This is a genomic window from Blastococcus jejuensis (assembly GCF_039534705.1).
GTDB classification, from domain to species: domain Bacteria; phylum Actinomycetota; class Actinomycetes; order Mycobacteriales; family Geodermatophilaceae; genus Blastococcus_B; species Blastococcus_B jejuensis.
The window spans coordinates 510106-567776 of sequence record NZ_BAAAVV010000001.1 but is presented as its reverse complement, the minus strand read 5'-3'; the positions used below and the strand labels follow the sequence as shown (position 1 = coordinate 567776).

General features: G+C 72.9%; 44 protein-coding genes (1 of these 44 running past the window's edge). 18 read left to right on the top strand and 26 right to left on the bottom strand.

All coding sequences use genetic code 11. From position 1 onward, the window contains the following. Positions 1 to 1793, bottom strand: partial view of an MMPL family transporter gene (locus ABD644_RS02725; RefSeq protein WP_116450895.1) — the 5' portion only. Its footprint begins 562 nt before the window's first position; the window shows 1793 of its 2355 coding nt (coding positions 1–1793); its start codon is at positions 1791 to 1793; the stop codon falls past the left edge of the window. Positions 1794 to 1920: 127 nt separating this feature from the next. Between ABD644_RS02725 and ABD644_RS02720 the strand changes: the two genes are divergently transcribed. The 9 genes from ABD644_RS02720 to ABD644_RS02680 all read left to right on the top strand — a co-directional run bounded on the left by ABD644_RS02720 (position 1921) and on the right by ABD644_RS02680 (position 14397). Further along, positions 1921 to 2592, top strand: a complete 672-nt coding sequence (locus ABD644_RS02720; RefSeq protein WP_344686967.1) for a TetR/AcrR family transcriptional regulator — start codon at positions 1921 to 1923, stop codon at positions 2590 to 2592. A 154-nt stretch (positions 2593 to 2746) separates the two neighbouring features. Continuing rightward, positions 2747 to 3160: a GbsR/MarR family transcriptional regulator gene (locus ABD644_RS02715; RefSeq protein WP_344686966.1), complete on the top strand. Its 414-nt coding sequence runs from the start codon at positions 2747 to 2749 to the stop codon at positions 3158 to 3160. A 434-nt stretch (positions 3161 to 3594) separates the two neighbouring features. Beyond that, entirely contained in the window at positions 3595 to 7245 is a 3651-nt protein-coding gene (gene mobF / locus ABD644_RS02710; RefSeq protein WP_163204619.1) for a MobF family relaxase, read from the top strand. A 449-nt stretch (positions 7246 to 7694) separates the two neighbouring features. Then, positions 7695 to 8123 (top strand): hypothetical protein, encoded by a 429-nt coding sequence (locus ABD644_RS02705; RefSeq protein WP_344686965.1) that lies wholly within the window; start codon positions 7695 to 7697, stop codon positions 8121 to 8123. 92 nt (positions 8124 to 8215) lie between these two features. After that, positions 8216 to 10609, top strand: coding sequence for an ATP-binding cassette domain-containing protein (locus tag ABD644_RS02700; protein WP_344686964.1), 2394 nt, complete (start codon positions 8216 to 8218; stop codon positions 10607 to 10609). 279 nt (positions 10610 to 10888) lie between these two features. Beyond that, positions 10889 to 11143 (top strand): hypothetical protein, encoded by a 255-nt coding sequence (locus ABD644_RS02695; RefSeq protein ID WP_344686963.1) that lies wholly within the window; start codon positions 10889 to 10891, stop codon positions 11141 to 11143. After that, positions 11133 to 12053, top strand: coding sequence for a hypothetical protein (locus ABD644_RS02690; RefSeq protein WP_344686962.1), 921 nt, complete (start codon positions 11133 to 11135; stop codon positions 12051 to 12053). Before ABD644_RS02695 ends, ABD644_RS02690 begins: the two co-directional genes overlap by 11 nt. 310 nt (positions 12054 to 12363) lie before the next feature. Then, positions 12364 to 12966, top strand: a complete 603-nt coding sequence (locus ABD644_RS02685; RefSeq protein WP_344686960.1) for a hypothetical protein — start codon at positions 12364 to 12366, stop codon at positions 12964 to 12966. A gap of 162 nt (positions 12967 to 13128) precedes the next feature. Continuing rightward, the gene (locus ABD644_RS02680; protein ID WP_344686959.1) at positions 13129 to 14397 is read left to right on the top strand and encodes a flagellin N-terminal helical domain-containing protein; all 1269 of its coding nucleotides are present in this window, start codon (positions 13129 to 13131) and stop codon (positions 14395 to 14397) included. A 66-nt stretch (positions 14398 to 14463) separates the two neighbouring features. Here the strand turns inward: ABD644_RS02680 and ABD644_RS02675 are convergent, their stop codons facing one another. The 6 genes from ABD644_RS02675 to ABD644_RS02650 form a co-directional block, all read right to left on the bottom strand. Further along, positions 14464 to 16278: a diguanylate cyclase gene (locus ABD644_RS02675; protein ID WP_344686958.1), complete on the bottom strand. Its 1815-nt coding sequence runs from the start codon at positions 16276 to 16278 to the stop codon at positions 14464 to 14466. Positions 16279 to 16403: 125 nt separating this feature from the next. Next, positions 16404 to 17231, bottom strand: coding sequence for a poly(3-hydroxyalkanoate) depolymerase (phaZ, locus tag ABD644_RS02670; RefSeq protein WP_344686956.1), 828 nt, complete (start codon positions 17229 to 17231; stop codon positions 16404 to 16406). Beyond that, positions 17221 to 18921, bottom strand: coding sequence for a PHA/PHB synthase family protein (locus tag ABD644_RS02665; RefSeq protein WP_344686955.1), 1701 nt, complete (start codon positions 18919 to 18921; stop codon positions 17221 to 17223). The genes phaZ and ABD644_RS02665 overlap by 11 nt, the downstream gene beginning before the upstream one ends. Before the next feature lie 130 nt (positions 18922 to 19051). Further along, positions 19052 to 20161, bottom strand: a complete 1110-nt coding sequence (locus ABD644_RS02660; RefSeq protein ID WP_344686954.1) for a lysylphosphatidylglycerol synthase transmembrane domain-containing protein — start codon at positions 20159 to 20161, stop codon at positions 19052 to 19054. After that, on the bottom strand, positions 20158 to 20736 hold the full coding sequence (locus tag ABD644_RS02655; protein ID WP_344686952.1) for a hypothetical protein: 579 nt from the start codon (positions 20734 to 20736) through the stop codon (positions 20158 to 20160). The genes ABD644_RS02660 and ABD644_RS02655 overlap by 4 nt, the downstream gene beginning before the upstream one ends. Beyond that, complete coding sequence (locus tag ABD644_RS02650; RefSeq protein WP_344686951.1) at positions 20733 to 22433, bottom strand: phosphatase PAP2 family protein; 1701 nt, start codon at positions 22431 to 22433, stop codon at positions 20733 to 20735. The genes ABD644_RS02655 and ABD644_RS02650 overlap by 4 nt, the downstream gene beginning before the upstream one ends. 97 nt (positions 22434 to 22530) lie before the next feature. On the opposite strand from ABD644_RS02650, the gene ABD644_RS02645 reads away from it, so the two are divergent. Continuing rightward, a complete protein-coding gene (locus tag ABD644_RS02645; protein ID WP_344686950.1) occupies positions 22531 to 23436 on the top strand; it encodes an ABC transporter substrate-binding protein in 906 nt (301 codons plus the stop codon). A 59-nt stretch (positions 23437 to 23495) separates the two neighbouring features. Here the strand turns inward: ABD644_RS02645 and ABD644_RS02640 are convergent, their stop codons facing one another. The 3 genes from ABD644_RS02640 to ABD644_RS02630 all read right to left on the bottom strand — a co-directional run bounded on the left by ABD644_RS02640 (position 23496) and on the right by ABD644_RS02630 (position 27283). After that, positions 23496 to 24680 (bottom strand): acyl-CoA dehydrogenase family protein, encoded by a 1185-nt coding sequence (locus ABD644_RS02640; protein WP_344686949.1) that lies wholly within the window; start codon positions 24678 to 24680, stop codon positions 23496 to 23498. Next, positions 24677 to 25711 (bottom strand): YihY/virulence factor BrkB family protein, encoded by a 1035-nt coding sequence (locus ABD644_RS02635; RefSeq protein ID WP_344686948.1) that lies wholly within the window; start codon positions 25709 to 25711, stop codon positions 24677 to 24679. Before ABD644_RS02635 ends, ABD644_RS02640 begins: the two co-directional genes overlap by 4 nt. A gap of 90 nt (positions 25712 to 25801) precedes the next feature. Continuing rightward, positions 25802 to 27283 carry an MFS transporter gene (locus ABD644_RS02630; protein WP_344686947.1) on the bottom strand — a complete coding sequence of 494 codons (1482 nt, stop codon included), beginning with the start codon at positions 27281 to 27283 and terminating at the stop codon, positions 25802 to 25804. Between the two features lie 211 nt (positions 27284 to 27494). On the opposite strand from ABD644_RS02630, the gene ABD644_RS02625 reads away from it, so the two are divergent. Then, positions 27495 to 27662: a hypothetical protein gene (locus ABD644_RS02625; protein ID WP_344686946.1), complete on the top strand. Its 168-nt coding sequence runs from the start codon at positions 27495 to 27497 to the stop codon at positions 27660 to 27662. An 82-nt stretch (positions 27663 to 27744) separates the two neighbouring features. Here the strand turns inward: ABD644_RS02625 and ABD644_RS02620 are convergent, their stop codons facing one another. Genes ABD644_RS02620 through ABD644_RS02610 form a run of 3 tightly spaced genes read right to left on the bottom strand, consistent with a single transcriptional unit; the run spans position 27745 to position 31833 of the window. Next, complete coding sequence (locus ABD644_RS02620) at positions 27745 to 29538, bottom strand: acyl-CoA dehydrogenase (protein WP_344686945.1); 1794 nt, start codon at positions 29536 to 29538, stop codon at positions 27745 to 27747. A gap of 25 nt (positions 29539 to 29563) precedes the next feature. Next, positions 29564 to 31333 carry an MDR family MFS transporter gene (locus ABD644_RS02615; protein ID WP_344686944.1) on the bottom strand — a complete coding sequence of 590 codons (1770 nt, stop codon included), beginning with the start codon at positions 31331 to 31333 and terminating at the stop codon, positions 29564 to 29566. Then, positions 31330 to 31833 (bottom strand): MarR family winged helix-turn-helix transcriptional regulator, encoded by a 504-nt coding sequence (locus ABD644_RS02610; protein ID WP_344686943.1) that lies wholly within the window; start codon positions 31831 to 31833, stop codon positions 31330 to 31332. Before ABD644_RS02610 ends, ABD644_RS02615 begins: the two co-directional genes overlap by 4 nt. Before the next feature lie 173 nt (positions 31834 to 32006). Between ABD644_RS02610 and hrpA the strand changes: the two genes are divergently transcribed. Continuing rightward, positions 32007 to 35933: an ATP-dependent RNA helicase HrpA gene (hrpA, locus tag ABD644_RS02605; protein WP_344686941.1), complete on the top strand. Its 3927-nt coding sequence runs from the start codon at positions 32007 to 32009 to the stop codon at positions 35931 to 35933. A 13-nt stretch (positions 35934 to 35946) separates the two neighbouring features. Here the strand turns inward: hrpA and ABD644_RS02600 are convergent, their stop codons facing one another. Further along, positions 35947 to 36324: a hypothetical protein gene (locus tag ABD644_RS02600; RefSeq protein ID WP_344686939.1), complete on the bottom strand. Its 378-nt coding sequence runs from the start codon at positions 36322 to 36324 to the stop codon at positions 35947 to 35949. A gap of 230 nt (positions 36325 to 36554) precedes the next feature. Between ABD644_RS02600 and ABD644_RS02595 the strand changes: the two genes are divergently transcribed. The 3 genes from ABD644_RS02595 to ABD644_RS02585 all read left to right on the top strand — a co-directional run bounded on the left by ABD644_RS02595 (position 36555) and on the right by ABD644_RS02585 (position 38599). Continuing rightward, positions 36555 to 36944 (top strand): ATP-binding protein, encoded by a 390-nt coding sequence (locus ABD644_RS02595; protein WP_344686938.1) that lies wholly within the window; start codon positions 36555 to 36557, stop codon positions 36942 to 36944. A 94-nt stretch (positions 36945 to 37038) separates the two neighbouring features. Further along, positions 37039 to 37203: a hypothetical protein gene (locus ABD644_RS02590; RefSeq protein WP_344686937.1), complete on the top strand. Its 165-nt coding sequence runs from the start codon at positions 37039 to 37041 to the stop codon at positions 37201 to 37203. A gap of 34 nt (positions 37204 to 37237) precedes the next feature. Next, positions 37238 to 38599 (top strand): cytochrome P450, encoded by a 1362-nt coding sequence (locus ABD644_RS02585; protein WP_344686936.1) that lies wholly within the window; start codon positions 37238 to 37240, stop codon positions 38597 to 38599. Positions 38600 to 38657: 58 nt separating this feature from the next. Here the strand turns inward: ABD644_RS02585 and ABD644_RS02580 are convergent, their stop codons facing one another. Continuing rightward, entirely contained in the window at positions 38658 to 39980 is a 1323-nt protein-coding gene (locus tag ABD644_RS02580; protein ID WP_344686935.1) for a sulfate adenylyltransferase subunit 1, read from the bottom strand. A 399-nt stretch (positions 39981 to 40379) separates the two neighbouring features. On the opposite strand from ABD644_RS02580, the gene ABD644_RS02575 reads away from it, so the two are divergent. Further along, entirely contained in the window at positions 40380 to 43943 is a 3564-nt protein-coding gene (locus ABD644_RS02575; protein ID WP_344686934.1) for an FG-GAP-like repeat-containing protein, read from the top strand. 64 nt (positions 43944 to 44007) lie between these two features. On the opposite strand, the gene cysD is transcribed toward ABD644_RS02575, so the two are convergent. The 6 genes from cysD to ABD644_RS02545 all read right to left on the bottom strand — a co-directional run bounded on the left by cysD (position 44008) and on the right by ABD644_RS02545 (position 49807). After that, complete coding sequence (gene cysD, locus ABD644_RS02570; RefSeq protein ID WP_344686932.1) at positions 44008 to 44916, bottom strand: sulfate adenylyltransferase subunit CysD; 909 nt, start codon at positions 44914 to 44916, stop codon at positions 44008 to 44010. Continuing rightward, positions 44913 to 45671 carry a 3'(2'),5'-bisphosphate nucleotidase CysQ gene (locus ABD644_RS02565; protein WP_344686930.1) on the bottom strand — a complete coding sequence of 253 codons (759 nt, stop codon included), beginning with the start codon at positions 45669 to 45671 and terminating at the stop codon, positions 44913 to 44915. Before ABD644_RS02565 ends, cysD begins: the two co-directional genes overlap by 4 nt. 224 nt (positions 45672 to 45895) lie before the next feature. Further along, positions 45896 to 46639, bottom strand: coding sequence for a PaaI family thioesterase (locus ABD644_RS02560; RefSeq protein WP_344686929.1), 744 nt, complete (start codon positions 46637 to 46639; stop codon positions 45896 to 45898). 21 nt (positions 46640 to 46660) lie between these two features. Next, the gene (locus tag ABD644_RS02555; RefSeq protein WP_344686928.1) at positions 46661 to 48196 is read right to left on the bottom strand and encodes a sensor histidine kinase; all 1536 of its coding nucleotides are present in this window, start codon (positions 48194 to 48196) and stop codon (positions 46661 to 46663) included. Then, positions 48193 to 48921, bottom strand: a complete 729-nt coding sequence (locus ABD644_RS02550) for a response regulator transcription factor (protein WP_344686927.1) — start codon at positions 48919 to 48921, stop codon at positions 48193 to 48195. Before ABD644_RS02550 ends, ABD644_RS02555 begins: the two co-directional genes overlap by 4 nt. Before the next feature lie 118 nt (positions 48922 to 49039). Then, positions 49040 to 49807, bottom strand: coding sequence for a siderophore-interacting protein (locus ABD644_RS02545; RefSeq protein WP_344686926.1), 768 nt, complete (start codon positions 49805 to 49807; stop codon positions 49040 to 49042). A gap of 367 nt (positions 49808 to 50174) precedes the next feature. On the opposite strand from ABD644_RS02545, the gene ABD644_RS02540 reads away from it, so the two are divergent. Further along, on the top strand, positions 50175 to 50603 hold the full coding sequence (locus ABD644_RS02540; protein ID WP_344686925.1) for a DUF2795 domain-containing protein: 429 nt from the start codon (positions 50175 to 50177) through the stop codon (positions 50601 to 50603). A 13-nt stretch (positions 50604 to 50616) separates the two neighbouring features. Here ABD644_RS02540 and ABD644_RS02535 read toward each other — a convergent pair whose 3' ends face one another. Then, entirely contained in the window at positions 50617 to 51423 is an 807-nt protein-coding gene (locus tag ABD644_RS02535) for a hypothetical protein (protein WP_344686924.1), read from the bottom strand. Between the two features lie 170 nt (positions 51424 to 51593). On the opposite strand from ABD644_RS02535, the gene ABD644_RS02530 reads away from it, so the two are divergent. After that, positions 51594 to 53552: an LCP family protein gene (locus tag ABD644_RS02530; protein WP_344686923.1), complete on the top strand. Its 1959-nt coding sequence runs from the start codon at positions 51594 to 51596 to the stop codon at positions 53550 to 53552. Positions 53553 to 53609: 57 nt separating this feature from the next. Here ABD644_RS02530 and pstB read toward each other — a convergent pair whose 3' ends face one another. From pstB to pstS, 4 genes are all read right to left on the bottom strand, one after another. Next, entirely contained in the window at positions 53610 to 54389 is a 780-nt protein-coding gene (pstB, locus tag ABD644_RS02525) for a phosphate ABC transporter ATP-binding protein PstB (RefSeq protein WP_344686922.1), read from the bottom strand. A gap of 22 nt (positions 54390 to 54411) precedes the next feature. Beyond that, the gene (pstA, locus tag ABD644_RS02520) at positions 54412 to 55500 is read right to left on the bottom strand and encodes a phosphate ABC transporter permease PstA (RefSeq protein ID WP_344686921.1); all 1089 of its coding nucleotides are present in this window, start codon (positions 55498 to 55500) and stop codon (positions 54412 to 54414) included. Continuing rightward, positions 55500 to 56444 carry a phosphate ABC transporter permease subunit PstC gene (gene pstC, locus ABD644_RS02515; RefSeq protein ID WP_344686920.1) on the bottom strand — a complete coding sequence of 315 codons (945 nt, stop codon included), beginning with the start codon at positions 56442 to 56444 and terminating at the stop codon, positions 55500 to 55502. The genes pstA and pstC overlap by 1 nt, the downstream gene beginning before the upstream one ends. A 66-nt stretch (positions 56445 to 56510) precedes the next feature. Next, positions 56511 to 57620: a phosphate ABC transporter substrate-binding protein PstS gene (gene pstS, locus ABD644_RS02510; protein ID WP_344686919.1), complete on the bottom strand. Its 1110-nt coding sequence runs from the start codon at positions 57618 to 57620 to the stop codon at positions 56511 to 56513. Between the last annotated feature and the right edge of the window lie 51 nt (positions 57621 to 57671).

The window sequence follows — 57671 nt, the reverse complement described above, 5'->3', positions numbered from 1 at the left end:
CTGAGCAGGAAGCCGGCGGTGGCCTTGATCGGGACGAGGACCGAGCGGAAGACCAGCAGCAGCACCAGCAGCGACAGGCCGAGGACCACGGCGAGGTAGAGCGGCAGGACCTCGGCCAGGCGCTCGGACATGTCGATCCCGATGGCGGTGAGGCCGGTGACGCCGAGGTCGATGCCGAACTCGTCGGCGTAGCGATCGGCGCGGTCGCGGATCTGGGTGACCAGTTCCTCGGTGGCTTCGTCGGTCGGTCCGCTGGTGGGGATGACCGAGAGCACCGCGGTGGCGCCGTCCTGACTGAGCCCGGCCGGGATGGCGGTCTGCACGCCGTCCAGCGCGCCGAGGTCGCCAACCACCTCCTGCAGGGCCTGCTGGTCCAGGGGTGTGCCCGGCTGAGTGGAGCTGGCGACCGCGACGAGGGGGCCGTTGAAGCCTTCCCCGAAGCTGTCCGCGACGGCGTCGTACCCGTCCCGCTGCGGCGTGCCGCTGCTGTAGCTCTCCGCCGAGGGCATGCCCAGCCGCATGCTCGTCATCGGCGCGGCCAGCAGGGCGGTGACCGCGACGACGGCCAGGACGACCAGCAGTCGGTGCCGCACGACGAAGCCGGACCACTGCCGCGACGGGGAGCGCGACCGGTCGGCATGTCCGGCCGCGCGGCGGCGGGCCGCCGGCGAGCAGATCCGCTCCTTGAGCAGGCCCAGCAGGGCGGGCAGGAAGGTCAGCGCGACGAGCACGGCGATGGCGACGGTGGCGGCGGCGATGAGGGCCATGACACTGAGCAGCGAGATGCCGACCACCAGCATGGCGGTCAGGGCGATGACGACCGTGGTTCCGGCGAAGAAGACGGCGCTGCCGGCGGTGCCGACCGCGCGGGCCGTGGCCTCCTGGGCGTCCAGCCCCTTGTTCAGGATGAGCCAGCGCTGCCGGTTGACGATGAACAGGGCGTAGTCGATGCCCACTGCCAGGCCGAGCATGAGTGCCAGGACGACCGAGATCGAGTTGAGCTGGAACAGGTGCCCCAGGGCGAAGGCCCCGCCGATGCCGGTGGCCACCCCGACCAGCGCGTTGGCCAGCGGCAGGCCGGCGGCGACCACGGAGCCGAGGGTGACCAGCAGGACGAGGGCCGCGACACCGACGCCCACGATCTCCGCGACCCCGATGACCTCGGGGATCTCTTGCAGGGTGGCGCCGGGGAGCACCGCGATGCCGGCGTCCTCCGCCGGTGCCTCCGCGGCCGCGACTGTGTCGCCGACCGTCCCGGCGGGCAGCTCGAAGAGCTGGTCGGTGAACTGGAACTGCAGGAGCGCCACCCGCCCGTCGGGGGACACGGTCACCCCGAGCACCGGCTGGCCGTCGACCACCAGCATGCCGGCCGGCGGGGCAGCCGGCGCCTGCTCCGGGTTCCCGGGCGGGCTCCCACCCGGGGGTGCGGGCGCGCCGCCGCGCTCGGATTGGGCGGCGATCAGTTCCGCCGGGTCGACGACGTGCTCGACGGCATAGACGTTCGCGACCGACTCGGCGACCGCGGCGGCCAGGGCCAGGGAGTCGAGGCGCTCACCCTCGGGCGCCTGGAACACGATCGAGCCCTGCCCGCCCGCCGCCTCCGGCAGCTCCCGGCCCAGCTGGTCGATGACCTCCTGCGCCGGCGTGCCGTCGATCCGGAACTCGGTGCTCAACCGCGGCGGATTCAGCACGAGAGCGCCGATCAGGACCGCCAACAGCAGCACCCAGGCGCCGATCGCACGCAGCGGATGACGGTAGGCCGCCCGTCCCACGCGGTAGAGAAACGTCGACACGGGGTCCCCCTGGCTCGTCTCACCCGACAACCATGATCATCGAAGTGATAGTCAACTATCAGGCGGAACGATAGCATCGGCCGGGCAACGACGTGACGGACCTGATGACGGCGCCCGGGAGGACACGATGGCCGACGAGGCGGTGAAGACCCGGCGACGCGACGCGACCTCCAACACCGAACGGCTGATCACCGCCGCGCGCAGCGTCTTCGCCCGGAACGGGCAGGCGTCGCTGGAGGAGATCGCCGCCGAGGCCGGGCTGGGCATCGCCACCCTGTACCGGCACTTCCCCAACCGCGAGCTGCTGACCCGCGCGGTCTACCGGTCCATCTTCGACACCGAACTCGTCCCCCTGCTCACCGAGTCCTGTGCCCAGAGCACCCCCAGGGCCACCTTCATGGCGATCGCCGACCGCCTGTTGGACCTGGTCGACAGGGAGCGCGGGCTGATCGAGTCCTCGGCGAACTTCGCCGTGCTCACCGATGAACTGCTGCGGGACTTCGTCGACCCCTTCGCCATCCTGCTGCGACGGGCCCAGCACGCCGGCGAGATCAGGGCCGACCTGCAACCCCACGACATTCCGCGCATCTTCAGCATGCTCCTGGTCGGTCTCTCCACCCCCCGAGCAACCCCCGCCGTCCGCCGCCGCTACCTCTCCCTGGCCTTCGACGCGCTCAACCCGCCGGGCGCTGAGCCGCTGCCGCCGCTCGACGAGCAGGACGCCACCGAGGGACTCCGAACCGGAGTGGCCACGCTCCGCATCGCCAGTTCCCTCTCCGGCCCCGATGAACGGCCCTGACCCGGGGGTCTCGCACCGTCGAGGCCCATCCGGTCCACCCGTCGAGCGGCCGGCAGGCGGGGACCCGACCCACCGGCATGTCCCCGATCGAGCAGACCTCCTCGAGCTGGTCGAGCGGCTGGCGCTCGAACTCTGCCGACTGGCCATTCCACCCATGCCGGCGCGCGTGCTGGCCTACGCCCTCGTCGCCGATCACGACACCCATACCGCCGGACAGTTCGCCGAAGGTCTGGATGTCAGCCCCGCCGCCATCTCCGGCGCCCTGCACCAGTTGATGGACCTCGGCCTCGTCGAACGCACCAGAGAGCCAGGAGTCCGCAGCGACCTCTACGCGCTGGCTCAGCACAATCCCCTACCGCGCTACCTGGCATCCAGGATCCAACGGGTGCGCACCGCCGAGGACAGACTCACCGACGCAGTCCAGTCCCTTCGCAGAGGCACGCCAGGCGGCACCCGGATCTCCGAAGCCCTCGCCTTCGCCGCCTTCCTCCGCACCGAGTTGGGCGATGCCATCGCCCGGTGGCAGGAGAGCCCACGGCCTGAATCTGACGAGACCGCAGGCGGCTGACTCGGGGAAGGAAGCGACCGCCGTCCGTCGCGCTGCGACGGGGCGCGCCCAGTGCGCCAGGCCGGCGTGAGACGCCTCGTCCGGTCCCACCGTCTTGCGCCACGGGTCGGTGCTCGTCGGCCTGTCGGTACTTGCCGCTTGCCGGCGATCGTGGATCCGAAAGCAGGGGAGTGTGTCGCTCAACGCCAATAATCAACCGAGAGCCGCCGCAAAGTCCTAACCCAATCATTCATTACCGTGATCACCCAATAATCCAGTAGCCCGCCCCGGACAACCAAGTCGTCAACAGGTTCCTGCACCGCCCAAGGCCTCACTGAAGGACGGCACGCATGCTACCCTTGCGGGTAGTTCGGGCCCCGCTTCGCGGGGCCCATCGCCGTTTCTAGGGGTGACCTGTTGGTCATTATTGGGTGGCGTTGAAAATGCACGGGGGAATGAAGGTGTACGTCGGCGACCCGGCCGCCGCCCGCGCCTATGTGGAGGCTGATCGGGGTCGGGCCGATGACTACTACCTGGCCGAGGGCACCGGCTTCGCCCGCCGCTTCACCGCCACCGACGCCCGCGTGACCGAACTGGCCCCGTTGACCGGCGACGGATACGAGACCTGGGTGGCCGGCCACGACCCGGACACCGACCAGCCGCGGGGGCAGCTGCGCGACGACGACCGGGCGGTGCGGTTCGTCGAGGTGGTGGTCAACGGCCCGAAAACCTGGTCGCTGGCCGCCGCACTGCACCCGGACATCGCCGCCGCGTACGAGGCGGCGCAGGACCGCGCGGCCGAGCAGATCATCGGCTGGCTCTCGCAGCACGCCACCACCAGGGTCGGCCCGCGCGGCGGGCAGGTGCAGGTGCCGCTGCAGGTGCTGGAGGCGGCGACGGTGCGGCACTACACCTCCCGCGCCGGCGATCCGCACTGGCATCTGCACCTGCAGATCCTGTCCCGCGTGTTCGCCGTCGGAAAATGGCGCGGGCTGCACACCGTCGGGGTCCGCGACTCGCTCGGGGCGATCAACGGCATCGGGCACGCGGCGATGGCGTGTGACCCGGAATTGAACGCCGCGTTCGCCGCGCACGGCTACACGAAGGACGCTACTGGAGAAATACTGGAGCTCGCCGACTATGTCGGCCCGTTCAGCGCGCGGAACGCGCAGATCGCCCGGAATGTGGACCGCTACGAAGCCGAGTGGACCGCCGCGCACCCCGGTGAACGGCCAGGCCCGGCGCTGCGGCGGGCGTGGGACGCCCGCGCCTGGGCCGACGGCCGCCCGGACAAGGTGGTTGCGCAGCGCGGGGTGACCCTCGACGAACGGTGGCGGGGGCAGCTGTTGGGGCTCGGCTACCGCGGCCCGGCCGGTCCCGTGGACCTTGCGCCCACCCAGGTCGGTGCCCTCGATCGGGAGGAGCTGGTGCAGCGCGCGTTGGCCCGGCTGGCGGCGGGCCGGTCGGCGTGGAACGCCGCGGACGTCCGCGGCGAGGTCGAGCGGCTGATCGCCGCGGCGGGCGTCGTCGCCGGGGCGGCGGTGCGCCTCGAGCTGGCCGAGGACCTCGCCGCCCGCGCGATGGACCGCTGCCTGCCACTGCTGGACCGCGACGGCGTCCCCGAGCACATCCGGGCCTGGACGTCGCGGCCGGTGCTCGCCGTCGAGGCCGAGCTGACCGCCCGCCTCGCCGCCCGCGCCAGGACCGGCGGACCGGAAACCGACCTGACACCCCCGGTCGACCTCGCGGCCGGCGCCGCGCGGCTGGATGCCGGCCAGGCCGCGGCGGTCGCCGCACTGGCCGGCGACCGGCCACTGGCCGTGGTGGAGGGTGCGGCCGGCGCCGGCAAGACCACCACCCTCGCCGCCACCCGCAACGTGCTCGACCAGCAGGGGCGCCGGCTGGTGGTCGTCACCCCGACGCTGAAGGCGGCCAAGGTCGCCGCCGCGGAGGTCGGGGCGGTCGCGGGGTCGGCGGCCCGGCTGGCCTTCCAGCACGGCTGGCGCTGGAACAACGACGGCGCCTGGACCCGGCTCGGTATCGGAGATCTCTGTCCGACCACGGGAGGTGTCTACGCCGGGCCGGGGGAGGGAGCGCGACTCCGCCCGGGGGACCTCCTCGTCGTCGACGAGGCCGGGATGCTGGATCAGGACACGGCCCGGGCCCTCCTGACGGTCGCCGACGAGTGCCGGGTGCGCGTCGCCCTGCTCGGTGACCGGCATCAGCTCGCGGCGGTCGGGCGGGGTGGCGTGCTGGACCTCGCCGCGGCCCAGGTTGACCTGACCGGGCACCTGACCCTGGACGGGGTACACCGCTTCACCCGCACCGACGCCACCGGCGCCACGACACCGGACAGCGACTACGCCGAGCTGACCCTGGCGATGCGCGCCGGCGAGAACCCCGGGACGGTGTTCGACACTCTGCTGGCCCGCGGGCAGATCCGGCTGCACCCCGACGCGCAGGCGCTGCGGAAGGAGCTCGCCGCCACCGCGGCGCAGTGCTACACCGCGGGCGAGCGGGTGGCCGTGGTGGTCGCCATCCGTGAGCAGGCCGCCGCCCTCAATGCCGCCATCCGGGACCGGCTCGTCACCGACGGTCGGGTCGACGACCGGCGTGTGGTCGTGACCGGGGCCGGGGAGCGGATCGGCGTCGGCGACCGGATCGCCACCCGGCGCAACGACCGCGACCTGCAGGTCGCCAACCGCGACGTGTGGACGGTCACCGGCGTCGACCGGGACGGCGGGCTGCTCGTCACCCCCGACCGCACACCCCATGTCACCCCCGCCAGCGGCGGGTCCGCAGCTGTCACCCCCGCCGTTCCCCCGGCCGGGAACCGGGCGCGGGTGCTGCCCGCCGACTACGTCACCGCGCATGTGGAACTGGCCTACGCCACCACCGCGCACGGCATCCAAGGCGACACTGTGACCGCCGCCCACCTGGTGGTCGGCGAGGACACCGGCGCGGCCGCGGCCTACGTCGGGATGACCCGCGGCCGAACCGCCAACACCGCCCACCTCGTCGCCGACGACCCCGCCGAGGCACGGGAGCAGTGGCTCGCGGTCTTCGCCCGCGACCGCGCCGACCTCGGCCCCGCACACGCCGCCCGGCTGGCCGCCGCCGAAGCCACCCGCTACGCCACGCCCCGACCGCTGGAACAGTCGCTCGCCGACCTGCACTCTGCGTGGACGGCCGAGCAACGCTGCCTGGATCGGCTCGCCTCCGACCTGCCGCGCCGGGACGCGCTACGCGAGATCGTCGCGCTCAAGTCGGCCCACGCCGACCGGACCGCCGCGCTCACCGAGGCCTATCGGCAGACAGGGATCGACGCCCGACACGCCACGGCGCGGGCCGACGCCAGCGGCGCGGCCGTCACCGCCGAGACCGACCGGATCCGCGACACGCTGCTCGCCAGCTGGGACACCGGGCGGGACGCCGCCCGCGACGCCGCGCGGGTCGTGCTCGACGGTCCCGGCCGGCTCCGGCTTCGGCTGGCGGCGGTGAACCGGGCCGGCGAGCAGCTGGTGGACTGGGCGGACGCCTGGCGGCCCTACCTGCCGGCCATGCCCACCGACCCGCGGCAGATCGCGCGCCTGGCTGACCGGTCCGACGACCAACCGCGGCTGTGGACCGCCTTCGACTCCTACGCCCGCCACCACGCCGAACACGCCCACCCGGAGCACGCTCAGTTGCGCGCGACCGCAGCCACCGCCCAGGAGGCCCACCGGCACGCCGGGGCCGCGGTGGCCGACGCCCGCCGCCAGCACGAGAACCGGCTCGCCCGCTTCGGACCGCTCGCCCGGACCTTCGACCCGGCGGAGCGACTGTCCGACACCGAACACCAGATCGCCGCTGCTCGCCAGCAGCTCACCGATGTACGCGCGCGCATCGCACGACTGACCTCCGAGCCGGCGCTCCGCGCCCAGCCGCCCGACCGCCTCGCCGGAGAGCGGGACACCTGGCGTGCACGCCAGGACGCCGACCCGAACCCACACCGATCGGCCGCCCCGCTGCCGACCGCCTCCGAGCCGGGTGTCCGCCTCCCGCGGCCCGAGGACCTCGCGGCACTCACCCGGCACACCGCCGCAGGGCGAGGCATATCGCGCTGAGCGGGCGGCGCCCGCCGGAGCCTTCGACGACGGGGCGCTGAGCACCGTTCCGGTTAGTGCCGCCGCCCGTCGTCCAGGTCGGGGGTGGGTGCCCCCCAGCTACGGCGCTCGCCATCACCCGGATGGTTCACCATGGCGTGCGGGTCAGTGGGGACGCTTCACCGGACGGTCTCCCGCCCACACCGCGCCCACAAGACGCCCACAGAAGGGCCGTTCGCGACCAACATCGGCCGATCGCAGCAAACGGTATTTCCGCTGGTCATGGCCCAGTTCCGCGTAGAATGCGCTGATCAGAAAAGTGTCTTTTGGGAACTTTTAATCCGCGGGTTGTGGGTTCGATCCCCACGGGGCCCACCGAGCTCGGACCTACGCGCGACGACCGATGACTCCGGCCCGCCGTCGCCGTCAATCCTCTGTGCGCGACGCAGGAGCGGACGGACGGTTCTGACATGGCAGTGATCGAGGACGTTCGGCCGCTGGGTGCCGAATTGGAGCGCTCGTACCAGGTGTACGTGCGCGGCAGACTGAAGTTCCGCGTCAAGCAGATCGTCTACGTGGCGTTCTCCCTGGACGAGCGGGTGATGGGCTTCGCGTTCCCCAAGGAGGAGCGGGAGGCGCTCGTCCTGAGCGAGCCGCACAAGTTCCAGATGCCGACGGCGTCGGACATGCGCTTCAACTGGCTCCACGCCGACCTCGCTGCGTTGGACCCGACTGAAGCCCGCGAGATCGTCGTCGACGCGTGGCGCATCGTCGTCCCCAAGAAGGTCTCCGACGCCTACGACCTCGTCCACCCCACCGGCCCCGGCTCGAAGAAGGGCCCGGCGCAACGCTCGGACCGGTCAGGAATCGAGAAGCCTCGCCCATGGCGCCGCACGTAGCGTGACCATGGCCACCGTCGCCGACACAGTCGGAAATGTCCTCGGCCTGCTGCAGGATCGATGAGGGCCGACCGGGCAGAGGGAGAGACACGATGAGCATGTCCACGCGGGCGGACGCCCCGTCGGAGGCGCTGCACCGCGCCGACCGCCACGACCTGATCCGCGTGTACGGCGCGCGCGTGAACAACCTCAAGGACGTCAGCGTCGAGATCCCGAAGCGTCGTCTCACCGTGTTCACCGGCGTCTCCGGGTCGGGCAAGAGTTCCCTGGTCTTCGACACGATCGCGGCGGAATCGCAGCGGCTGATCAACGAGACCTACAGCGCGTTCCTGCAGGGCTTCATGCCGACCCTGGCGCGGCCCGAGGTCGACCGCCTCGAGGGGCTGACGACGGCGATCCTCGTCGACCAGGAGCGGATGGGCGCCAACCCGCGCTCCACCGTGGGCACCGCCACCGACGCGAACGCGATGCTGCGCATCCTGTTCAGCCGGCTCGGGCAGCCGTACATCGGTCCTCCCACGGCGTTCTCCTTCAACGTCCCGACGCGCAAGGCGAGCGGGGTGATGAGCACGGAGAAAGCCGGCGGCCGGGTCGACAAGGCCGTGGTGCGCGACGCGGTCTACCTCGGGGGCATGTGCCCGCGCTGCGAGGGCATGGGCTCGCTCAACGACTTCGACCTCACGGCCATGTACGACGAGTCGAAGTCGCTGAACGAGGGCGGCCTGATGGTGCCCGGCTACAGCATGGACGGGTGGTACGGCCGCCTGTTCCAGGGCGTCGGCCTCGACCTGGACAAGCCGATCGGCAAGTTCACGAAGAAGGAGATGCACGACCTCCTCTACAAGGAGCCGACCAAGATCAAGGTCGAGGGCATCAACCTGACCTACGAGGGCGTGATCCCGAAGGTCCAGAAGTCGATGCTCTCCAAGGACGTCGACGCGCTGCAGCCGCACGTCCGGCGCTTCGTCGAGCGCGTGGTGACCTTCACGACCTGCACCGAGTGCGGCGGCACCCGGCTCACCAAGGAGGCCCTGGGGTCGAGGATCGCGGGCAAGAACATCGCCGATCTCTGCGAGATGCAGATCAGCGACCTCGCCGGCTGGGTCCGCGCGCTCGACGAGCCGTCGGTGGGCCCGTTGCTCGCCGGGCTGCAGCACCTGCTCGACTCGTTCGCCGAGATCGGCCTGGGCTACCTCTCGCTCGACCGGCCGGCCGGGACGCTGTCCGGTGGCGAGGCGCAGCGCACCAAGATGATCCGCCACCTGGGCTCGTCGCTCACCGACGTCACCTACGTCTTCGACGAGCCCACGATCGGCCTGCACCCGCACGACATCGAGCGGATGAACAACCTGCTGCTGCAGCTGCGCGACAAGGGCAACACGGTGCTCGTCGTCGAGCACAAGCCCGAGACCATCGCGATCGCCGACCACGTCGTCGACCTCGGCCCGCTCGCCGGTACGGCAGGCGGTGAGGTGGTGTTCGAGGGCACCGTCGACGGGCTGCGCACCAGCGGCACGCTCACCGGCCGGCACCTCGACCACCGCGTGTCGCTGAAGTCCTCGGTGCGCAGCTCCTCGGGAGCGATGGAGGTCCGGGGCGCGAACACCAACAACCTCCGGGACGTCGACGTCGACATCCCGCTCGGGGTGCTCGTGGTGCTCACCGGCGTCGCCGGGTCGGGGAAGAGCTCCCTGATCCACGGCTCGGTCGCGGCCCGGGACGGCGTGGTGGTGGTCGACCAGGGGGCGATCCGCGGCTCGCGGCGGAGCAACCCGGCGACCTACACCGGCCTGCTCGAGCCCATCCGCAAGGCGTTCGCCAAGGCCAACGGCGTCAAGCCGGCCCTGTTCAGCTCCAACTCCGAGGGCGCCTGCCCCACCTGCAACGGCGCCGGGGTCATCTACACCGAGCTGGGCGTCATGGCCACCGTCGAGTCGCCCTGCGAGGAGTGCGAGGGCAGGCGCTTCCAGGCGTCGGTCCTGGAGTACACGTTCGGCGGCCGCAACATCGCCGAGGTGCTCGCGATGCCGGTGTCCGAGGCCGAGGAGTTCTTCGCCGACGGCGAGGCGAGGACGCCGGCCGCCCACACGATCCTCGACCGGCTCTCCGACGTCGGGCTCGGCTACCTCACGCTCGGGCAGCCGCTCACGACGCTGTCGGGCGGCGAGCGGCAGCGGCTGAAGCTGGCCGCCCAGATGGCCGAGAAGGGTGACGTCTACGTCCTCGACGAGCCGACCACCGGCCTGCACCTCGCCGACGTGGAGAACCTGCTCGGCCTGCTCGACCGGCTGGTCGACTCCGGCAAGTCGGTGCTGGTCATCGAGCACCACCAGGCGGTCATGGCGCACGCCGACTGGATCATCGACCTCGGCCCCGGCGCCGGCCACGACGGCGGGCGGGTCGTCTTCGAGGGCGCACCCGCCGACCTCGTCGCCGGCCGCTCCACGCTGACCGGACGGCACCTCGCCGCGTACGTCGGTCGCTGACCGCCCCGGCATTCCACGGCCCCAGGAGCCCGCGACATGCCGTGTCGCGTGGGGCGGACGAGGTCACCGAGGCTCCTGAGGGCGTTTTCCGCGCGAATCCCGGCGTGTCTGTCGACATGACGCCCTCCGGGGGAGGGGTCATCCGCGACACCGGCAACGATTCCGTGACGGGCCGCGCAGACCGTCGGCACGGGGCGTCGCGCGCGGCCGGGCAGGCCTACTTTTCGGCTCGTCAGCGGCCCTTCCCCGGCCGCGACGCACAGCCCGAGGAGTCTGCTCGTGAACGCGCCTTCCGCCCTGGCCACTCGCCCCTCCGCCGTCCCCCCGGTCGAGGAGGACGGCGAGATGAGTCTCGCGGCGCTGCTCGAACTGTTCGGCCACGAGGACGAACCCCACGACGAACCTCACGACGAACCTCGCGACGAGTCGCCCCGGGAGCACGCAGGGCCGGGGCTGCGGGCGTGGACGCAGCACTGGCTGCAGCGGGCAAGCGCGTGGGGTGCCGGACCGGAGGGGTCCCGACGTGCCTGGTGACGGGGGCGACGTGATGTTCTGGCCGACCCTGGCGGTGCTCGGCTTCTTCTTCCTGGCCGGGGTCATCATCGTGCTGGGCGCGAGCTCGACGTCCCGGTACGAGTTCGAGCGCAACGGTGTCCAGGCCCAGCGGAGGCAGGCGGCCGTCCCGGCCGCCGTGGCGGAGAACCCGACCGCGGCGACGGGGCAGCAGACGGCGCACCACACGACCCAGCCGCCGACGGACCAGCAGCAGACGGCACAGCAGACGACGATGCAGAAGACCCGGTCCGAGCAGTCGGCCGCCGGCATCGGCAACCACCCCGCGGGGCGGCGGCTCGCCGAGCCCGCGGCGGAGCCGGCGTGGTGGCTGGTCGACGAGGCCGAGGAGTCCGGTGACCGCGTCATCGCGGGCCCGTTCCCCGACTCGATCGACGCGGAGTGGGCGGCGCTGTCCGGTGGCCTGGATGCCTCCGTGCGTGCGGTCCACGGCGTGCAGCGCGCCGATGGCGGGCTGGTCCGGCGCCAGCCGCCCGAGGAGCGGGCCTGGCTCGGCGAGCTCGGCGAGCAGCTGGACCGGCTCCCCACGGAGTGGGACGACCTGCTGACCGACGACGACGCCCTGACCACGCTCGTCGTCGAGATCGCCGCGGCGCTGGTCGAGGCCGGCCTGTCGCTGCACGACTGCGCGGGCGACGGCGCGGCCGGCGGGGTGTGCCTGACCCCTGGCCCGCACGACGCCGGGGTCGTCGTCAGCTGGCACCAGCACGACCGGATGAGCGCCGGTCAGGTGCGCGGTGCGGCCATGGACGCGGCGGTGCAGCGTGCGATGAACGCGGCGGTCGCCGATCTCCTGGAGCGGATGGGCTTCGAGATCGAGCCCTTCGGCTGGTCCGCCGGCTGCCTGGTCACCGACCTCCGCCAGGAGTAGCCGCGAGGACCGCCCGACACGCCCTGCAAACGGGGTCACCGAGCCGCGTTCGTCACCTTCCACGCTCGCCGGAGCGCGATCCTGTCGACATGTGGTCGCGTGGCGCGGCAGGTCACCGTCCGTTCGCGACCGCTCCGCAACGATCAGGACACGCGGTGTCCCTGGCGCTCCCCTGACGCGTGTCGCGGAGGTGCCGCCGCCTACCTTTCTGGCACCGCGCGCTCCCCGTTCCCGGACGCGCGGTGGCCGGCGCCTCTTCCCCAGCGTCGGCCCGAACCAAGGATGGTGATCGGTGAGCGGCGGTTTTGGCATGTCCAGCAACGAGGCAGTGATCGAAGGATCGATCCACTCGGGTTGGTGGTTGGTCGACGACGACGGCGACGGTCCCGGCCGGGTCGTGGCGGGTCCGTTCCCGGACCGCGCCGAGGCCGGTTGGGCGGCCGGCGCGTACGCGGATGCGGCCGGCGAGGTCCGCCCGGTGCACGGGACGCGGCGCAACGACGGCGGCCTGGACCGCCGCCCGTCGTCGCAGGAGCGGGCCTGGCTGGCCGAGCTCGGCCGGCAGCTCGAGCGGCTGCCCGTCGGCTGGGACGAGGGACTGCCCGAGGACGACCCGGCGATCACGCTGGTCGTCGAGCTCGGCGCCGTCCTCCTGGAGGCCGGTCTGCCGCTGCACGACTCCGCCGGCGTGACCGGCGGTGCCTGCCTCACCCCGGCGCCCGGCCTGCACGGCGTCGTCGTCTCCTGGCGCGGGCACGACCGGATGAGCGTCGAGCAGGTCCACGGGGCAGTGGCTGACGACGTGGTGCAGCAGGTGATGAACCGTGCGCTGGCCGACGTCCTGCGGCTGCACGGCTTCGCGGTCGACACCTTCGGTGCTGCCGGCGGTCACGTCGTGCGCTGGGCCTCCTGACGGGCGGCGACGAGGGGGTCTTCGCACCTCGTCCGACTCATTCGTCACACGGGTCCCTTCGCCTCAAGTGGGCGGCTGCGACGCCGTAACCACGGGCACAGCACGACTCCCGGCCGCACGGACGCGGCACGGGTCTTCGGACCTTGTCCATGGAGGAACACAATGGGTCTGCGCGTCAACAACAACATCGCGGCGCTCAACGCGTACCGCAACCTGTCCGTCACCGACGGCCAGATGACCAAGTCGCTGGAGAAGCTCTCCTCCGGTTTCCGCATCAACCGCGCCGCCGACGACGCCGCCGGGCTGGCCATCTCCGAGGGCCTGCGCTCGCAGATCGGTGGCCTGAAGGTCGCCGCCCGCAACAGCCAGGACGGCATCTCGGTCGTGCAGACCGCGGAAGGTGCGCTGACCGAGACGCACAGCATCCTCCAGCGCATGCGCGACCTGGCGGTGCAGGCCTCCAACTCCGGCGGCCTCAACGACGACGCCAAGGGCAACCTGCAGTCCGAGATCGTGCAGCTGAAGTCGGAGCTGGACCGGATCGCCAGCACCACCACCTTCAACGGCAAGAAGCTGCTCGACGGCACCTTCAACGCCGTCTTCCAGGTGGGCGCCAACGCCGGGGAGACCATCGGCATCGACATCGGCACCGCGATGGGCTCGGCCGGTCTGGGCGTCGACGGTGTCGACGTCACCGCCGCCGGTGTCTACACCAACGCCGCCGCCGCGGCGGCCGGCAAGGTCTCCACCCTCGCGGCCGCCGACGGCGCCAACGCCGAGCTGACCTTCACCGCCGTCAGCGGCGACCCGACGGCGGACCTGGCCGTCTTCGAGGGCCTGTCGGGCACCATCAGCTTCGGTGGCAAGTCCTTCGACCTCGGCACCGTGGACTACTCCAACGCCGACGGTGACAACGACTCCAGCACCGCCCCGACGGCCGCGCAGGCGCTCACCGCGCTGAACACGGCCGCCAAGTCGGCGCTGGGCCTGACCACCGACCCGTTCACCGCGACGGCCACCACCGTGGTCTTCCAGGTCAACGACGCCGTCTCCGGCTACACCGAGGCCGCCGGTGCTCCGGAGGGCTCGGCCGCCGGCACCCCGACGGTGCAGCAGCTGGCCGCCGCCACCCCGACCTTCTCCGCCGCCAGCGGGGCGTCGGACGCCATCGACGACCTGGACGACGCCATCAAGACGGTGTCCACCCAGCGCGCCGACCTGGGCGCCATCCAGAACCGGTTCGACCACACGATCAACAACCTCAACGTCGCGGTGGAGAACCTCACCGCCTCGGAAAGCCGCATCCGCGACGCCGACATGGCGCAGGAGATGGTCCAGTTCACCCGGAACCAGATCCTGTCCCAGGCCGGTACCGCGATGCTCGCGCAGGCCAACCAGGCCTCGCAGGGCGTCCTCTCGCTGCTCCAGTGACCTGACCCGACGAGGGGGAGGCCGGCCGGCCTCCCCCTCGTCGTGCGTGTCCGGTGTGCCGGCGCCTCAGCGTGCGGCCGTCGTCGGCGGTTCCGCCGGCTCCGTGTCGGTCTCGAGCGCGGGGTCGTAGTACACCGTGGTGCCGCGCCCACGGCGCTTGGCGGTGTACATCGCCAGGTCGGCCCGGCGGATCAGGGTGTCGATGTCGGTGTCGGTGCCGCCGAAGGAGACGCCGATGCTCGCGCCGACCTTCGCCGAGCGACCGCCGCCGAGCTCGATCGGCAGGTCCAGCTGGGCGCGGATGCGATCGAGCACGCGCTCGACACCGTCCTCGTCGATGGCCCCGTGCAGGAGCACGGCGAACTCGTCACCACCCAGCCGGGCGGCGGTGTCGGCGGTGCGCACGGCCTCGTGCAGCCGCTGGGCGAACACCTTCAGGAGCAGGTCGCCGGCCTGGTGGCCGTGGGTGTCGTTGACCGGCTTGAAGCCGTCGAGGTCGAGGTAGAGCACCGCCGGCCACTGACCGTTGCGGGCGGCCAGGTTGAGCCCGTTCTCGGTGCGGTCGAGGAACAGCGTCCGGTTGGGCAGCTCGGTGAGCGGGTCGTGCATCGCGGCGTGCCGCAGCTCCTCCTGGAGCTCGATGACCCGGCGGAGGTCGGTCTCGAGCCGGCCACGGTCGAGCGAGGTGGCCACGTGCCGGGCGAACGTCTCCAGCAGCGCGAGATCGCTCCCGGCGAAGGTGCCGACGTCGCCGAGCCGGCCCGACACCAGCAGCAGACCCTGCACGCGGCCTTCGGTGGACAGCACCGAGACCATCGCGTCCTTGAGTCCGTGACGATTCGTGTAGCGCTCCAGCTCCACGGCACCGGCCGCGCCGGTGCGGGTGGTCGGCACCCCGGTCTCCTCGGCCGCAGTGACCAGCCGGTCGGCGTCCTCACGGTGATCGAGCGCGCGCAGGGCCACCGGCTTCTCGCCCTCGCGGCTGCGGCTCAGGGTCGGGACGGCGTCGCCCTCGCCGAAGAGCACCAGCTCGGCCGAGGCGGCGCGGAAGGCGCCGCGGACGGCGGTCAGGAAGTCGGTGAGCGCGGTCTGGGCGTCGTCGCTGTTGTAGAGCAGCGAGGTGACCTCGTGCAGCAGCCGCAGGTTGTTCTGCTGCTCCCGAGCCCGGGTGTATGCCCGGTAGGCGGCGATGAGCAGGACCGACGGCAGCGCCAGCAGCCCCAGCGAGGCGGGGCTGTGGGCCGCGATGTCGCCGGCCAGCAGGCCGACCGCCGCGACGCCCAGGGCGAACGGCAGCGCCAGCCCGACCATCCCGGGGAGCTCGCGGACGCTCAGCGGAGCGCCGGACAGGCGCATCACGCCGAAGATGCACAGGCAGCCGATCACGTTGGAGACGGCGACCGCGGCCAGCGCCGCCACCCAGCTCCACTGGCCGGCCAGGTCCTGGCCGAGCGCGGTGAAGACCGTGGCGGCGAGGCTCCCGGCCAGCGCGTACTGGGCCAGGTTGAAGAAGAGCTTCAGGCCGAACTGCCGGCGGTGCAGCACCAGTGCCAGGCCGGCGCCGGCGACCTGCGCGGCCACCAGGGCGGTCGGCGAGATCAGGTAGAGCCCGGCCACGAACACGAGGTCGGTGAGCGAGAAGGAGTGCGAGTCGCGCTGGAGCTGGACGTGCACGACGAAGACCTCGGTGGCGGCGAACGCCACCACCCAGGTCACCCAGGGCAGGGCCAGCGGGGTCTCGGGGGCCGGCAGCTGGCGGACGACGGTCAGGAACAGGGCTCCGCCCGCGGCGGCGAGCAGCATCACCAGGAGCAGCACGCGATGGCGCGTGGAGATCCGCTGGGACGTGGGGGTGCCGGACGGTGCGTCGGTCGTCGTCATGTCCGGTCCCTCCTTCGCTCGGTAGGCCGGCTCGTAGGAGTTGAGTCGGCGCGCCGCGGCGAAAGCTGAAACCGGTGGCGACGTCGACGGCGCGATGTCACCCGGTCGGAGGATGCGCGGGGCGGTCAGCCGTCCAGGAAGTCCTCGATCACCGGCGCCAGCTCGTGCGCCTCGGTGATCAGCGCGATGTGCCCGCCCCGGTAGAGGTGCAGCCGCGCGTCGGGCAGCAGCCGCGTCATGATCCGCGCGTTGACCGCGGGGATGATCGGGTCGTCGTCGCCGGCGACCACCAGCGTCGGCTGCCGGATCAGCTTGAGGAACGGCAGGCTGCTCCAGCCGGTGCTCGCCGCCAGCTGGTAGTAGTAGCCGCGCCGCGGGCCGAGGCGGGTGTGCGCGTGCAGCGCCCGGGCGGCCCGCTCCGGTTCGCTGCGCATGGTGCCGCCGTAGATCTCCCCCGCGATGGAACGGGCGTAGTCGGGGTCGCGGTGACGGCGGGGGGTCAGCATCTTCGCCAGCGTCCGCGGGTGGGCGGGCACCATGAGCGACCCGGTGCCGGTGGCGGCCAGCACGAGCCTGCGCACCCGACGGCGGTGCTGGACGGCGAAGTGCTGGGCCAGCCCCCCGCCCCAGGACAGGCCGAGGACGTCGACCGGCTCGTCGTGCCCGAGCCGTCGGAGCACTCCGGCGACGACGGGGGCGAACGTCGTCAGGTTGTACGGCACGACCGGTCGCGGTGAGCCGCCCACGCCCGGCACGTCGAACCGGATGACCGTGCGGCGCGGGTGCAGCGCGTCGACGAACGGCTGCAGCACCTCGAGGCTCGCGCCGATGCCGTTCATCAGCAGCAGGGGCGGCACGGACGGCTCCCTGCCCGGCCGCACCGCCACCCGCACCGTCCGGCCGGCCGCCGTCACCGACCGGACGAACTCGGGTCCGGCGGCCCTACTTGTCATACACGTAGGTGCCGGGGGCCTCGGCCAGCACGTCGAGGCCGCCGCCGAGGGTCGTGGGCGCCGGGACCTGCTCACCCGAGCGCTCGCCGAGCCAGGTCATGAAGTCCGGCCACCAGGACCCCTGCACGGTCTCCGCGTCGCCCATCCAGTCCTTCGGGTCGTCCGGGGTGGACTCGGCCACCTGGAACGTCGACTTCGGGTTGCCCGGGGGATTGACCAGCGACGCGATGTGGCCGCTGGTCGAGAGGATGAACCGGATCTTCCCGCCGAGCAGCTGCGAGGTGCGGTAGCAGGCCTGCCAGGGGCACAGGTGGTCGGCGATGCCGGCGGTCACGTAGGAGTCGACGGTGACCTTCGACAGGTCGACCGGGCTGCCGAGCATGGTCGCCCTGCCCGGTTCGACCAGCGAGTTGCCCAGCGCGATGTCGATGAAGTCCCGGTGCAGCGCCGCGCTCATCCGGGTGGCGTCGGCGTTCCAGTAGAGGATGTCGAAGTTCGGCGGCGGCTTGCCCTGCAGGTAGTTGTTGACCCAGTAGTTCCACACCAGGTCGTTGGGGCGCAGCCAGGCGAAGATCGCCGACAGCTGGGAGCCGTCCAGGTAGCCCTTCTTCCGCGACTTCTCGGTCGAGGCCTTGACCGACTCCTCGTCCATCAGGGCCGAGACCGTGCCGGCCCGGGACCAGTCCAGGACGGTCACGGCGAAGCTGGCGGCGGTCACCCGGTCCTGCCGCCCGGTGTCGGCCAGGTGCGCGAGGACCATCGAGGTGATGATGCCCCCGGAGCAGAACGCCTGGAGGGCGACCCGCTCCTGGCCGGTGACCTGCTCCACGGCGTCCATGGCGTCGAGGACGGCCTGCCCGTAGGTGTCCAGGCCCCAGGCGGCGTGCCGCTTGTCGGGGTTGCGCCAGGACATCATGAAGACCTGCTGCCCGGCGTTCAGGTAGTGCTCGACGATGCTCCGGCCGGGGGCGAGGTCGGCGATGTAGAACTTGTTGATCGTCGGCGGGACCATGAGCAGCGGGACGGCGCGGACCGTGTCGGTGGTCGGCCGGTACTGGATCAGCTCGAAGACGTCGGACCGGAAGACGACCGCACCCGGGGTGGCCGCGAGGTCCTCCCCGACGCTGAACGCGTCCGGCTCGACCATCGACGGCACCCGCGGCGGCGTGGCGATGTCGCGGATGAGCCGGGTGATCCCCGTGACCGCGCTGCGCCCGCCGGTGTCGATCGCTGCCTTCAGCGACAGCGGGTTCACCACGGGCAGGTTGCTCGGCGCCAGCGCGTCCACGACGTTCGTCGCGGTGAAGCGGATCCGCTCGTCGTCCTGCCAGTCGAGGTCGGCGTCCTCGATCAGCTCCCAGGCGGTGCGCGCGGTGGCGAGGTGCGCCTGCATGGCGCGGCGCAGCAGCGGGTTGCCGGTCCAGGCCGGGTCGGCGAAGCGCTTGTCCTTGCGGCCGGGTGCCAGCTCGGAGCGGCCGGCGACGACGGCGGCCAGCTCGCGGGCCAACTCGCCGGCCCGCCGCGCCACCGTGCCGGGTTGCCGGGCCAGCGCCGAGCCGAACCGGAGCGCGGTCCCGGCCGGGGGGATCATCCGCCGCAGCGGTCCGCGGGCCGCGTCGACGAGCAGCATGTCCAGGCCCATCACGGCCTCGGTGGCGTCGTCCGGCGGTTCGGTCACGGGTCGGGCCATGCGCGGCGTCCTCCGATCGCACGAGCTCGCGGGGGGCGATCGGCGCGCCGTCCCCGAGGCGCGGCTGTGACCTGAGCCACTCAACCACAGGATCCGGAACGGGGCAGGCCGATGAGGCCGGGGCCGCGTGTCAGGCGCTCTCGGGCACCAGCTCGGTCCGCGGGGCGCTGTTCGGCGGCCGCCGCCACGAGCGGTTGCGTTGCCAGAAGACGTAGGTGGCCAGGCCGACGGGGATCGGCAGCACGTAGGTCAGCGCCCGGAAGGTCAGGACGGCGGCGGCGACGAGCGCGCGCGGCCCGCCGGCGGCCGCCAGCCCGGTGATCAGCGCCAGCTCGATGACGCCCAGGCCGCCGGGCGTGAACGGGATCGCGGTGAGCAGCCGGGCGAACGCGAACACGGCGAGAGCCTCGGCCAGGCTCACCTCGTCGGCGCCCACCCCGATGAAGCGCAGGGCGAGGAAGAGCACGAGGAACAGCGACAGGTGGCTGAGCAGCGTGGTGAGCGTGATCCAGTGCCACCGGGCGCGCAGCAGCAGCACGGTGCGGTCGCGGAACTTCGTCGTCGCCCGGTCCCAGCCGGTCACGGGGCCGCGCCGGAATGGGCGGCGCAGGGCGGAGGCGACCCGGGCGGCACCGGTGCCGATCCGGGCCGCGGCCTCGCGGCTGCGCAGCAGCAGGCCGAGCAGCACGACGGAGACGACGAGGGCGGCGACGCCGCCGAGGCCGGCCAGTAGCCGGCCGGCGGTCGGCGGGGCGGAGAACGCCAGCAGGACCAGCGCGAGCACCGGCAGGCCGAGCTTCGCGAAGTTGTTCCACAGGCCCGAGACCAGCAGCATCACCGACGTCCGCGAGCGGGAGAAGCCCCACGAGGAGTTCATCGCGTAGGTGAGCCCGAGCGAGATCGCCGCCCCGCCCACCACGGTGTTCGACACCGCCGTCGTCGTCTCGGTGGAGACCGTCGCCTGGCCCAGGGTCAGGCCGGGCATGGTCGCGACCATCACGAACTGGTAGGTCGCCAGGTTCCACACCGCGGCCGCCAGCAGCAGCGTCAGCTCCACCCAGCTCATCGCCCGGACGGAGGCCCAGACGTCGGACACGCTGGTGAACTGCGGCAGGAACCAGAAGAAGACGGCGCCGATCAGCGCCAGCGACAGCAAGGGGCCGAGCAGCCGCCGCCAGAGGGGTCGCCGCGTGCGGGCGGGCTCGGCACCGGCTCCGGCCGGATGGGTGACGGCGGTCATGGGTCTCCCTCCGGCGGGTCGAGGTCGAGCCGGCCGCCGCTCTCCTCGCGCACCTGCGCGGCGAGATCGGCGCGGGCGACCACGCCGACCACCTGCGACGACACCGCGAGGGCCTCGCCGGCGCTGTCGCCGTCCAGGGAGAAGGCGACGGTGAGGCAGCCGCCCTCGAACACGTAGTAGCGCTCGCCGGTGTAGGTCGGGCTCACGCGGTCGACCCGCTCCAGGCGCCGCATGCCCTCCCGGTCGCTGGGGACCTCCGTCGTGTCGTCGGTGTCGCACGACGCCTGGAGCCGCACCTCCACCGCCTGCGGTCCGTCGCGGTCGGAGTCCAGCCAGAAGCGGGCGCTGCCGTTGCGCGCGTCCAGGTGGTGGAAGTCCCAGCCCAGCGGGAGCGCGGCGCGGATGCACGGGATCCACTCCGCGGTCGGCACTGACTGGGCCATCAGGATCACGCCGTGGCCGGCGCCCTCGTCGCCCACCGAGCACAGGGGCGGGTCGGTGACGGCCGTCGAGCCGCCGGCGCAGCCGGTGAGCACACCGACGGCCAGGAGCGCCGTGGCCGGGCCCGCCCTCACAGGGGTTGCCCCAGGAGGTTGGCCAGGATGAGGGCGGTGATCAGGGCGCCGACCAGCGTGGCGATCGTCAGTCCCACCCGCCGCCAGCTCCACAGCTGGATGCGCACGGGCGGCAGGCGGTAGGGCAGCAGCGACAGGAACTGCGTGTGCAGGCCGCGGCCCTTCTCGCGCAGCATCCGACGCAGCTGGGAGGGCATGGTCAGCCCGCGGGTGGCGGCGAAGGCCTCGGCGATCTCCTCGTCGGAGAACTGCAGCCGGGCGCGGCGGTACACCCGCTCGGCGTCGGTGCGCAGCGCGAGGACCAGCATCATGTTGGCCAGGTCGACCGCCTGCCGCCAGGGGCTGGGCCGCACCTCGGCGAACGCGGTGTCGATGAGGAACAGCGTGCCGTCGCGGACCAGGATGTTGGCCGGCTTGATGTCGCGGTGGGCCATGCCGATCTCCCACATCCGCCGGACCACCGACAGCCCCTGGTCGATGACCGCCTCGTCGACGTCGGCCTCCCCGATCTCGCGCGCGCCGTCGATGAACTCGGTGACGAGCAGGTACTCCCGCTCGGGGGTGATTTCGACGATGCCGAGCGGGTGGGAGACCGGCAGCCCCGCGTCGTCGAGCAGGTGCAGGACGTAGTCCTCGTACTGCACCAGCCGGCGCACGCTGTGGAACGGCTGCTCGTCCTCCAGGCGGCCGTAGAGGAGCGTGCGGCCCAGCTTGTACCAGCGGTCGGAGCGCACGTGGTTGGCCGCGTAGAGCTTGCCGAACACCCAGCTCTCGCGCTCGCCGTCGTCGGCCTTGACCCCGATCCGCAGCGGCGTGGAGCCGCCGGACCCGGCGAGGTTGAACGGCGCCACCGAGGTGGCGAGCAGGCCGAGCTGGTCCTGCAGGGCGCGGACGATGGCGTCCCCGCGGGCGCCCGTGACGTCGAGGTGGGCGGTGCGCCCTCGGCGGTAGCGCACCGGGTAGACGTCGTTGGGCGTGAGCAGCCGGAACGCGGCCAGGGGCACCGCGACCCCGAGGATCACCCCGGCGGCGATGCCGGTGGGGTGGTCCTGCGCCAGGTAGAGCCGGGAGAGGGCGGTGACGGCCAGCAGGGCGCAGATCACCCACTTGCCCACCGTGCGCGGCCGGCCGGCGGGCACGAGGGAGTAGAGGGTGCTGACCAGGAACGCGGCGAGGACGGTCACCGGCAGGGACGGCATCGAGAACCCGGCCCAGCGGCCGAGCAGCTCCACCTCGTAGGGCCGCGGGCGCTGCAACGTGGCGAGCATCGCGGCCCCGAAGTTGACCACCACGAGGGCGACGCCGATCCAGACGAACAGGTGCCGCCACCGCCGGAGCACGATCAGGATCACGAAGTTGGTCACCCACAGCACGTAGACCGCGATGGGGGTCGCCAGCGCGCCCGTGGCCAGCGCCACACGGGTGAGCGGCTCGGAGCGCAGCTGCGCCAGCGCCTGCAGCACCCGTGTGTCGGCCAGGTCGAACAGCGACGTGCTCCCGGTCACCGCGACGGCGATCCAGGCCAGCACCACCCCGCCGGAGGCCGCGAGCCACCACTTGCCCGACGCGTTGAGGTGTCGCGGGAGGGGCGGCGGCTCCCCCGAGGGGCGACGGCGGCGGTGGACGCGGCGCAGCGCCGGAGGTTCCGGGCGGGCGACCGTCCCCGTCGAGGTCGCCACCGGGGGCGGGGTCGCCATGCCGCCGGATCGTCCTCCCTGCGGCGGGTGGACGACAGCCCTTCCGCGCCGGGGCACCCACTAGCCTGGCCGCCTCCCGCACCGGAAGGGGGACGCCGTGCGCGCTCGTCGGGCGTCCTGCGCCCTGCTCGCCGCCGTCCTCGTGGCGCTCGCCGGGTGCACCGCCGAGCAGGCGCCGCCGCCCCGGACGGCCGACGACGCGATCCGGTTCGCCGCCTACGACTTCTCCGAGAACCAGACCCTCGTGGCCGTCTACGCCGAGGCCGCCCGCCGCGCGGGCCTGCCGGTGACGGTGCAGGCGGGTGTGGGCACCCGGGAGGTCCTGGAACCGGCGCTCGAGCAGGGGGTGGTCGACGTCGTCGTCGACTACCTGGGGACGGCGGCCGGGTTCGTCGGAGGGGCGGGTCCGGGACCGCCCCGGACGCGGGAGGAACTGCACGCCGAACTCACCGACGTGCTCGACGGCCGCGGCATCACGGTGCTCGCGGCCGCGCCGGCCGAGGACCAGAACGGTTTCGCGGTGACCACGGCCTTCGCGGCGGCGTACGGCCTGGGCAAGCTGTCGGAGCTGGGCCCGCTGGCCGCGGACCTGGTCTTCGGCGGTCCACCCGAGTGCGCGGAGCGCCCGCTCTGCCTGCCGGGCCTGCGGGAGGTCTACGGGCTGGAGTTCGCCGCGGTGCGCAGCATGCCCTCGCGCGCGGCGACCGTGGAGGCGCTGGTCGCGGGCGAGATCGACGTCGGCCTGCTGGAGACCACCGACGCCCGGTTGGGCATCGCGCCGGTGCTGCTCCTCATCGACGACCGGTCGCTGCAACCGCACGAGAACGTCGTGCCCCTGGTGCGCACGGCGGTGCTCGACCGGTGGGGCGACCGGCTGCGCGCGGCGCTCGACCGCGCCAGCGAGCTGCTGACGACCCAGCAACTGGTGCGGCTCAACCGCGCCGTGGAGATCGACGGACTGACCCCGGCCGAGGCCGCCGCCGACTGGTGGTCGGCCATGTGAAGGCCCCGTCCAGGGGCCCGCCCTGAGCTTGCGAAGGGTGGGGAGGACGGGGTCCTTTTTCAGACGATCGCGCTGGCGCCGGTCACCGCCCGCCCGACGATGAGCGTGTTCACCTCGCGGGTGCCCTCGTAGGAGTAGATCGCCTCGGCGTCGGCGACGAAGCGGCCGACGTGGTTCTCCAGCAGGATCCCGTTGCCGCCCATGAGCTCGCGCGCCCAGCCGACGGTCTCCCGCATCCGCACGGTGCAGAACGCCTTGGCCATGGACGCGTGCTCGTCGGTCATCCGGTCCTCGCCCTGCAGCTGCGAGAGCCGGGCGCACATCGCCGCCGACGCGGTGATGTTGCCCAGCATGCGCACCAGCAGGTCCTGCACCATCTGGAACTCGATGATCGGCTTGTCGAACTGCGTCCGGTTCATGGCGTAGCGCAGCGCGTGCTCGTACGCGCCGCGGGAGCAGCCGACCGCCGACCACGCGACCCCGGCCCGGGTCAGGCGGAGCACGTTCGCCGTCTCGCGGAAGCTGTGCGCCTCCTGCAGCCGGTTCTCCTCCGGCACCCGGACGCCCTCCAGGGTGATCAGCGCGTTCTGCACCGCCCGGAGCGCGATCTTGTCCTCGATGTCGACCGTGGTGAAGCCCGGCGTGTCCTTCTCGACGACGAACCCCAGCACGCGCTCGGTCTCGACGTCCTTGGCCCAGACGACGGTGAGGTCGGCGAAGCTCGCGTTCCCGATCCACTTCTTCTGGCCGTCGAGCACCCACGTGTCGCCGTCGCGGCGGGCCGTCGTCGTGACGCCGCGCGCGATGTCCGAGCCGTGGTCGGGCTCGGTGAGGCCGAAGGCGCCGATCAGCTCCATGCGCGCCATCGGCGGGAGCCACCGCTGCTTCTGCTCCTCGGAGCCGCAGAGGTAGATCGAGCCCATGGCCAGCCCGCCGTGGACGCCCATGAACGTCGAGATCGAGGGGTCGCCGCGGGACAGCTCCATGGCGATCATCCCGTCGGTCAGCGGCGACCGGCCCGGGCAGCCGTACCCGGCGTACTGGGTGCCGGCGATGCCGAGCTCGGCCAGCCCCGGGATGAGGTCCATCGGGAACTTGCCGCGCGTCCACCACTCGTTGATGACCGGCTCGACCTGGCTGTCCATGAACGCCCGCACCCGGTGCAGCAGCGCCCGGTCGTCGTCGTCGAGCAGGGCCTCGAGGTCGTAGAAGTCCGACGTGACGATTCGCGGTTCGTCGCTCACGTCGTCTGCTGGTCCTTGGGCTCGGCGCGGGCGTCGAGCTGGATCTCCTTCTCCGCCCGCGGCACGCCCTCCTTCAGCTCCTTGGTCCGCTCGATCTCGGCGTCGAGCTCGATGCCGAACAGGAGCGCCACGTTGATCAGCCAGAACCAGATCAGGAAGACGACGACGCCGGCCAGCGTGCCGTAGGTCTTGTCGTAGCTGCTGAAGTTGCCGACGTAGAAGGCGAACGCCGCCGAGGCGACGATCGCGACCAGGATGGCCACGCCGGCGCCCGGGCTGACCCACCGGAAGCCGCGCAGCTTCACGTTCGGCGTCGCGTAATAGAGGACGGCGATCATCGCGGCGAGCACGACGAGGACGACCGGCCACTTGACGACGTTCCAGACCGTCTGGCCGGTCTCGCCGACACCGATGGCGGACCCGATGGCGTCGACGACCGGGCCGCTCAGCACGAGCAGCGCGACGATCACGGCGGCGAACAGGATGCCGATCAGGGTGACGAGCAGCTGCAGCGGCTTGAGCTTCCAGACCTTGCGGCCTTCCGGCGTCTCGTAGACGACGTTGGCGGCGCGGGTGAAGGCGCCGACGTAGCCCGACGCCGACCACACGGCGGCGGCGAGACCGAGCACGAGACCGAACCCGGCCTTGGTGTCGTTCCCGGCGAGCTGCTCGATCACGGGGTTGATCGTCCGGGCGGCGTCCTCGGGGATCACGGCGGTCAACGCGTCGGTGAGCGTCTTCGGGTCGGTGAGCAGGCCGATGATCGACAGCAGCGCGATCAGCGCGGGGAACAGCGCCAGGACGCCGTAGTAGGTCAGCGCCGCCGCCCAGTCGGTGAGGTTGTCCTCGCTGAACTCCTTGACGGTGCGCTTGAGCGTGCCGCCGGTGGTGGGCTTCGGGTCGGCTCCGGTGGGCGCGTAGTCGGCGCGGGTGCCGCTGATCTCGTCGGTCTCGGGGGCCGGGTCGCCGGTGCTGTTGCCGTGGAAGCGGGTGTCCGCGGTGCGGCTCGAGGAGCCGTTCGGTCGGGCCATGGAGTCCTCCGTCGGACGGCCGTGCGGGGAAGGTCGGGTGCTGGGGTTCCCCGGACGATCCCGTTCCATGCCGGACACGCCGGTGCCGGTTCAGCGGATGCCGGACACCGGCGACCACTCCCCGGCCCCCGCGGTGGCCTGCTCCACCTCGGCCAGCGGGTCGCGCCGCGGGCGGCCGCCCTGCGGATCGGCGCGGATGCCGAGCACCGCGACGACGACGACCGCGGTGAACGCGGCGGCGCCGATGAGCGCGACCTGGGTGTAGGCGACGTCGCGGGGGAAGCCCGTCGCGGGGTCGACGCTGCCGGCGATCAGCGTGACCGCCACCGTGCTGCCCAGGGCCTGGCCGACCGACCGGGCGATCGAGTTGACCGCGTTGGCCACGCCGGTCTCGGACCGCTCCACCGCCTGCACCACGAGAGCGGGCAGCGCGGCGAACGCCACGGTGATCGCCAGCTGGCACAGCGCGCCGCCGACGATCACCGCCCACGGCATCCCGCGCAGCACGGCGAGCATCACGAAGCCGGCCACCCCCAGGACGGCGCCGGCCAGCAGCGTCGGCAGCGCTCCGCGGCGGACGACCACCCGGCCGGCAAAGGGCGCCGCGGCGATGCCCAGGACACCGCCGGGCACCAGGTAGACCACCGACGCGGAGAGCACCGACGCGCCGAACCCGAAACCCGCCCGCTCCGGCGGGGTCAGCACGTACTGGAGGACGGCGAGGAACGACGTGAACAGCGCGATGCCGACCATCACCCCCGCCAGGTTGGGCACGAGGGTCCGGTGGTCGGTGAGCATCGAGGGCCGCACCAGTGGTTCGGCGAGCCGGCGCTGCAGGACCACCCAGCCGGCGAGCACGACCGCCGAGCCGGCGAGGCAGCCGAGCACGGCCGGTGACGTCCACCCCCAGGTGTGGCCCTGCGAGATCGGCAGGAGGAGCAGCACGAGCCCGGCGCCGAGGACGAGCGCCCCCCACCAGTCGACCCGGCCCGAGGCGGTGGGCGGCCGGCGCGGCAGCACGCGGGCGGCCAGGGCGAGGGACAGCAGGGCGACGCCGAGGCCGAGCCAGAACGGGGTGCGGTAGTCGGCACCGTTGCCGCTGAGCAGCCCGGTGGCCACCAGCCCGACGACGCCGCCGACGCCGAGCGTGCTGCTGACCACCGACATGGCGACGCCCAGCCGGGCGTGGGGGAGTTCCCGGCGCAGCACACCGATCGAGAGGGGGAAGAGGCCGTACGAGGCGCCCTGCAGCACCCGCGCGAGCAGCAGCAGCGGCAGCGACGTCGTGACGATCGCGAGCAGGGTGGCCAGCGACACCGTGACGAGGATCCCGAGGATCACCACCCGCTCGCCCCGCAGGTCACCGAGCCGCCCGAGGACGGGGGTGAGGACCGCGGCCGCCAGCAGGTTGGCGGTCAGCACCCAGCCGGCCGCGCCGGCCGAGACGTCGAGCTGCGTGGCGATCGTGCCCAGCACGGGGACGACGAGGCTCTGCAGCAGCGACAGCGTCGTGACGCCGAGCGACAGGGCGAGGACCAGCAGGGCCGGCCGGGGCGCGGCGGACGGGGGCACCGGCCGATCAGACCACGCCGCTGGGCCGGCGGAGCACGCTCGCGCCGTCGTCCGCAGGCCCCCCGGGAGAGTGAGCCTGATCACACACTGTCAGGTGAAGCACACAATTCGACGATTAGGACGGCGGTCGGCCGGGGAATAGGACCCCTGACGACGTGCCGCCGCCCCTGTCCCGGTGGCGGCACACCGACAGCGTGGGGGAGAGATTCAGATGATGTTGTGGCCGGCCGTGACCCTTGTCGGGTTCCTGGTGCTGACGGCCCTGGTCATCGCGATGGGCACCCGGTCCACCGCCCGGTACGAGCGGGAACTGCGGGCCGAGCGGCCCGGCGGTGGGCGCCAGTCCGTCGCCGAGCCGGTCCGCGCGATCGCTGCCTGAGGGAGGACCTCGATCCTTCCGCCAGCTTTCGGTACAGAAAGCTGAACCGCGGGCCCGCGCTTTCGGTGCGGAAAGCTGGTGATCAGAGCCAGTTCGGTGGGGTGTCGAGCACCGTCCGGTCCAGCGACTCCAGCAGGTCGAACCGGTGGTGCACGCGCGGGAGCTCCCACCGCCAGAAGTAGCGCGCGGCCTGCCGCTTCCCGTGGTGGAAGTCGGACTCCGCCGTCCCCGTGGCGAGCGCCTGCGCCAGCCACAGCCAGGCGACCACCAGGTGCCCGGCCGCCTCCAGGTAGACGTGCGCATTGGCGAGGGTGACCTCTGGGTCACCCGCGCCCCACAGGGTCCCGGTCACCGATCCCATGCGGGCGACGGCGGCGTCGAGATCGGCCGCGAAGGCCGCCCACTCGGTGCCCGCCGCCCGGGCCGTCGTGGCCGCGATCGTCTCGCCGAGCAGCGCGAGCCCGGCGCCGCCCTGCATGACGACCTTGCGGCCGAGCAGGTCCAGCGCCTGGATGCCGTTGGTGCCCTCGTGGATCGGGTTGAGGCGGTTGTCGCGGTAGAACTGCTCGACCGGGTAGTCGCGGGTGTAGCCGTAGCCGCCGTGCACCTGGATCGCGAGGTCGTCGGCGACCGGCCCCCACTGGGAGGGCCAGGCCTTCGCGATCGGGGTGAGCATCTCCAGCAGGAGGTGCGCTCTGGCTCGGTCGTCGGGGCGCTCGGCGGTCTGCTCCTCGTCGACCAGCCGGGCGCAGTAGAGGCCGAGCGCCAGGCCGCCCTCGGCGTAGGACTTGGCGGCCAGCAGCATCCGGCGGACGTCGGGGTGCTCGACGATGGGAACAGGCGGCGTCGCCGGGTCCTTGGCTCCCGCCGGCCGGCCCTGGGTGCGGGTCCTCGCGTACTCCAGCGCGTGCAGGTAGCCGGTGTAGCCCAGCACGGTCGCGCCCATGCCGACGCCGATCCGGGCCTCGTTCATCATGTGGAACATGTAGGTCAGCCCGCGGTTCTCCTCGCCGACGAGGTAGCCGACGGCCCCGGCGCGCCCGCCCGGGGTGTGCACGCCCTCCCCGAAGTTCAGCAGGGTGTTCGTCGTCCCCCGGTAGCCCATCTTGTGGTTGAGCCCGGCCAGGACGACGTCGTTGCGCTCGCCGAGCGAGCCGTCGTCCTCGACCAGGAACTTGGGGACGACGAACAGCGAGATGCCCTTCACGCCGAGCGGCCCGCCGGGCACCTTGGCCAGGACCAGGTGGACGATGTTCTCGGTGAGCTCGTGGTCCCCGCCCGAGATCCACATCTTGTTGCCGGTCAGCCGGTAGGTGCCGTCGTCCTGGCGGACGGCCTTCGTGGTGATGTCGGACAGCGACGAGCCCGCCTGCGGCTCCGACAGCGCCATCGTGCCGAACCAGCGGCCCTCGACCTCCGGCCGCACATACGTCTCGATCTGCTCCGGGGAGCCGTGCGCCAGCAGCAGCCGGGCGTTGCCCATGGTCAGGAACGGGTAGGCCGAGGTGCCGACGTTGGCCGCCTTGAACCAGGCGAAGACCGCCTGGCCCACCACGTGCGGCAGTTGCATGCCGCCGTGCTCCTCGTCGAACTCCCCGGCCATGAGCCCGGCCTCGGCGAAGACCTTCAACGCCTGCGCGACCTCGGGGATCATCTCGACCGTGCCGTCGACCATCCGGGGCTCGTTCTCGTCGGCCTTCCGGTTGTGCGGCGCGAAGTGCTCGGTGGCGATCTGCTCGGCCAGGTCGAGGACGGCGTCGAAGGTCTCGCGGGAGTGCTCGGCGAAGCGTGCCCGCTTCGTCAGAGCCTCGACGTCGAGCCATTCGTGCAGCAGGAAGTCGAGGTCGCGGCGGGAGAGGATGAGCGACGGAGCCACCCGGCCCACTCTAGGTCGGGAGGCCTCAGAGCTTGGCGTCCCCTGGTCGACCCACCGGTGGTGGGGTCGACGTCGGGGCAGCGGCGCCCGCGGCCTGCATCGCCTGCGCGGCGGGCTCGCCGGACTCCCCCGCCGCCGCGCGGGCCTCGGCCGCCGCCTCCGCCTGGGCGGCCTGGATGCCCGACTCCGTGCGCAGCGGCAGTTCCGGCAGGAACCACAGCACGAGGAAGCCGAGCGCGACGACGCCGGCGCCGAGCAGGAGGACGGCGTCGATCGACTGGGAGAAGCCGACCTTGAACGGCAGCGCCAGGGCCTCCGGCAGCTGCTGGATGAAGGACGTGTCCGACAGGTCCGGGGTCCCCGCGCCCAGCGCCTGCTGCAGCTGCGGCCCCAGTGCCGGTTCGGCGCGCACGGCGTCGGTCACGGCCGCGTCGATGTCGCTCGGCAGGCGAGTGAACAGGATCGACAAGAACGCGGCCGTGCCGATCGTGCCGCCCATCTGGCGGAAGAACGTCACCGACGACGTGGCCACGCCCATCTCCCGGGGGGAGACGGCGTTCTGCACGGCCAGGATCACCGGCTGCATGTTGAAGCCGAGCCCGAGGCCCATGAGGACCATGAACGGCGCGAGGCTCCACACCGAGGCGTCGGCGTCCACGACCATCGACAGCGACACCATGGCGATGACCATCAGCACCGTGCCGACGAGGGGGAACGCCTTGTAGCGGCCGGTCCGCCCGATCGCGACGCCGGCGCTCATCGCGCCGGTCATGATCCCCGCCACCAGGGGCAGCATCTGCAGCCCGGCCTCGGTGGGGCTCGAACCGTGCACGATCTGCAGGTACAGCGGCAGCAGGAGGAGCCCGCCGAACATGCCGGCGCCCATCACCACGCTGCCCATGCCGGCCACGGTGAAGCTGCGGTTGCCGAACAGGCGCAGCGGCAGCAGGGCGTCGTCTCCGTAGGCCCGTTCCGCCAGGACGAAGCCGACGATGCCGGCGACGCCGATCGCGTAGCAGGTGAGCGCCTCGGACGACATCCACCCCCACGTCCGGCCCTGCTCGGCGACGATCAGCAACGGCACCAGGGCGGTGATCAGCGCCAGCGCCCCGGGCCAGTCGATGCGGTGCTCGCGCCGCTGGTGCGGCAGGTGCAGCACCCGCATGACGACGGCGAGGGCGACGACGCCGAGCGGCACGTTGATCCAGAAGATCCAGCGCCAGCCGTCGACGCCGAGGATCGTCTGCTGCCCGGCCAGGAAGCCGCCGACCACGGGGCCGAGCACGCTCGAGGTGCCCCAGACGGCCATGAAGTAGCCCTGGTACTTGGCGCGTTCCCGCGGCGGGACGAGGTCCCCGATGATCGCCAGCGCCAGCGACATCAGCCCGCCGGCGCCGATGCCCTGCACCGCCCGCCAGATGGCGAGTTCGTACATCGACGTGGCGATGCCGCACAGCGCCGAACCGACGACGAAGATCGCGATCGCGAAGAGGTAGAAGGGTCGGCGCCCGTAGATGTCGGAGAGCTTCCCGTAGAGCGGCGTCGAGATCGTCGACGTGATGAGGAATGCCGTCGTCGCCCAGGCCTGCAGGTCGAAGCCCTGCAGGTCGTCGGCGATCGTGCGGATGGCGGTGGAGACGACGGTCTGGTCCAGCGCGGCCAGGAACATGGCCGTCATCAGGCCCGCGATCACGGTGAGGATCTGGCGGTGGGTGAACGCGCCGTCCGCACCGGGTGCGGCGGCCGCGGCGCGGGCCGAGCGGCGCTCGGCGGCGCTGGAGCGGGTGGAGGTCATGGGGTCACCGTCCGGTCGGCGGGCGCGGACATGGGGTCGGAGGGGAGCGTGGCGGCGATGCCGTCCAGCAGCCGCTGGAACAGCGCCGTGAACGTGGCGAGCTCGTCGTCAGTCCAGCCGGCGGTCACCTGGCCGAGATAGGCCTCGCGCTCCGCGCGGAGCGTGTCGAGCTGGGCGCGGCCGGCGTCGGTGACGACGAGGTTGCTGGCCCGGCCGTCGGACTCGTCGGCCGCGCGCCGGACCAGGCCCTGCTCGACGAGCAGGGTCACGTGCCGGCTGACCGTTGACGGGTCGGCGTGCACGAGGTCGGCGAGTGCGCTCTGCCGCAGCGGACCGAGGCGGCACAGCGGGAAGAGCAGGACGTGTGCGGCGCGGTCGCGGCCCCCCTCGGCGGCGTGCTGGCTCTTCAGGCCGTGCATCAGCCGCATGAAGCGGGGCAGCTGCTCGCCGAGGGTGCCGACGCCGGAGTCGCGGTCGACGCCGGTGGTGCTGGTGCTCATGCGGAAGGTCCTCGAGGTCGAGCGCGGAAACTTCGTGCACGCTACACCTTGTTGTACGACCCATGCATCTATCGTCTGCTGTGCTGTGCCACACGGCGGGGGGACGGTGCGATCCTGGAGGGGTCATCCGTCAGTGCTGACGCCCCCGACTGCGAGAGGAACCGAGAACCGTCGTGACCGCGCTGCACGAAGACCTGCGGTCGCGGCTGTCGCAGTTGACCCTCCAGGACGAGCACCGGCTGCGCCGTCGGCTCGACGGGTTGCGGAAGACCCGGGACCCGCAGGCCCGGGAGCGACAGCGCGAGCGGATCGCCGCCGACGTCGCCGCGGCCGAGCAGCGCATGGCCCGCCGGGCCGCCGCCGTCCCGGTGGTCACCTACCCCGAGGACCTGCCGGTCAGCGCGCGCCGCGACGACATCGCGGCGGCCCTGCGCGACCACCAGGTCGTCGTCGTCGCCGGGGAGACGGGCTCGGGGAAGACGACGCAGCTGCCCAAGATCGCGCTCGAGCTCGGCCGGGGCGTGCGCGGCCGGATCGGGCACACCCAGCCCCGCCGCATCGCCGCGCGCAGCGTCGCCGAGCGGATCGCCGAGGAGCTGGAGACGCCGCTCGGCGAGGTCGTCGGCTTCAAGATGCGCTTCACCGACCAGGTGAGCGACTCGACGCTGGTCAAGCTCATGACCGACGGCGTCCTGCTCGCCGAGATCGCGCGGGACCGGCTGCTGCGCCAGTACGACACGATCATCCTCGACGAGGCCCACGAGCGGAGCCTCAACATCGACTTCCTGCTGGGCTACCTGGCCCAGCTGCTGCCCCGCCGTCCCGATCTCAAGCTGGTCATCACGTCCGCGACGATCGACGTCGAGCGGGTCGCCGCTCACTTCTCGGGCGCGCCGATCGTCGAGGTCACCGGCCGGACGTACCCCGTCGAGGTGCGCTACCGGCCGGTCGTCGACCCCGACGACGAGGACGCCGACCCCGACCGCGACCAGGTCAGCGCCGTCCTCGACGCCGTCGACGAGCTCGTGGCCGAGGGGCCCGGCGACATCCTGGTGTTCCTCGCCGGGGAGCGGGAGATCCGTGACGCGCAGGACGCCCTCACCGAGCGGGTCATGCCGCAGACCGAGATCGTGCCGCTCTACTCCCGGCTGTCGGCCGCCGACCAGCACAAGGTCTTCGCCCCGCACTCCGGACGGCGGATCGTGCTGTCCACCAACGTCGCGGAGACCTCGCTCACCGTCCCCGGCATCCGGTACGTGATCGACCCGGGCACCGCCCGCATCTCGCGGTACAGCCATCGCACGAAGGTGCAGCGACTGCCCATCGAGCCGGTGAGCCAGGCCTCGGCCCGGCAGCGGTCGGGGCGCTGCGGTCGGCTCGGGCCCGGTATCGCGATCCGGCTCTACACCGAGGCCGACTTCGAGGCCCGGCCGGAGTTCACCGACCCGGAGATCCTGCGCACCAACCTCGCCTCGGTGCTGCTGCAGATGGCCGCGCTGGACCTGGGGGCCGTCGAGGACTTCCCGTTCGTCGACCCACCCGACCGCCGGGCGGTCGCCGACGGCCTGGCACTGCTCGAGGAGCTGCACGCGCTCGACGAGGACGGGAAGCTGACCGACACGGGACGGGCGCTGGCGGCTCTCCCGCTGGACCCGCGCATGGCGCGGATGGTGGTCGAGGCCGACCGTCGGGGTGTGCTCGACGAGGTGCTGGTGATCGCCGCGGGCCTGACCATCCAGGACCCCCGCGAGCGGCCGACCGAGCACCAGCAGGCCGCCGACGAACTCCACCGCCGGTTCGCCGACGAGAACTCCGACTTCCTGGCCCTGCTCAACCTCTGGCGGTACCTGGGCGAGCAGCAGGAGGCCCTCTCCGGCAACCAGTTCCGCCGCACGGTGAAGCGGGAGTTCCTGCACTACCTGCGCATCCGCGAGTGGCAGGACCTGCACGGCCAGTTGCGCGGCACGGCCCGCCGGCTCGGCATGACGGTCGGCGAACCGGCCGCGGAGCCGGACGAGCGGGGCATCCACGCCGCGCTGCTCGCCGGGCTGCTGTCGCACGTCGGGCTGCAGGCGGAGCAGGCGAAGGGGGACAAGCGACCGAGTCGGGAGTACCTCGGCACCCGCAACACCCGGTTCGTGATCGCGCCGGGGACGCCGCTGGCGAAGAAGCCACCGCGCTGGGTCGTCGCCGCCGAACTGGTCGAGACCAGCCGGCTGTTCGCCCGCACCGTGGCCCGCATCGACCCCGAGGACGTCGAGAAGCTGGCCGCGCACCTGGTCAAGCGCCAGTACTCCGAGCCGCGGTGGGACGCCAAGCGCGGCTCGGTCGTGGCCACCGAGCGGGTCACGCTCTACGGGCTGCCCCTCGTCGTCGGCCGGCGGGTGCAGTACGGCTCGATCGACCCGGTGGTCTCCCGCGAGCTGTTCATCCGGCACGCCCTGGTCGAGGGCCAGTGGACGACCCACCACCGGTTCTGGGCCGACAACCAGCGGGCGATCGAGCAGGTCGCCGCGCTGGAGGAGCGCGCCCGCCGCCGCGACATCGGCGTCGACGACGAGACGCTGTTCGAGCTCTACGACGCCCGGGTCCCGGCCGACGTCGTCTCCACCCGGCACTTCGACCGCTGGTGGAAGGCGGCCCGTCGCGACCGGCCGGACCTGCTCACCTTCACGCCCGAGATGCTGACCAACGCCGCGGCGGCGGGACAGGTCCGGGTCGAGGACTATCCCGACGAGGTGCGGCTCTCGCAGGGCCTGACCCTGCCGCTGTCGTATGCCTTCGCCCCCGGCACGGCCGAGGACGGCGTCACCGTCGACGTGCCCCTGGCAGTGCTCGACGGGGTCGCCGCGCAGACCTCGGGGGAGTCGCTGGCCTTCACCGTCCCCGGACTGCGCGAGGAGCTGGTGACGGCGCTGCTGCGGACGCTACCCAAGCAGTTGCGCCGCGCGCTCGTGCCGATCCCCGACCGGGTCCGCGAGGTGCTCCCGCACATCGACCCGGGCGAGGCGCTGCTGCCCGCCCTGGAGCGCGAGCTCCGGCGCGCGGCCGCGGTCACCGTGCCGCCCGACGCGTGGGCCCCGGACCAGGTGCCCGACCACCTGCGGGCGACGTTCCGCGTGCTCGACGACCAGCAGCGACCCCTCACCGTCGGCAAGGACCTCGCGGCGCTGCGGGCCCAGGTCGCGCCCCAGAGCCGTGCCGGGCTCGCGCGCGCCGCGGCCGACATCGAGCGGAGCGGTCTGACCGACTGGACCCTCGGCGAACTCCCGCGCACCGTCGAGGTGCGCCGCGGCGGCCACCAGGTCACGGCGTACCCGGCGCTGGTCGACGAAGGCGAGACCGTCGGCGTCCGGGTGGTGCCCACCGAGGTCGAGGCCGGGCGGTTGTCCTGGCGGGGCGCCCGGCGGTTGCTGGTCCTCGCCGTCGGCTCCCCGGCGCGGCAGGTGGTGAAGGGCCTGTCGCCGGCCACGCGGCTGGCGCTGCAGTTCAACCCGGACGGCGAGATCCCGGATCTGGTCGCCGACTGCGTGGACGCCGCCGCGGACGAGCTGATCGCCGCCGCGGGGGGCCCGCCGCGCGACGAGGCGGCGTTCCGCGCGCTCGTCGCCGCAGCCCGACCCGAGCTGCCCCGGCTGACCGCCGACACGGTGCAGAAGGTCGCGGCGGTGCTCACCCAGGCCCGGGAGGTGGCGGTCGCCATCGGCACCGCACCGACCCGCCGGGTGCCCGACTCCGCGATCGCGGACCTGCGGGCGCAGATGGGTGGCCTGCTGCACCGGGGATTCGTCGCCGCCACGGGCCGGCGGCGCCTGCCCGACGTCGTCCGCTACCTCAAGGCCATGGCGCACCGGCTGGAGAAGCTGCCCGCCAACGCCGTCCGCGACGAGCTGTGGATGCGCCAGGTGGCCGCCGTCACCGAGGAGTACCAGCAGCTCCGGCGGCAGGTGCCCGGCACGGGTGGGCCCGACGATCCGGTCGCCCGGGTGCGCTGGATGATCGAGGAGCTGCGGGTCGGCCTGTTCGCGCAGAACATCGGCACGCCGCGGCCGGTGTCCGAGCAGCGCGTCTACAAGGCGATCGACGCGCTGGTCCCCTAGCCGCCGACGCCGATCAGTCGGTGCCCGAGTCCTCGGCGTGCCCGCTGTCGTCGCGGCGGACCAGGGCCGAGATGCGCTGGCGGGTCACGCCGAACAGCGCCGCGATGCGGTTGATGCTCACCTGCTCGTCCTGCAGGGCGATCGCCTGCTCGCGCCGCCAGGCGTGGCCCGCCGTGGCCAGCGCGCCGAGCACGGTCGAGATGCTCTCGACGACGAGGGGGCGCGACTCCGCGGTCACGAGTTCGAGCCACGGGCGGCCCGCGCCACGCTCGCGGAGGAGCGTGCCTGCGCGGGTGCGCGCCCGCTCGAGCTCGGCGATGCAGCGATCGAGTTCGGTCACGAGGCCGGCGAGCGCGCGCTCTGCCGGGTCGTCCCGCGTCCGATCGTCCATCGCCCATCCGTCCCGCCGCGGCCGTTATTAGATTGCACACTACAGGGTTGGAACGGGCGTTGCATGCAAGGCGTGTGACATGCAACGGTCGTGACACGCAATGGCCCTTGCGGAGTTCCACCCGGGCGTGGTTAGTTGTGTGCCATCGAATTCCGCACCACGGGTTCCCATGACGGCCGCCCGGGGTCTTCCCACGTTCCCCGCACGAGCCGCCAGGACGGACCCAACGCATGTCGAGCCTCGAGGCCAGCTTCGACCTCCCCCCGGCCCTGTCCAGCGTGCCCGCGGCACGGCACCTCGTCGTCGGCCTGCTCGAGGCCTGGGCGGTGCCGCAGGACCTCGACGACGCGGCGCTGCTCACCACCGAGCTCGTGTCCAACGTCATCGACCACGTGGGCGGCGAGTCGACCCTGACCGTGGAGGTGACGTCCTCCGGGGACTGGCTGCGCATCGGGGTCGTCGACGGCTCGGCGATCCGGCCGGTCGTGCAGGAGCTCGACCAGCAGCGCCCGCGTGGCCGGGGCCTGCGGATGCTGCAGACCATCGCCGCGCGGTGGGGCAGCGAGGAGCGCGGCGACGGCAAGCGGGTCTGGTTCGAGCTGCGGCCACCGGGTCTGTGACGGTGACTGGTTTGCCACCGGCACAGATCGGGGAGGGGCTCTCCGACGCGGTGCCCGGACGTCGAGGCACACCAGCGAGCGGGAGGACGACACGATGAGCGAGCCGAACCAGGGGACCCAGGCCGCCGGTGAGGGCATGTCCGACGAGGACATGGTCGAGACCGTCGCCGAGCAGACCGACAGCGCCTCGGAGAACGCCGACGTCGCCGGCAAGGACTGGGACGGCGACCCGGGCTCCGCGCCCGCTCCCGAGAACTAGGACGACGCGGGGGGCGCGCTGCGAGACTGCTCCCGTGCAGACGACCGTCGAGGCCCCCCGCACGGCCCCTTCCGTCGGCCGCGGTCGCCTCGCGGCCGTCGTCCAGCGGCCCGCGCGGACCGCCGTCCGGTGGGGCGTCCGCCACGCCCTGCCGGCGGTGTTCCTGGACCGGGCCGCTCGTCGGGGCGACCTCGTCGCCCGGCTGCTGCGCGACCCGTCCGTCCGCGACGAGCCCTGGGCGGTGCACGAGCGCCTGCGCGAGCAGGGGCCGCTGGTCCCGACCAGCCTGGGTCTGGTGACGACCTCGCACGCGGTCGCGCAGGAGGTCCTCCGCTCGGAGTCCTTCGGCGTCGCCTGGGACCGGTCCGTGGCGCCCGGGTGGGTGCGCTGGGCGCTCCGGTTCGGCGACGAGCTCGACGCCACGGGTGTCGCCGAGCCGCCCTCCATGCTCGTGGTCGACCCGCCCGACCACACCCGGTTCCGCCGGCTCGTCAGCCGCGCCTTCACCCCGCGCGCGACGGCTGCGTCGGAGCCGATGGTGCGGCGGATCGCCGAGGACCTGCTCGACGCGCTCGAACCCGCCCGGGACACGACCGATCTCGTGGCGGCCTACGCCGCGCAGCTGCCGGTGCTCGTGATCGCCGACCTGCTGGGGGTGCCGACCGAGCGGCGCGAGGACTTCCTGCGCTGGGGCGCCGCCGCGGCCGCGACCCTGGACCCCGGTCTACCGCTGCGCCGGTACCTCTCGGCCGAGCGGGGATTGCGGGCCATGCACGCCTTCCTGCGCGGCCACTTCGAGCGGCTGCGCCGGGAGCCGGGGGAGGACCTCGTCAGCCGGCTGGTGACCCTGCCCGAGGACGAGGCGCTCACCGAACGGGAACTGCACGCCACGGTGATGCTGCTGCTCGGGGCCGGGTTCGAGACGACGGTCAACCTGCTGGGCAACGCCGTCGTGCTGCTCGACGCCCACCGCGACCAGTGGGAGGGCCTGCTCGCCGATCCGGCGGGCTGGCCGGGCGCCGTGGAGGAGGTCCTGCGGCTGGACAGCCCCGTGCAGCTCACCGGGCGCACCGCCCGCGCCGACGTCTCCCTCGCCGGGCGCGCCGTGCCGGCCGGCACGCGGGTGACGCTGCTCCTGGGGGCCGCCAACCGTGACCCCGCCGTCTTCGCCGAGCCGGACCGCTTCGACGTGCAGCGGGCCAACGCCCGTGACCATCTGGCCTTCTCGGGCGGCATCCACTACTGCGTCGGCGCCGGGCTGGCCCGGCTGGAGGCGGTGGTCGGCCTGCAGGCGCTGGCCGAGCGGTTCCCGCGACTGCGGGTCAGCGGCACCCCCGTTCGGCGCGACCTGCAGACCCTGCGCGGGTTCGAGCGCCTGCCGGTGACGCTCCGCTGAAGGCCCCCTTTCCGGGTACCGCCCCGAGTGTGCGAGGGGTGGGGAGAAGGGGGTCCTCTCAGCCGCCGGCGGGGGTGAGCATCCCGGCGCCGACCGTCCGGTTGGTCGCCTCGTCGATCAGGATGAACCGGCCGGTGACCCGGTTGCGCGCGTAGTCGTCGGTGAACAGCGGCTGGGTGGTCCGCAGGCGGACCCGGCCGATGTCGTTGAGCCCGAGTTCCCCGGCGCCCAGGTCGCGGTGCAGGGTGTTCACGTCGAGCCGGTACTGCAGCTCCTTGACCACCGCGCGCACCGTGCGGGTCGTGTGCTTCACCGCGATCCGCTGGCGCGGACGCAGCGGCTCGTCGGTCATCCAGCAGACCATCGCGTCGAGGTCCTGCGTGACCTGCGGTGCGTTCGCCGGCCGGCAGATGGTGTCGCCGCGGGAGACGTCGAGGTCGTCGGTGAGCCGGACGGTGACCGACATCGGCGCGAAGGCCTCGTCGACCGGGCCGCGGGGGCCGTCGATCGCGGCGATCGTCGTCGTCAGGCCGCTCGGCAGGACCTGCACCTCGTCGCCGGGCCGCAGCACGCCGCTGGCCACGGTGCCCGCGTAGCCGCGGTAGTCGTGGTACGCGTCGGACTGCGGGCGGATCACGAACTGCACCGGGAACCGGGTGTCGACCAGGTTCCGGTCGCTGGCCACGTGCACGTGCTCGAGGTGGTGCAGCAGCGACGAGCCGTCGTACCAGGGCGAGTTCGCCGACCGGCTGACCACGTTGTCGCCGTGCAGCGCCGAGATGGGGACGACGGTCAGGTCGGGGACGTTCAGCTTCGCGGCGAACGAGGTGAACTCGTCGCGGATCGACTCGTAGGTCTGCTCGGACCAGTCGACGAGGTCCATCTTGTTGACCGCGACCACCAGGTGCGGCACCCGCAGCAGCGACGCGAGGAACGCGTGCCGGCGGCTCTGCTCCACCATGCCCTTGCGGGCGTCGACGAGCACGATCGCCAGGTCGGCGGTCGAGGCTCCGGTGACCATGTTCCGCGTGTACTGCACGTGGCCCGGGGTGTCGGCCATGATGAATGTGCGCCGCGGCGTCGAGAAGTACCGGTAGGCGACGTCGATGGTGATGCCCTGCTCGCGCTCGGCGCGCAGACCGTCGGTCAGCAGCGCCAGGTTGACGTAGTCGCCGCCCGCGCTGGCCCGCTCCACCGCCTCGTACTGGTCCTCGAAGATCGCCTTGCTGTCGTAGAGCAGGCGGCCGATGAGGGTGCTCTTGCCGTCGTCGACCGAGCCGGCGGTCGCGATCCGGAGGATGTCCTTGCGCACGGCGGCGAGTTCGGCGGCCGCCTCGGCGGCGGCGGAACGGATGTCGACAGCGTCTTCGACCGGAGCCATCAGGGGGTGTTCTCCTTCTCGTGTCCGCAGGCGGCCAGGGATCGCCGGACGGTGCGGCCACCCGCGGGGATGCCCCGGCATGCGCGCACCTCGCGCCGTGCCGGACTCGCCACGGGAGCCATCATCCCTGACAGCGTCCCCGCCTCCAGCCGGTCCTCACCCCTTCGGAGGGCGACGCGGCACCGAGGAGGGTCGCCTCGAGGCCGATGAAGCTGGTCAAGCTACCGGCCGACGTCCCGCAGCGGACGTCGCGGGGCCGCGCGTGATGGTCAGCACATCCGCGGAGCGGGACTACTTCCCGCGGGGCCCGTGCGCTGACAGGATCCGCGCCGGTCCCGCGGGGGCACCGCACAGGGTGGTGTCGCGCCACCGCGTGGGAGACCACGAGAGGCGTGCCCCATGAAGCGGTCGGTCCGTTCCGTCCTCGCGCTGCTGCCCGCGACGTTCCTCGTCGCGACGGCGCTGGCCGTCCCCGCGGCGGCGGCCGAGGGGCCCTACGACCCGTTCTTCGCGGCCCCCGCGACCGTCGCCGACTTCGGCGCCAGCGCGCGCCCGTTCGGCGTGGCCGCCGGCGACTTCGACGAGGACGGCGACGTCGACCTGGTGATCGGCCGGACGACCGGCAACGTGGCCCTGGCGCGGGGCAACGGCGACGGCACCTTCGCTGCACCGGTGGCCTTCGCCTGGAAGCAGGCGTTCTTCAACGCATGGGCGTTCGCGCCGGCCGACGTCGACGGCGACGGCAACCTCGACGTCGTCTGGGGAGCCAGCGCCGTGTCCAGCGGGTGCTCGGTGCCCGGCACGGGATGCGTCGTCGACACGACGGTCAACGACGGCGACGTGCGCGTCTGGTACGGCAACGGCGACGGCACCTTCGACGAGACGGCGTACTTCGTCAGCGGCGTGCGGCACAACGCCGGCACGCTGCTGGCCGACATCGGGACCGACGCCGGCAGCCTCGCCGCGACCGACATCGACGGCGACGGCGACACCGACGTGGTGGCGGGCGAGGCGAACGGGACGACCGGGACCGTCAAGGTCCTGCGCAACGGTGGTGGCACCGTCGCCGTCGAGACGCTGGACACGTCGGGCACCTACTTCCCGGCCATCTCCACGCAGAACAGCCCGTGGGGCCTGGCGACCGGTGACGCCGACGGCGACGGGGACACCGACCTGTGGGTGGGCGACCGCGCGCTCTACGTCTACCTGTACCGCAACGACGGCGCCGGCGCCTTCACGGTCGTGCCGGGCAACATCCCGGGCCTGGAGACCCGGCCGAACGTCTACCTGCGGCACGACAGCTACCGCCCCGCCGTGGGCTACACGCCGTCCCTGGCGTCGGCCGACGTCAACGGCGACGGCCGGGCCGATCTGTTCGTCGGCCTGCACTCCGGCGCGCAGACGCCGGCATCGGGTGTCGCGAACGACGGCGCCGTGCTGCTCGACGTCAGCGACGGCACGGCCCACACCGGGTTCGGGCCGATCGCCGACCTCGGCACGATGACCCGCGGCCTGCAGGCAGCCGACGTGAACGGTGACGGCGCCACCGACCTGGTCGGCGCGGTCTACGAGGGGCAGGTCAAGCTGCTGCGGCAGCTCGCCCCCCGCGACACCGACGGCGACGGCATCTCCGACTACGTCGACAACGCGCCGGGCGTGGCCAACGCCCCGCGGATCGACATGAACACCGACGGCTCGGTCAACTACCTCGACCAGCTCGACAACGACTTCGACACCGTGCTCGGGGACCCCGAGAACGAGGCGACCTGGCAGCGGCTGGGTGACGCGGTCGACCCCGACGACGACAACGACGGCGTCGGCGACGCGGGCGACAACTGCGCCTACGCGGCCAACCCCGGCCAGGCCGACGGCGACGCCGACGGTCGGGGCGACGCCTGCGACCCGCTGGCCGACACCGACACCGACGGCGACGGGGTGCCCGACGGTCCCGCCCCTGGGGACCCGCTGTACGAGGCGGCGCGCGCGGCTGCGGCGAAGTGGAGCGAGGGCGACACGCACTTCGTCATCCGGATCGACGCGCTCGGCCGGCTCTTCCAGAACGAGTTCACCCAGATCCTGACCGACGCGGCGACGCTGACGCCCGAGGAGTGGGCGACGAAGTGCTGGGAGAACTACCAGCCCGACGACGGTGCGTACGAGCCGTGCGGCGCGGACCCGAGCCAGCCGCCCACCCTCGCCGGCGGCATGGGTGTGCCGGTCACGCTGATCACGATCCCCAAGCAGCTCTGGACCGACGTGCCGGTCGTCGACTGGATCAACGACCGCAACGACAACCCGCTGTTCGAGCTGGGCCTGCACGCGACCTACCACGTGAACAACGTGCCCGTCAGCGACTGGGCCGACCTCGAGGACCGCTGGTTCTACTCCTGCGAGACCTGCGGGCTGACGCTCGCCGAGAACCTGGAGCTGCTGGCCGTCGGCCGCGACACCCTGCTCGGCGACTACGGCAACCCCTGGGTGGCGCAGTCCGGCGCCACGGCGAGCTCCCCGGCGATCGACTGGTCGAGCTCGGCCAACCCGCTGATCAGCTACGCGCCGCCGTTCAACGCCGACGACACCGCAGCGCGCGAGGCCCTCTCGATGCTCGGCTTCCGGGCGCACTCCTCCAGCGTCTTCGAGGAGAACAGCAGCATCTTCACGCCCGAGGGCAGCCACCACGAGGGCTTCGACCAGTTCGGGCTCTTCCACGCGTCCGCGGACCTCGAGCTGGACCCGCCGGACACCACCGGCGACGACTACGACAGGGCCGCCTACGAGCAGTACCTGCAGGCGAACACCGACGACGGCGGCCTGACCACCTGGCTGATCGAGGAGGTGGAGTGGAGCGGCCGGCCGTGCCAGAACGACGACCGCCTCGGCACCTGCAACGGCGGGTCGAACCGGGAGAACAACACCGTGTACGCCCCCCGGTGGGAGGCCTGGCTGCAGATGCTCGACTTCGTCCGCAACTACCCCGGCGGCGTGGCCATGACGATGGGCGAGGTGGCGCTGGCCCGCAGCTTCGACAACGCGCCGACCGTGCCGAACCCGGACCAGGCCGACAGCGATCACGACGGCATCGGTGACGTGATCGACGACGTGTCGCTCACGGCCGACGAGGTCACGCTCAGCCGCAACGTCGCAGGCATGCTCTCGGCCACGCTGGCCGGCGGCGGGAACGGCATCGCCGGTCAGACCGTCACGTTCGCTTTCGACGCCGACGGAGACGGGACGGCGGAGACCTACCACGGCGTCACCGACGCGACCGGCGAGGCCACGGTGTCGGTCACGGCCACCCGCCCGGTCGGCACGGCCGCGGTGACCGTCACGTGGTCCGACGGGCGGGACGGGACGGCGACCGACACCGCGGAGATCACCGTCTCCGACGCCACTGACCTGACCCTGGCGGCGACGCCGACGGGCGCCCGGATCACCGACGCGGTCACCGTGTCGGCGACGCTGGTCGACTCCGAGGGCACGCCGCTCCCGGGCCGGACGGTCGAGTTCTCGCTCGGTTCGGTCACCGGGTCGGGCACGACCGACGCCTCGGGGATCGCGAGCGCGTCGTTGGTCCCCGCGGGCCCGCAGGGCCTGCAGTCGCTCTCCGCGCACTTCGCCGGAGAGGCGACCTATGGCGCCTCCAGCGACAGCCGCAGCATCCCGGTCAGCCGGGAGGACACGGTGCTCACCGCCACCTACGGCGCCGGCCGGATCACCGCCACCCTCCGCGAGGACGACGGCGCCGGCATCGCCGGGGAGACGATCACCTTCTCCCTCGAGCAGAAGGTGAAGGGGCGGACGCAGCTGGTCGAGATCGGGTCGGCCCAGACCGACGCGGCGGGCGTCGCGACGTTCGCCGTCCCCCCGAGGTACCTCGGCGGGAGGGGCACGCAGGTGACCGTCTCCTACGCCGGGGACGCGGCCTACCTGCCGTCCTCGACGACGGTCCTGGCGCGCCGGTAGGGACCGGACAGCAGGAAGGGCGCCCCGGGAAGCCGGGACGCCCTTCCTGTGACGGAAACGGGGGCTAGAAGTAGCCCTCCTTCTTGCGGTCCTCCATCGCGGCGTCGCTGACCTTGTCGTCGCCGCGGGTGGCGCCGCGCTCGGTCATGCGGGTCACCGCGATCTCGGCGATGACCTCCTCGACGGTGGTCGCGTGCGACCGCACGGCGGCGGTCAGGTTCGCGTCGCCGACGGTGCGGTAGCGGACCATCTCGCGGCGGACCTCCTCGCCCTCGCGGGCGTGGATGAACTCGTTGACCTCGTAGAGCATCCCCTGGCGCTCGACGACGTCGCGCTCCTGGGCGAAGTACAGCGAGGGGATCGCCACCTGCTCGCGGGCGATGTACTGCCAGATGTCGAGCTCGGTCCAGTTCGACAGCGGGAAGATCCGGATCGACTCGCCGAGGTGGATCCGGCCGTTGTAGAGGTCCCACAGCTCGGGGCGCTGGTTCTTCGGGTCCCACTGGCCGAACTCGTCGCGGAAGGAGAACATGCGCTCCTTGGCCCGCGCCTTGTCCTCGTCGCGCCGGGCGCCGCCGAACAGGGCGGTGAACCCGTGCTTCTCGACGGCGTCGAGCAGCACCGGCGTCTGGATCCGGTTGCGGGAGCCGTTCGGCTCCTCCTTGACCAGCCCCTGGGCGATCGCCTCGGGCACCGACGCGACGACGAGGTGCACGCCGAGCTCGCCGACGCGGCGGTCGCGGAACGCGAGCACGTCGGGGAAGTTCAGGCCGGTGTCGACGTGCATGACCGGGAACGGGATGCGCGCCGGCGCGAACGCCTTGCGGGCCAGCTCCAGCATCACGATCGAGTCCTTGCCGCCGGAGAAGAGCAGCACGGGCCGCTCGAGCTCGGCGACGACCTCGCGGATGACGTGGATGGACTCGGCCTCCAGCGTCTCCAGCTGGCTGAGCCGGTAGTCGGGGGTTGTCACGCGATGATCTCCGAGTTCGTAGAGCTGACGGCGGCGAGGATGCGGTCGGCCAGTTCGGGCCGGCACACGATCAGGTCGGGCAGCCACGGGTCGGGGGCGTTGTACACCAGCGGCGACCCGTCCAGCCGGCACGTGGTCAGTCCCGCCGCGCGGGCGATGGCCACCGGGGCCGCGGAGTCCCACTGGTACTGACCGCCGGAGTGCACGTAGGCGTCGACCTCGCCCCGGGCGACGGCGACGGTCTTGTACCCCGCCGATCCCAAGGGTACGAGCTCGGCACCGAGCGCCTCGGCGACCGCGGTGGCCTCGGCCGGCGGGCGGCTGCGGCTCACGGCCACCCGCACCGGCCCGTCGGCGCGGGGCGGGAGCTCCGGTGCGGGCTCGGTCAGCAGGATCTCGTCGAGGCCGGGCAGCGCGACGGCGGCGGCGGTGAGGTCGCCGCCCTCCCAGAGCGCCACGTGGACGGCCCAGTCGTGCCGGGGGGCCTCGCCGTACTCGCGCGTGCCGTCGAGCGGGTCGACGATCCAGACCCGGTCGGCCCGCAGGCGGCGCGGGTCGTCGACCGCCTCCTCGCTGAAGACGACGTCGTCCGGCCGGTCCGCGGTCAGCGAGGCGAGGATCGCCCGCTGGGCGGCCGCGTCACCGGCGTCGCCGAGCTCGCGGCCGCTGAACTCGCCGGAGGCCCGCAACCCGAGCAGCACCTCGGCGGCGGCCTGCGCCGCCCGTCGGGCCACCTCGACATCGTTGATCGTCACGCGGCGGCTCCGGATTCCTCGTCGTGCAGTGCCCCGCAGGGGGTCTGCGTCGGTGGGCGCTGTGGTCGATGGCGTCGCGGATCGACGCGCGACACCCGTACAGCCTCGCACCGACCGTCCCCCGCGAAACGGTTCGTCCGGTCGAGCATCCCCCGGTGGGGGGGTGCTGGTCCATCCCTCCCGCGACGGCGGAGGAAGGCATCGGTCACATCCGGCCGGGTGATTCAGTCCCGCTGGACGGCGGTGGCGTCGGTCGGCCGGCCCGGTGGGCGGTGCTGCCCCGAGGCGTCGGTGATCGAGCCGAAGTACGCCTCCGCCTGGTCCGGCCGCGGGGTGACGAAGACGCCGCGCGCCTCGACGAGGACCCGCTCGGGCGCCTCGGCGAGGGCGATCGTGCCCCCGATGACCGACTTGCGCCCCGCGTTCTCGGTGACGCGTGCGCGCAGCAGCAGCGGTGTGTCCAGCGGCACCGGCCCCCGGTAGTCCAGCTCGAGGTGCGCCGTCATGCCCCAGAGCCCGGCGGCGATCGCGGCCGCACCGAGCAGCTGGTCCATGAGCAGCGCGCTCATCCCGCCGTGCAGGTAGCTGGGCGGTCCCTCGTAGGCCAGCCCCAGCCGGACCTCGGCGACCACCTCGTCGCCGTGGCGGCGGATCACCAGCGGTGGGGCGATCGCGCTGCCGACGCCGGTCACCGGGCTGTAGACGCGGCGGAAGGCGATGGGGTCGTCGAGGGCCGGGAGCTGGGAGGCGGGCCGGCGGGAGACAGCCAGCCGTGCGGTGGCGGCGCGCACCGTCTCGGCGACGGCGAGCAGCTCCTGCGCTCCGACCGTCGTCGAGACCGACGCGTCGACGAGGCCACGCATCGCACCGCCCAGCTCCGATACCGCAGCCATCAGCTCAGCATCGAAGGGGGCGGCCTCGTTGGCCGTCACTGCGTCGTTCGTCGTCACCGGGTCGTCCGTCGTCACCGGCGGATCGTGACAGGAGGCTCAGCCCGCCCCGTCGTCGGCCCTGTCGTCGGTCCCGTCGTCGCCGGTCCCGGGCGGGACCGCGGGGGGCCCGGAGCGGGGGAGCCGGACGGTCACCGCGGTGCCCTGCCCCGGGGCGGTGTCCAGCCGCACCTCGCCCCCGTGCGCCGCGACCAGCGAGTCGACGATCGAGAGCCCGAGCCCGGTGCCCCCGGCGATGCGGGTCCGGGAGGCGTCGGCCCGGTAGAAGCGCTCGAACGCCCGAGCGGCGTCGGCGGCGTCCATGCCGGGGCCCTCGTCGGCGACCCGCAGCACCAGCACGTCGGCGTCGTCGGCGTCCTGCGCCAGCGTGACGGTGATCCGGGTGCGGGCCGGCGTGTGCACCAACGCGTTGGTCACCAGGTTGCCGACGACCTGCCGCAGCCGGCCCTCGTCGCCGAGCACCACCGGGACGTCGGTGAGCGATTCGTCCAGGTGCAGGCTGATCGGCCGCTCGGGCTGGAGGGCGCGCGCGTCGTGGACGGCGTCGCCGGCGACGGCGGCGAGGTCCACCGGTTCGATCGCCAGGGGCCGCTGCTGGTCCATGCGGGCCAGCAGCAGCAGGTCCTCGACGAGCAGGCCCATGCGGCCGCCCTCGCTCTCGATCCGCTCCATCAGCCGGCGCACGTCCTGGTCACCGGAGACCGCGCCCTGCCGGTAGAGCTCGGCGAAGCCGCGGATCGAGGTGAGCGGCGTGCGGAGCTCGTGGCTGGCGTCGGCGACGAAGCGGCGCATCCGCTCCTCCGACGTGCGGGCCTGCGCCTCGGACGCCTGCTGGGCGCGGAAGGCGCGCTCGATCCGGGACAGCATCCGGTTCAGCGCCGTCGTGAGCCGGCCGACCTCGGTGCGGTCGTCGCCCGCCGGCACCCGCTGGGACAGGTCCCCGTCGGCGATGGCCCGGGCGGTGCGCTCCACCTCGGCCAGCGGGCGCAGGCTGTTGCGGACCAGGACGTAGCCCGCGCCGGCGAGGACCGACAGGACGATGATCCCCACGATGGCCTGGATGGCGACCAGCCGGCGGATGGCGTCCTCGTCGCGCGCCAGGTCGGCCCCGACGACGATCGTCCAGCCGCCGGCTGTGCTGGCGGCCACGACGCGCCACTGCGTGCGGCCGTCGACCGAGCGAACCGTGACCGGCCGACCGTCGGCCGCCACGTGCTCGACGATCTCCTCCGCGTCGGGGATCGACTGCCCCTGGTCGGGCGGGCCGAGCACCGCGCGCGCCTCGTCGTCGCCCGGGGCCACGCAGGCGTAGTAGTCCGAGCCCGGCAGCTGCCGGTAGTCGTCGCGCACGCAGTCCTCGAGGAACCGCGGATCACGACCGGCCTCGTAGACCGCGGCCAGCAGCCGGGCGTCCTGCTGGCTCTGGAGGTACCCGCCGAGCAGTTTCGCGGCGGCGAAGCCCATCGCCACCAGTGACACCGTGACCAGCGCCATCAGCAGGGCGACCAGCGTGATGCGCAGCGGGATCCGAGCGCCGAGGCCCCTGCGCGTGGTCGGGATGGGCGTCCTCGTCACGTCCCACGGGGGAGCCGCAGGGTGTACCCCACCCCCCGGATGGTGTGCAGGAGGCGCGGCTCCGTCGTGTCGATCTTGCGGCGCAGGTAGGAGATGTAGGACTCCACGACGTTGGCCTCGCCGTTGAAGTCGTAGTTCCAGACGTGGTCGAGGATCTGCGCCTTCGACAGCACCCGCCCGGCGTTGGCCATCAGATACCGGAGCAGCTTGAACTCGGTGGGGGACAGGCTGATGAGCGTGCCGGCCTTCAGCACCTCGTGGCTCTCCTCGTCCAGCTCGATGTCGGCGAAGGAGAGCCGGGGGGCCTCGGTGGGCCGGGCGGCGGCCGCCGTGCGGCGGAGCACCGCCCGGATGCGGGCCAGCACCTCGTCGAGGCTGAACGGCTTGGTCACGTAGTCGTCGCCGCCGAGGGTGAGGCCCGAGACCTTGTCCTCCGGGGCGTCGCGTGCGGTGAGGAACAGGACCGGGGTGTGCCGCCCGGACTGCCGCATCCGACGGACGACGCCGAACCCGTCGAGCCCCGGCATCATCACGTCCAGGACGAGCAGGTCCGGGCGGAACGACTCGGCCAGCGCCAGCGCCTGCTGACCGTCGGCCGCCGTCGCGACCTCGAACCCGGCGTACCGGAGGCTGGCCGAGAGCAGTTCGCGGATGTTGGGCTCGTCGTCGACGACGAGCAGGCGGGCCTCGGGCGTGCTGCGGGCGGTCTGCGAACTGCCGGTCACAGCTCCTCCGGGGGTGCGGGCTGGTGCCGTCGTCATGAGGCGAGACTGCGGTGCCCGACTGGGGCGCTCCTGGACGCTACCTGTGAGAACCCTGTGCGGGTCCCGGCTCCCGGCCTGTCTACCGGCCCATCTCCCGGCCCAGGCGCCAGTAGCCGATGGCGTGGTGCTGCGCCCGGCCGAGGCCCCAGCGGCTGCGCAGGTCGGCCCGGATGCTGCGCACCGCGGCGGACTCCGCACCGACCCAGGCGAAGACCTCCGGTCCGTCGAACGGTTCCAGCGCCGCCACGGCGTCGGCGAGCAGGCTGCTCGCGCCGGGCGGTGTGCCGTCGCGGTGCAGCCAGCGCACCGTGACCCCGGGCGGGGCGGGCACGGGCTGCTCCTCCGCGGCGTCGGCGACCTCGACCAGCGCCAGCCCCCGGGTCGCGGGGTCGGCCTCGCCCAGGATCCGGGTGATCGCCGGCAACGCCGTCTCGTCGCCGACCAGCAGGAGCTGCGCGGCGGGCCGCTCCCCGAGGGTCCCCGCCCCGGCCACCGCGAGCCTCGCGCCCGGCACCGCGGCCGACGCCCAGGCGGCGGCCGGACCGTCCCCGTGCAGGACGAAGTCGATCTCCACCTCGCCGGCGACCGGGTCCTGACGGCGGGCCGTGTAGCTGCGCAGCGCGATCCCGTGGGCGCCGGTCGGCCAGACGATGCGCCCGTCGCGCGCGACCTGCGGCCACCGCGGGTCGGGATCCCCGACGCGCGGGACCAGGAGGTTCACCGTCGGCCCCGCGGCGGCGACGGCATCGGCGGATCCGGCGAGGACGACCCGGCGGACCGACGGCGTCACGTCGGCCACGGTCACGACGGTGAGGACGTCGACCGGGCGGAGATCGGGAGCGGTCACGATCGCGAGCCTAAGTACGGGCCGCGCGGCCCCGGATACGGGCCGACCCGGCCGACCCCGGGGGAATGGAGTCGACCGGGCCGGCGATCGAGGACGGTCGGGGAGCTCACGCTCAGTAGCGGCGGCCCCCGTGGAACGCGGGCCAGGCCCGTGTTCCGCCGTCGACGAGGACGCTACGTGATCATCGGCGCCCTGCCATGGCTCCTGAGAGTGAGGTCTGCGTCCCGAACGGGTGATTCCGGCCGAACCCGACTCGCCGGTCGGTCGATGTGTGGCGTCCGCCCGGGAGGGGCAGGCAGTACGCGGATGGAGCCGAAGCTGGATCGACCGGCCCGGTACCGCCGGGCCATGACGACGAGGAGACGTCGTGAGCGAGACCGGAGGCGAGTTCGCCGGAACGTCGCAGCGGGGCACGAAGCACAGCCCGCGGGTCGACGATCAGCTCGAGCACGAGATGCAGGGGATGCTCAAGGGCGATCACTCGACGCGGGCCGAGGAGTGGCGCGAGGTCGAGCCGGTCGCCGAGGGCGAGCCCGAGATCGATGCCGACCCGGCCGGGACGCTGGTGGGCGGGACGCCCGTGGGCACGGACGCCGACGCGGTCGTGGTCCGGACGGAGCTCGCCCGCTGGCTGGACCGGGCCGACTTCCCGAGCAGCGGCGCAGACCTGGCCGAGGCAGCCCGGGATCACCGCGCGCCGGACGCCGTCGTCGCCGAGCTGGAGCGGCTGCCCGCCGCCGAGAACTTCGAGCGGATCGGCGACGTCGTCCGCGCGCTCGGCTACCCGACGGAGTGACGGGCCCGAGCGCTCAGGAGGCGGCGCCGGTCTCCCCGTTCGCCTCTTCCTGAGCGATCTCCTCAGCGCCCCGCCGGCGGAACAGCCGTGAGCCGGGGAAGCCCTTCACGATCTGGCGCAGGTCCTGCACGGTGTCGACCAGGTCGTGGACGTCGGGACCCACGTTCCCCAGGGACTCCAGGACGGGCAGGATGTCCTCGTCCAGGTGGGTCACCAGCTGGGGGAGCCGGTCGATCAACGTGACCAGCGCCTCGATCTCGTGCGGCTCGAGCGTGGCGGCCAGGCGCCGGACCGACGGCGCCAGTGCGGCCAGCGCCGGCTCGTAGTCGCTGACCAGCGGCGCGACCCGCGCGACCAGCCCGTCGGCGGTGTCGAGGGTGCCGTCGGCGCGGGCGGTCGTGCGGCCGACCGCCTCGATCGCCTCGTCGGCCTTCGCCTGGGTGCGTGCGACGCCCGCGATCGCCTCGTCGGCCTTCGCCTGGGTGCGTGCGACGCCTTCGATCGCCGCGTCGGCCCGGGCCTGGGTGCGCGCCACGCCCTCGATGGCTGCGTCGGCCGTGTCGTTGGTGCGCATGACCTGCGCGATGGCCGCGTCCGCCCGCTCCCGGGTGCCGTCGACGGCATCGATCGCGGCGTCGGCGCGGTCGACGATGCCCTCCACGCGAGTCAGCAGGGCGCCGACCCGTCCGAGCAGGTCCTCCATGCGCCCGACCGCGCCGGCCACGCGGGGGACCAGCGCGAGGGCGTCGGCGAACCCGTCCCGCACACCCTCCACCGCGGCGATCAGGTCGGAGGGGCCGGGGACCGACGGGAGCCTCATCGGCCCCACGCTACGGCCGTTCAGGGTGGCCCACTATCCGGTTGCACCCGGCCGGGTGGCCGGCCGTCCGCGCGTCCGGCGCTGCGGTCGGCTCCGCCCCCGTATCGTGGGTCGATGCGGGCCCGCGGAGGGGCGCGGGCACGGACGACGACGAGAAGGTGTCGACAGCGGTGGGGGATCAGCCGACGCGGGGCGACGCGGGCGACCGCGACGTCCCCGGTGGCTCCCGCCGAGCCCGCGCCGACCAGCCCGGCGCGTCCCCCGTGACCGTCGAGCAGTTGCTCGCCCGCCAGGGCGGCAGCGCCGTCGGCCGCCGGCGCGCGGCGCGCCGGACCGGCGAGTTCCCGCAGGTCTCGGTCGACCAGCCGCGCCGTCCCGCGGCGTCGGACCCACCCCCGGGGGTCCGGGGCGGTCTGCCCCCGGTGCCCGGCGCCGCCGCGCGTCAGGGCGGGCTCCCCCCGGTCCCCGCCGCGTCGGCCGGCCGAGCCGCCCGGCCTCCGGGTACGCCCCCCGGCTCGGGCCCCGGGCCCGCCTCCTGGCAGCCCGCTGCCCGTCCGTCGCGGACGAGCGGTCCGATCCCGCCGCTCCCCGGCCGGATCGCCCCCCGTGAGCCCGGCGCAGCCGGTCGGCCGCGGACGCGGTTCCCGAACCGGGCTCCGGAGCGCGCCCCGACCACCCCGCGCCGTCGCCGAGTGGTCCGCGTCGTCACCGCCCTGTCGGCGGTCATCGGGCTGGTCGTGCTCTACCACCTGGCGCTGTACTTCTACGTCGACCAGAAGATCGACCGGGTCGAGGCGCTGGCCACCGACGGGCCCGAGGTCCTGGCCCCCGCGCTGCAGGCCGGCAGCGAGACGTACCTGGTCGTCGGCACCGGCATCCCCGGCCAGGACGGCGCCGCCTCGGTGGCCACCCTGCTCGCCTCCGTCTCGGCCGACGGCGACCGCGCCGTCCTGGTGAGCGTCCCGCCGACGGCGCTGGTCGACACCCCCATGTGCCGGACCCCCGACGGCACTCTCCGCGACCCCACCACCGAGGCGTTCGCGGCGTCGCTGCTCGACGGTGGCCCCTCGTGCATGGTGCGGGCCGTCCAGCAGCTGTCCGGCCTGCGGATCGACCACTACCTCGGCGTGGACCTCACCCGACTGCCCGGCATGGTGGACGCGCTGGGCGGTGTTCCCGTGTGCGTCGTCCCGACCGCGGCGACCGACGCCGCGGCCGAGCCCCTGCCGCCGGGCTCCTCGGAGGTGTCGGGCGTGGGGGCCGCCGGCTTCCTGCAGCCGGGCGACACCGGATCGGACGTGACGGGTGCGGCGGTGGCCGAGCGGGCGCAGCGGCTGCTCACGTCGACGCTGCGGGCGGCGATGTCCTGGGGCACGCTGGCCGATCCCCTCACCCTCACCCGGTTCCTGAGCCGGGCCGCGGACGCGCTGACCGTGGACGAGCAGACCAACCTCGGCGACCTGCGGGTGCTGGCCGTCTCGCTCGGCGACCTCTCCGGTGACGCCGTCCAGCGGGCGGCGCTGCCGGTCGACCAGGTCGGGTACGTCCCGAGCGGCACCGACGAGGCGTACGTGATCCTCGACGGCGGGGCCACGCGCACGCTCTTCGACGCCGTGATCGACGACACCCGCGTGCCCGAGCAGTTCCGGGCCGTGGACACGCCCGCCCCGGCGGCGGGGGAGGCGCCCGCCGAGCAGCCGCCGGCCCCCGAAGCGCCGGCCGATCCGGCCACGACGACCGACACGCTGACCGTCGCACCCGCCCAGATCACCGTCGACGTGCTCAACGGCACCGGCACCGACGGTCTCGCCGCCAGCGTCGCGGAGGCGCTGCGGGGCCAGGGGTTCACGGTCGCGAACGTGGGAAACGAGTCGGGGACGGTGAACCAGACGGTGGTCCGCTACGGGCCGAACGTGCTGGAGCCGGCGAAGACCGTGGCCGCGTCCGTGCCGGGCTCGGTGCTGCAGGCCAGCGACTCGATCGGCGACACCGTGCAACTCGTCCTCGGCCCGGGCTACGAGACGGTCGTGCCCGTGCAGATCGGGGCGCCGCCCGCGGCACCGAGCCCGGCGGCGGAGCCCGCCCCGGCCGAGCCGACCGAGGCCGCGGTCGCCCCGGTCAGCTGCTGAACAAGGACCCCGTTCTCCTCACCCCTCGCAGGCTCGGGGCGAGCCTCGGAACGGGGCCTAACCGAAGCGGCCGGAGATGTAGTCCTCGGTCGCCTTCTCGTCGGGGTTGCTGAAGATCTTCTCGGTCGCGTTGAACTCGATCAGCCGCCCCGGCTGCCCGGCCCCCGCGACGTTGAAGAACCCGGTCTGCTCGCTGACGCGGGCGGCCTGCTGCATGTTGTGGGTGACGATGACGATGGTGAAGCGCTCCTTGAGCTCCGTCATCAGGTCCTCGATCGCCAGCGTGGAGATCGGGTCCAGCGCGGACGCCGGCTCGTCCATCAGCAGCACGTCGGGCTCGACGGCGATGGCGCGGGCGATGCACAGCCGCTGCTGCTGACCGCCGGAGAGGCCCGAGGCCGGCCGGGTGAGCCGGTCCTTGACCTCCTTCCAGAGGTTCGCCCCGAGCAGCGAGCGCTCGACGAGGTCGTCGAGGTCGTTCTTCTTCATCTTCCGGGCGTTGAGCCGGATGCCGGCGGCGACGTTGTCGTAGATCGACATCGTCGGGAACGGGTTGGGCCGCTGGAACACCATGCCGATGTGCCGCCGGACGTCGACCGGGTCCACATCGGGGGCGTAGAGGTCCTGGCCGTCCATGGAGACCTTGCCCTCCACGCGGGCGCCGGGGAGCACCTCGTGCATGCGGTTGAGGGACCGCAGGAAGGTGGACTTCCCGCAGCCGGACGGGCCGATCAGCGCCGTCACGCTGCGCGGCTCGATGGAGACGGTGACGCCCTCGACGGCGAGGAAGTTGCCGTAGTAGATGTTCAGGTCCGAGACGTCGATGCGCTTGGCCACGGTGAGTCCTCTGCGTTCTCGGTCAGCGACCGGTCTTGGGGGCGAAGAAGCGGCTGAACAGGCGAGCGACGATGTTGAGTCCCATCACGATGATGATGAGAACGAGCGCCGCCGTCCAGGCGCGGTCGATCGCGAACTCCGGCGGCACCCCGGGCTGGGTGAGCTGGTAGTACGCGTAGACCGGCAGGGTGGCCATCCGGCCGTCGAACGGATCGAGGTTCGTGCCGTTGATGATGCCGACCGTCACGAGCAGCGGTGCGGTCTCGCCGATGACGCGGGCGATGGCGAGCGTGACACCGGTGGCGAGCCCGGCGACCGCGGTCGGGAGCACGATCTTCACGATCGTGCGCCACTTGGGCACTCCCAGTGCGTAGGACGCCTCGCGCAGCTCGTTCGGGACGAGCTTGAGGACCTCCTCCGCGGACCGGACCACCACCGGGATCATCAGCACCGACAGGGCGACCGCCCCGGCGATGCCCAGCCGCACGCCCGGGCCGAAGAAGACGGCGAACAGGGCGTAGGCGAACAGACCGGCGACGATCGACGGGATGCCGGTCATCACGTCGACGAGGAAGGTGATGGCCCGCTTGAGCCGGCCGGTGCCGTACTCGACGAGGTAGATCGCGGTGAGCAGCCCGATCGGCACCGAGATGAGCGTGGTCAGGGCGGTGATGATCAGCGTGCCGGCGATGGCGTGGTAGACGCCGCCGCCCTCACCGATGATGCCCGTCATCGACGAGGCGAAGAACTCGCTGTCCAGGCGCCCGATGCCCTTGCTCACGACCTCGATCACCAGCGAGACCAGCGGCACCATCGCGAGCCCGAAGGCACTCACCACGACGCAGGTGACGAGCCGGTCGGTCGCCCGGCGTCGGCCCTCCACCTTCCGGGAGGCCGCGTACAGGGCGATCGTGCCGAGCGCGACGGTGTAGATCGCGAAGACGGCGGCGTTCAGCCCGGTGGCCATCCCGAGGAGGGCCGCCACGGCCGCCGCCCCCGCGAAGATCGCCCAGGGCGCCCAGCGCCCCAGGTGGCCGACCGAGTGCAGCGCGGTCGAGGTGCCCGAGCCCGCCGACGCGGTCTCCGGCGTCGAGGTCGACGTCTGAGGCATCAGTTGGCTCCGGAGAAGTCGGCGCGCCGGTTCACGATGGAGCGCGCGAGCATGTTGACGGCGAAGGTGATGACGAACAGCGCCAGCCCGCTCGCGATGAGCGCGTTGACGTCCAGGCCCGAGGACTCCGGGAACTCCAGGGCGACGTTGGCCGCGATCGTGGAGGGGTTTCCGCTGCTGATCAGGTTGAACGTGATGCCGCCCGACACCGACAGCACCAGGGCGATGGCCATCGTCTCGCCGAGCGCGCGGCCCAGGCCGAGCATGGCGCCGCCGATGATCCCGGAGCGGCCGTAGGGCAGCACCGCCAGGCGGATCATCTCCCAGCGCGTGGCACCGAGGGCGAGCGCCGCCTCGCGGTGCAGGGACGGGACCTGCAGGAAGACCTCGCGGCTGATCGCGCTGATGATCGGCAGGATCATGATCGCCAGGACCAGGCCGGCGGTGAGCATCGTGCGCCCGGTCGAGGACGCCGGACCGGCGAACAGCGGGATGAAGCCGAGGTTCTCCTCGAGCCAGACGTAGAGCGGCACGAGGTTGGGCGCCAGCCAGGCGACGCCCCAGAAGCCGTAGACGATGCTCGGGATCGCCGCCAGCAGGTCGACCACGTACCCCAGGCTCTGGGCCAGCCGGCGCGGTGCGAAGTGCGTGATGAACAGGGCGATGGCGACCGCCAGTGGGGTGGCCACCAGCAGCGCGATGACCGCCGACAGCAGCGTGCCGAAGATGAGGGGCGCGATGTAGCTCGCCAGCCCCTCGCCGCCGGGGATGTCTCCGGCCGAGGCGGTGAGGGCGGGGAGGGCCTCGATGACGAGGAACACCGCGACTCCGGCCAGGATGACCAGGATCGCGATGCCGGCTCCCCGGGCGACACCGGAGAAGACCCGGTCGCCGATGCGGCGGACCGGGCGATGCTGCTGCTCAGGTGGGGAGGTGATCGTCACCGCTGCTCCGAAGAAGAGGGCGCGTCGGCCCGGGGCGTTCCCGCCCCGGGCCGACGCTGGGGACCGTCAGGCGCTGGCAGTGATCGCGTCGATCGCGGTCTGCGCCTGCTCCCGCAGAGTGTCCGAGATCGGCGCCGATCCGGCAGCCTCGGCGGCGGCCTGCTGGCCGTCCTCGCTGACCACGTAGGTCATGAAGGCCTTGACGAGGTCGGCGGTCTCCTGGTCCTCGTACTCGATGCAGCCGACGTGGTAGCTGACCAGCACGATCGGGTACTCACCCGAGCCGGTGGTGTCCCGGTTGAGCTCGATCGCGAAGTCGTACTCGCCCCGGCCGGACAGCGGCTCCGAGTTCTCGACGACGGCGGCGGCGGTCTCCGCCGACGGGGCGACGAACTCCTCCCCGACGCCGATGCTGGCGACGCCGAGGTCGCCGGCCTGGCTGAGGTCGGCGTAGCCGATCGCGCCCGCCCCGGCCTCGACGGCCCCGACGACGCCCGAGGTGCCCTGCGCCGCCTCACCGCCGGAGACCGGCCAGTCACCGCTGACCTCGTGCGGCCACGCGTCGCCGGCCGCGGCGGCCAGGTACTCGACGAAGTTCTCCGTGGTGCCGGACTCGTCGGACCGGTTGACCGGGGTGATGCCCTGGTCCGGGAGCGTGGCGTCGGGGTTGTCCGCGGCGATCGCCGGGTCGTTCCAGTTGGTGATCTTCTGGTCGAAGATGCCGGCCAGGGTCTCGGGGGACAGGTTCAGCTCGTCGACGCCTTCGAGGTTGTAGACGACCGCGATCGGCGAGATGTAGTTCGGCAGCTCGAAGACGCCCGAGGCGCCACACCGCTCCTCGGCCAGCGCGAGCTCCTCGTCGTCGAGTGCGGCGTCGCTACCGGCGAAGTCGGTGCCGCCGGCGAGGAACTGCTCGCGGCCGCCGCCCGAACCGACCGGGTCGTAGCTGAGGTTCACGCCGGGCTCGACGTCGGTGAAGCCGGCCTGCCAACCCTGCATCGCGGCCTGCTGGCTGCTCGCGCCGGCGCCGACGAGGTCGCCACTGAGCTCCCCTCCGCCAGTGCCGGCGGAGTCGGTGTCCGCCTCGTTCGACGCGCCGCACGCGGAGAGCGCGAGGGTGCCGGCCAGCGCCACAACGAGGGTGGTGGCGCGCGACCTGGTGCTGAGCTTCAACACAGTGCCTCTCGACAGTGCGCCCGGCCTCGTGCCGGGCAGCGAAGGACCAAC

Excerpts from the sequence above, each read along its gene's own strand:
- ABD644_RS02720 (WP_344686967.1), top strand. The coding sequence starts at position 1,921 with ATGGCCGACGAGGCGGTGAAGACCCGGCGACGCGACGCGACCTCCAAC.
- ABD644_RS02715 (WP_344686966.1), top strand. The coding sequence starts at position 2,747 with ATGCCGGCGCGCGTGCTGGCCTACGCCCTCGTCGCCGATCACGACACC.
- mobF (WP_163204619.1), top strand. The coding sequence starts at position 3,595 with ATGAAGGTGTACGTCGGCGACCCGGCCGCCGCCCGCGCCTATGTGGAG.
- ABD644_RS02705 (WP_344686965.1), top strand. The coding sequence starts at position 7,695 with ATGGCAGTGATCGAGGACGTTCGGCCGCTGGGTGCCGAATTGGAGCGC.
- ABD644_RS02700 (WP_344686964.1), top strand. The coding sequence starts at position 8,216 with ATGAGCATGTCCACGCGGGCGGACGCCCCGTCGGAGGCGCTGCACCGC.
- ABD644_RS02685 (WP_344686960.1), top strand. The coding sequence starts at position 12,364 with ATGTCCAGCAACGAGGCAGTGATCGAAGGATCGATCCACTCGGGTTGG.
- ABD644_RS02680 (WP_344686959.1), top strand. The coding sequence starts at position 13,129 with ATGGGTCTGCGCGTCAACAACAACATCGCGGCGCTCAACGCGTACCGC.
- ABD644_RS02675 (WP_344686958.1), bottom strand. The coding sequence starts at position 16,278 with ATGACGACGACCGACGCACCGTCCGGCACCCCCACGTCCCAGCGGATC.
- phaZ (WP_344686956.1), bottom strand. The coding sequence starts at position 17,231 with ATGACAAGTAGGGCCGCCGGACCCGAGTTCGTCCGGTCGGTGACGGCG.
- ABD644_RS02665 (WP_344686955.1), bottom strand. The coding sequence starts at position 18,921 with ATGGCCCGACCCGTGACCGAACCGCCGGACGACGCCACCGAGGCCGTG.
- ABD644_RS02660 (WP_344686954.1), bottom strand. The coding sequence starts at position 20,161 with ATGACCGCCGTCACCCATCCGGCCGGAGCCGGTGCCGAGCCCGCCCGC.
- ABD644_RS02650 (WP_344686951.1), bottom strand. The coding sequence starts at position 22,433 with ATGGCGACCCCGCCCCCGGTGGCGACCTCGACGGGGACGGTCGCCCGC.
- ABD644_RS02635 (WP_344686948.1), bottom strand. The coding sequence starts at position 25,711 with ATGGCCCGACCGAACGGCTCCTCGAGCCGCACCGCGGACACCCGCTTC.
- ABD644_RS02625 (WP_344686946.1), top strand. The coding sequence starts at position 27,495 with ATGATGTTGTGGCCGGCCGTGACCCTTGTCGGGTTCCTGGTGCTGACG.
- ABD644_RS02615 (WP_344686944.1), bottom strand. The coding sequence starts at position 31,333 with ATGACCTCCACCCGCTCCAGCGCCGCCGAGCGCCGCTCGGCCCGCGCC.
- ABD644_RS02610 (WP_344686943.1), bottom strand. The coding sequence starts at position 31,833 with ATGAGCACCAGCACCACCGGCGTCGACCGCGACTCCGGCGTCGGCACC.
- ABD644_RS02600 (WP_344686939.1), bottom strand. The coding sequence starts at position 36,324 with ATGGACGATCGGACGCGGGACGACCCGGCAGAGCGCGCGCTCGCCGGC.
- ABD644_RS02595 (WP_344686938.1), top strand. The coding sequence starts at position 36,555 with ATGTCGAGCCTCGAGGCCAGCTTCGACCTCCCCCCGGCCCTGTCCAGC.
- ABD644_RS02590 (WP_344686937.1), top strand. The coding sequence starts at position 37,039 with ATGAGCGAGCCGAACCAGGGGACCCAGGCCGCCGGTGAGGGCATGTCC.
- ABD644_RS02580 (WP_344686935.1), bottom strand. The coding sequence starts at position 39,980 with ATGGCTCCGGTCGAAGACGCTGTCGACATCCGTTCCGCCGCCGCCGAG.
- ABD644_RS02575 (WP_344686934.1), top strand. The coding sequence starts at position 40,380 with ATGAAGCGGTCGGTCCGTTCCGTCCTCGCGCTGCTGCCCGCGACGTTC.
- ABD644_RS02535 (WP_344686924.1), bottom strand. The coding sequence starts at position 51,423 with ATGAGGCTCCCGTCGGTCCCCGGCCCCTCCGACCTGATCGCCGCGGTG.
- pstA (WP_344686921.1), bottom strand. The coding sequence starts at position 55,500 with ATGCCTCAGACGTCGACCTCGACGCCGGAGACCGCGTCGGCGGGCTCG.